At 36.9% G+C, this 43,771-nt stretch carries 35 protein-coding genes; 12 read left to right on the forward strand and 23 right to left on the reverse strand.

Features of this window, described 5'->3' with window-relative positions; translation table 11 throughout:
* Nucleotides 1-162: 162 nt before the first annotated feature.
* Together pelA and NK356_RS17560 are read right to left on the reverse strand one after the other, a co-directional pair.
* Entirely contained in the window at nt 163-1,182 is a 1,020-nt protein-coding gene (gene pelA, locus NK356_RS17555) for a pectate lyase (RefSeq protein WP_253317589.1), read from the reverse strand.
* 86 nt (nt 1,183-1,268) lie between these two features.
* Complete coding sequence (locus NK356_RS17560) at nt 1,269-2,456, reverse strand: DUF4861 domain-containing protein (protein ID WP_253317590.1); 1,188 nt, start codon at nt 2,454-2,456, stop codon at nt 1,269-1,271.
* A gap of 327 nt (nt 2,457-2,783) precedes the next feature.
* Between NK356_RS17560 and NK356_RS17565 the strand changes: the two genes are divergently transcribed.
* The 5 genes from NK356_RS17565 (at nt 2,784) to NK356_RS17585 (ending at nt 8,952) form a co-directional block, all read left to right on the forward strand.
* The gene (locus NK356_RS17565) at nt 2,784-3,026 is read left to right on the forward strand and encodes a hypothetical protein (RefSeq protein ID WP_185103709.1); all 243 of its coding nucleotides are present in this window, start codon (nt 2,784-2,786) and stop codon (nt 3,024-3,026) included.
* A 188-nt stretch (nt 3,027-3,214) separates the two neighbouring features.
* The gene (locus NK356_RS17570) at nt 3,215-5,467 is read left to right on the forward strand and encodes a TonB-dependent siderophore receptor (protein WP_253317591.1); all 2,253 of its coding nucleotides are present in this window, start codon (nt 3,215-3,217) and stop codon (nt 5,465-5,467) included.
* Nucleotides 5,468-5,470: 3 nt separating this feature from the next.
* Nucleotides 5,471-6,916 (forward strand): DUF3526 domain-containing protein, encoded by a 1,446-nt coding sequence (locus NK356_RS17575; RefSeq protein WP_253317592.1) that lies wholly within the window; start codon nt 5,471-5,473, stop codon nt 6,914-6,916.
* Nucleotides 6,917-8,263, forward strand: a complete 1,347-nt coding sequence (locus tag NK356_RS17580) for a DUF3526 domain-containing protein (protein WP_253317593.1) — start codon at nt 6,917-6,919, stop codon at nt 8,261-8,263.
* A complete protein-coding gene (locus NK356_RS17585) occupies nt 8,257-8,952 on the forward strand; it encodes an ABC transporter ATP-binding protein (RefSeq protein WP_253317594.1) in 696 nt (231 codons plus the stop codon). Before NK356_RS17580 ends, NK356_RS17585 begins: the two co-directional genes overlap by 7 nt.
* A gap of 98 nt (nt 8,953-9,050) precedes the next feature.
* Here NK356_RS17585 and NK356_RS17590 read toward each other — a convergent pair whose 3' ends face one another.
* From NK356_RS17590 to NK356_RS17600, 3 genes are all read right to left on the reverse strand, one after another.
* Nucleotides 9,051-10,346 (reverse strand): deoxyribodipyrimidine photo-lyase, encoded by a 1,296-nt coding sequence (locus NK356_RS17590; protein ID WP_034696661.1) that lies wholly within the window; start codon nt 10,344-10,346, stop codon nt 9,051-9,053.
* Between the two features lie 120 nt (nt 10,347-10,466).
* Entirely contained in the window at nt 10,467-11,174 is a 708-nt protein-coding gene (locus NK356_RS17595) for a hypothetical protein (RefSeq protein WP_253317595.1), read from the reverse strand.
* Between the two features lie 52 nt (nt 11,175-11,226).
* Nucleotides 11,227-11,592, reverse strand: coding sequence for a hypothetical protein (locus NK356_RS17600; RefSeq protein ID WP_034696665.1), 366 nt, complete (start codon nt 11,590-11,592; stop codon nt 11,227-11,229).
* A 163-nt stretch (nt 11,593-11,755) separates the two neighbouring features.
* Here NK356_RS17600 and NK356_RS17605 point away from each other — a divergent pair, with 163 nt between their 5' ends.
* A complete protein-coding gene (locus tag NK356_RS17605; protein ID WP_047431165.1) occupies nt 11,756-11,998 on the forward strand; it encodes a hypothetical protein in 243 nt (80 codons plus the stop codon).
* Nucleotides 11,999-12,166: 168 nt separating this feature from the next.
* On the opposite strand, the gene NK356_RS17610 is transcribed toward NK356_RS17605, so the two are convergent.
* From NK356_RS17610 to NK356_RS17620, 3 genes are all read right to left on the reverse strand, one after another.
* The gene (locus NK356_RS17610) at nt 12,167-12,931 is read right to left on the reverse strand and encodes a hypothetical protein (protein ID WP_253317596.1); all 765 of its coding nucleotides are present in this window, start codon (nt 12,929-12,931) and stop codon (nt 12,167-12,169) included.
* Nucleotides 12,928-13,422 carry a MarR family winged helix-turn-helix transcriptional regulator gene (locus NK356_RS17615; protein WP_253317597.1) on the reverse strand — a complete coding sequence of 165 codons (495 nt, stop codon included), beginning with the start codon at nt 13,420-13,422 and terminating at the stop codon, nt 12,928-12,930. Before NK356_RS17615 ends, NK356_RS17610 begins: the two co-directional genes overlap by 4 nt.
* Nucleotides 13,423-13,533: 111 nt before the next feature.
* Nucleotides 13,534-14,379 (reverse strand): AraC family transcriptional regulator, encoded by an 846-nt coding sequence (locus tag NK356_RS17620; protein ID WP_253317598.1) that lies wholly within the window; start codon nt 14,377-14,379, stop codon nt 13,534-13,536.
* 71 nt (nt 14,380-14,450) lie between these two features.
* Here NK356_RS17620 and NK356_RS17625 point away from each other — a divergent pair, with 71 nt between their 5' ends.
* On the forward strand, nt 14,451-15,827 hold the full coding sequence (locus NK356_RS17625; protein WP_253317599.1) for an MFS transporter: 1,377 nt from the start codon (nt 14,451-14,453) through the stop codon (nt 15,825-15,827).
* A 37-nt stretch (nt 15,828-15,864) separates the two neighbouring features.
* Nucleotides 15,865-16,254, forward strand: a complete 390-nt coding sequence (locus NK356_RS17630) for a hypothetical protein (RefSeq protein WP_253317600.1) — start codon at nt 15,865-15,867, stop codon at nt 16,252-16,254.
* 64 nt (nt 16,255-16,318) lie between these two features.
* Here the strand turns inward: NK356_RS17630 and NK356_RS17635 are convergent, their stop codons facing one another.
* From NK356_RS17635 to NK356_RS17645, 3 genes are all read right to left on the reverse strand, one after another.
* Nucleotides 16,319-16,969 carry an HD domain-containing protein gene (locus NK356_RS17635; RefSeq protein WP_253317601.1) on the reverse strand — a complete coding sequence of 217 codons (651 nt, stop codon included), beginning with the start codon at nt 16,967-16,969 and terminating at the stop codon, nt 16,319-16,321.
* 91 nt (nt 16,970-17,060) lie between these two features.
* Nucleotides 17,061-17,918 (reverse strand): helix-turn-helix transcriptional regulator, encoded by an 858-nt coding sequence (locus NK356_RS17640; RefSeq protein ID WP_034696680.1) that lies wholly within the window; start codon nt 17,916-17,918, stop codon nt 17,061-17,063.
* Between the two features lie 100 nt (nt 17,919-18,018).
* The gene (locus NK356_RS17645; RefSeq protein ID WP_051934379.1) at nt 18,019-19,176 is read right to left on the reverse strand and encodes an MFS transporter; all 1,158 of its coding nucleotides are present in this window, start codon (nt 19,174-19,176) and stop codon (nt 18,019-18,021) included.
* Between the two features lie 192 nt (nt 19,177-19,368).
* Between NK356_RS17645 and NK356_RS17650 the strand changes: the two genes are divergently transcribed.
* Nucleotides 19,369-19,980, forward strand: coding sequence for a GNAT family N-acetyltransferase (locus NK356_RS17650; RefSeq protein WP_253317602.1), 612 nt, complete (start codon nt 19,369-19,371; stop codon nt 19,978-19,980).
* Nucleotides 19,981-20,032: 52 nt separating this feature from the next.
* On the opposite strand, the gene NK356_RS17655 is transcribed toward NK356_RS17650, so the two are convergent.
* The gene (locus NK356_RS17655; protein WP_253317603.1) at nt 20,033-20,947 is read right to left on the reverse strand and encodes an AraC family transcriptional regulator; all 915 of its coding nucleotides are present in this window, start codon (nt 20,945-20,947) and stop codon (nt 20,033-20,035) included.
* A gap of 79 nt (nt 20,948-21,026) precedes the next feature.
* The gene (locus tag NK356_RS17660) at nt 21,027-21,824 is read right to left on the reverse strand and encodes an SDR family oxidoreductase (RefSeq protein WP_034696685.1); all 798 of its coding nucleotides are present in this window, start codon (nt 21,822-21,824) and stop codon (nt 21,027-21,029) included.
* Nucleotides 21,825-21,958: 134 nt separating this feature from the next.
* Between NK356_RS17660 and NK356_RS17665 the strand changes: the two genes are divergently transcribed.
* A complete protein-coding gene (locus tag NK356_RS17665; protein WP_253317604.1) occupies nt 21,959-25,303 on the forward strand; it encodes a DEAD/DEAH box helicase in 3,345 nt (1,114 codons plus the stop codon).
* Between the two features lie 32 nt (nt 25,304-25,335).
* Here the strand turns inward: NK356_RS17665 and NK356_RS17670 are convergent, their stop codons facing one another.
* The 9 genes from NK356_RS17670 to NK356_RS17710 all read right to left on the reverse strand — a co-directional run bounded on the left by NK356_RS17670 (nt 25,336) and on the right by NK356_RS17710 (nt 37,473).
* Nucleotides 25,336-25,983, reverse strand: coding sequence for a M48 family metallopeptidase (locus NK356_RS17670; protein WP_253317605.1), 648 nt, complete (start codon nt 25,981-25,983; stop codon nt 25,336-25,338).
* A 37-nt stretch (nt 25,984-26,020) separates the two neighbouring features.
* A complete protein-coding gene (locus NK356_RS17675; RefSeq protein WP_253317606.1) occupies nt 26,021-29,197 on the reverse strand; it encodes a type I restriction endonuclease subunit R in 3,177 nt (1,058 codons plus the stop codon).
* A gap of 55 nt (nt 29,198-29,252) precedes the next feature.
* Entirely contained in the window at nt 29,253-30,554 is a 1,302-nt protein-coding gene (locus NK356_RS17680) for a restriction endonuclease subunit S (RefSeq protein ID WP_253317607.1), read from the reverse strand.
* Nucleotides 30,551-32,113 (reverse strand): class I SAM-dependent DNA methyltransferase, encoded by a 1,563-nt coding sequence (locus NK356_RS17685; RefSeq protein WP_253317608.1) that lies wholly within the window; start codon nt 32,111-32,113, stop codon nt 30,551-30,553. Before NK356_RS17685 ends, NK356_RS17680 begins: the two co-directional genes overlap by 4 nt.
* A 446-nt stretch (nt 32,114-32,559) precedes the next feature.
* Entirely contained in the window at nt 32,560-33,870 is a 1,311-nt protein-coding gene (locus tag NK356_RS17690; protein WP_253317609.1) for a T9SS type A sorting domain-containing protein, read from the reverse strand.
* Between the two features lie 240 nt (nt 33,871-34,110).
* Nucleotides 34,111-35,286 (reverse strand): acetyl-CoA C-acyltransferase, encoded by a 1,176-nt coding sequence (locus NK356_RS17695; protein ID WP_253317610.1) that lies wholly within the window; start codon nt 35,284-35,286, stop codon nt 34,111-34,113.
* A 156-nt stretch (nt 35,287-35,442) separates the two neighbouring features.
* On the reverse strand, nt 35,443-35,943 hold the full coding sequence (locus NK356_RS17700) for an endonuclease V (RefSeq protein WP_253317611.1): 501 nt from the start codon (nt 35,941-35,943) through the stop codon (nt 35,443-35,445).
* Between the two features lie 9 nt (nt 35,944-35,952).
* Entirely contained in the window at nt 35,953-36,315 is a 363-nt protein-coding gene (locus NK356_RS17705) for a glyoxalase (protein WP_253317612.1), read from the reverse strand.
* A 117-nt stretch (nt 36,316-36,432) separates the two neighbouring features.
* Entirely contained in the window at nt 36,433-37,473 is a 1,041-nt protein-coding gene (locus NK356_RS17710) for a M28 family metallopeptidase (protein WP_253317613.1), read from the reverse strand.
* A 160-nt stretch (nt 37,474-37,633) separates the two neighbouring features.
* Here NK356_RS17710 and NK356_RS17715 point away from each other — a divergent pair, with 160 nt between their 5' ends.
* Nucleotides 37,634-38,773: an aminotransferase class I/II-fold pyridoxal phosphate-dependent enzyme gene (locus NK356_RS17715; RefSeq protein WP_253317614.1), complete on the forward strand. Its 1,140-nt coding sequence runs from the start codon at nt 37,634-37,636 to the stop codon at nt 38,771-38,773.
* A 145-nt stretch (nt 38,774-38,918) separates the two neighbouring features.
* On the opposite strand, the gene NK356_RS17720 is transcribed toward NK356_RS17715, so the two are convergent.
* Nucleotides 38,919-41,651 (reverse strand): sodium-translocating pyrophosphatase, encoded by a 2,733-nt coding sequence (locus NK356_RS17720; protein WP_034696697.1) that lies wholly within the window; start codon nt 41,649-41,651, stop codon nt 38,919-38,921.
* Nucleotides 41,652-41,786: 135 nt separating this feature from the next.
* Between NK356_RS17720 and NK356_RS17725 the strand changes: the two genes are divergently transcribed.
* On the forward strand, nt 41,787-43,508 hold the full coding sequence (locus tag NK356_RS17725) for an amidohydrolase (protein WP_253317615.1): 1,722 nt from the start codon (nt 41,787-41,789) through the stop codon (nt 43,506-43,508).
* Nucleotides 43,509-43,771 lie beyond the last annotated feature (263 nt).

The raw sequence follows: 43,771 nt of genomic DNA on the forward strand, positions 1-43,771 counted from the left end.
AAAGTGTCAGATCTAAGGTTCATTCAAGACATTTATATGACCCTCAAAATCTCCTAAATTCTATTTCTTTATAACAACAAGAGGCTGCCAAAACTTTTTGGACAGTCCTCTTTTTTATTTTACAAAAAAAGCGGGCCGAAACCCGCTCCTGTTGAATACCAATTATTCATTTAATTTATTTTTCTCCAGCCATTTCGGGTATTCCTTGGCTAAAAGCTTTTCTGCAAAATCACCAAACCAGCTGTATCCGTTTCGTCTTTCTTCTGAGACTTCATTATAATTGTATTTTACACTTCCGTCGCGGTCTCCAAACAAAGGTCTATTGGTATGGATATCATAAAACCTTGCCCAGATCACGGAATTTTTATCTTCAGCCAATACTCTTACCGCTTTTCCGTTCTGCTTGGTAACATTGTAGCTATACCCTTCTATTTTATTTTGCCTGAACCATTGTATAGCAGCTTTGATTGATTTTTCAATCTCAGAAGTTACAGGTTGCATCATTAAAAACCTTATAATTCCTACGGATTCTCCGGTGGCTAATGAAATGGGTTCGAAAGCCCTTGCCTTATCCGGCTGCAGTGTAATCTCATGATACTGATCTGCCCAAATGGAAGGAACTCCTTTCTGAAGAACCTGAGTTTTTAAAATACACCCAATTCCTTTTTGTACGGCAATTTTTGATTTTTCTTTTAATGATGAGGAAACCACATCAAAATTATTCTTTCCTTCCGCAGTATTGTAAAGAACTGTCAAAGCGTTGACCATCGCATTATCATTATAGGTCACCTGCTTTCTGTAGAGCCCTGAATTAGGGTAATACTGAGGAAAACCCCCATTATCATACTGCATCAGAATGAGGTAACTGATTCCTTTTTCCGCTGCTTTTAAATAATCCGGATTTTCGGTTATTGAATACGCTTTAATCAACGCATTGATCTCTCTTGAAGTAGCATTGTTATCAATTGTTGCGTGATCATCTCCTGTTGATTTTATCTTTTTTAAAAGAGTTTTATCAATGGTGAGATTATAATTAACCACCGATTTATCCTGAAGCTGTTTTCCCCAACCTCCATTGGGAAGCTGATACATCAGCATTTTCTCCGCTAATGTATCTTTCACTTGGGCAGAACAGTTAACCGCCAATATCCCTAATGCAAATGTGTATATTTTTAGATTCATTTTTTATTATTTAAAATTAAGCTGAGCATTTCACTCTAAAACACTTCCACCCTACAACTCTCAAACCCTCAAACCCTCAAACTCTCTCACCTAATAACTTTCACCACCAATGGTTTCGCAATAATTTCCGACTGTTTCTGAAGCAAATTCTCCCAATCTTTCCGTGTCTGAACCTGTCCGCTTTTCTGCCACGCAAATCCGGCATAATAGGTTAAGACTTTTGAAGGCTTCGTCACAACATACAGATTACTTTCATCAGGAACATCAGAGGTGAAGGCAAGTGATTTTTCAACAATTCTGGGATCTATTACAATTCCTTCTCCTACAAATGCATCATCTATTTTTTCCCAGTGAAGATAATAGCCTTGTTTATTATTCAGCTGAGTTGTTCCTTCATTTTTATGCAAAGTAATTCCTACAGTAAAATTCGGAACAGGTTTTCCTGTTTCAAAAGTGGATTCAAATTTTGAAAAGTTAGAACCCAGATCTAAAGAAATTCTTTTGGTTTCTTTCACTCCGTATTCACTCCATGGCTGGTAGGTAAGTTCAAAAACAGTTCTTAAAGGACCTTCGGCAATGGTTCTGGATGTTATAAAATTCTGGGAGGTCTGGAGCTTTTCATTTTCCCATATTCCGATTCCGCCCGTTCCACGGCTGTTTCCTACATGATAGGGATCGTAGCCCTCACCTCTTGTATCTTTATGGTAATACATCGGATCTGTAAGATAACCTTTGTACCATTTGTTGATAACAGGCAGATCCGTTCTTTTCAGCCAGATGTCTACACCGCTTGAAAGAGTGCTGCTTTTTATTCCCTGTAAAGCTTCCTGCTGACCTTTCGGACCGTATACCCTGAAAGCAACCTTATCATTTTCCCAGGCATAATCATCTACTCTTTCAGGAACCAGCCTCGAATAAGTAGAAACCCTGCTTTCCGGAATCTGTCTCTTTCCGTCTGCTACAATAGTATAAGTATCTGTTTTTCCTGCACCAATATTCGCCTGAAAAAGTAATTCTTCCCCCTTTCCATCACCATCATAATCAATCCATTGAATGGGAATCCAGTTTCCTTTTGCATCTTTTATTCGAAGGTCTTTTTCAGTATGCTTACTTAAAAATGATTTCAATAAAGTATTGGGAACGGTTACCACTTCATTTCTGGCAAAACCCGAAGGATTTGTAACCTGAACAGTACTTTGAGCAGATAAAAATCCGAAAGCAATGCAACCGATTGCACAATTTAAGCCCCGAAAGGCAGCTTTTGATATCAACATAAATTTAATCAATTAGTTAATTGACCAAAAATATAAATAATTTGCTAATATTTCACTGAAGTTCGCTTAAATTTTAAAGATTAAATCCATAAGAATCCCTCTACTTCACAAAGTATTTTCAAATCTGCTGATTTCAAGTAAAACTTAAAAATATCCGCTACTTTTTATTCATCATTCAATTTTTATCAAATTAAATTGTACATTTGTTTTTCTATTATGCAAAAATTTCTCAGAGTCTTTTTTGTTTTTTCCTTACTTCTGATATTTGTTTCAAATGTCAGCGGGGTAACTACATGTCTTGATCATGCCAGGCACGCCAAAAGTAAAGTGATTTATAAAAAAGGTTCAAAAGAAGAGAAAATTCCTACCTTTTCCCAGGATGACGAATGTCAGTGTGCTCTTCATATGCATATGACTAATATTCTTCTCCCTGAACCTTTAAATCTGGATTTTGCTATCGACACTACTAATGATAACGAGATGCCACAGCCGAAAGCCATTTCATATCGTTGTCTCCTCGATTTTTTCAGCTCCAGAGCTCCCCCATCCACATTTTCTGCGGTAGCTTAATCTATGCTGCCCTGATATTTCGTTTACAGATTTTTTAGTCTGTATTGTAATTCCGTGGATACCTGTGTCTTCACACCAGTAAGGATATCCTTTTATTAATGGGCATTTTCGATGTCCGTACATCCCTATTCATGACTACCAGTAATTTTAATTATTCGGGAATAATTCATTGTATTTCCCCAAATTCTGTGAAACTTTTCAGTCTGAGTTTCATCACCGCATCGTCATTTCTGTATGCTCAGTCCCGTTCTGAAGATTCTTTATCTACAGTGGTTCAAACCGTTGAGGTTATCGGAAGAAAGTCTAAAGATTATACGTCCGACTACTCTTTTGCAGCCACCAAGATAGCTATGAAAAATAAAGATCTGCCTTTAACGCTTAATACCATTACCAAAGAGCTCATCACCGATCGTCAGGCTTTCCAGCTCGGAGATGTGATGAAAAATGTGAATGGTGTATCTCCTTCCAGCTCTTATAACCAATACAATATCCGTGGGATCAGCCAGAATGAAGAAGGACAGATTATCAACGGAATGCGCACCAGGCAATATTATTTTTTACAACCTATGACTTCCAATATAGAACGTGTAGAAGTTTTCAAAGGTCCGGCAAGCATTACCATGTCCAGCGTAGATCCTGGAGGAACGATCAATATGGTTACTAAAAAACCATTGTCAAATCCCCGTCACGAAATCAGTTTGTCAGGTGGAAGCTTTGAAACTTACCGTGTCACCACAGATCTTACAGGCCCTTTAAATAAGAGCAAAACTTTATTATACCGTTTTAACGGAGCGTATCAGAATGCTCATTCATTCAGGGATCATGTTAAAAACAGTGGTATTCTGATTTCACCTTCTATCACTTTTGTTCCGAATGAAAAAACATCCGTGAATGTGGAAATGATTTTCAATGATCTTTATGGAAACCTGGACAGAGGACAGCCAATTTTCGGAGCAGTGGCAGGAAAAACAGATTTGTACAGCACTCCAAGAAGTCTGAATTTAGGAGCTCCGGATGATTTTTTTAAAACCAGAGAACTCATAATAATGGGAACAGTTGCCCATCATTTTAACCAATCCATCAGTTTTAATGCTTCCTATATGAAGCAATATTGGAGAGAAAACCTGCAGGAGCACAGAACAACCAATTCTTTTGTCCCTGATATGGATAACAAACCGGTTTCCAGCCTTGCCATGATGCAGTTTGTACAGAGAAAACAAAACTGGGCTACAGATAACATTAATGCATATTTTAATTTTAAATTCAAAACAGGATCTGTACAACATCAGGCTTTGATAGGCTATGACAGTCAGATCTGGGAAAAACGCAAAGGCGGACAACAGAATGCGGCAAGAGGTTTTCTTTTGAAGAACGGTTCTGTAGCTTCTTCTTACAATCCAGCAAAAGCTTCGGAGTACCAGACCATTAATTATAATGGAACAATCATTCCAACACCTAATGTCACACCATTTGATCTGAATCCGGGAGCTGTAAATTATCAGGGTACTGATTTTAATACCCTTAATGTGATTACCCCTTTACCTTCTGCTCTTACTACGACTCATGCAGCTTATATCCAGCATCTTTTTACCTGGAAAAAGTTTAAAATATTATCAGGAATCCGTCAGGAATGGTTTCAGGATATTACCCACTTCAAAGAAACCAATGAGACCTCTTTTAACAATAATAAACTGTTGTACAGATTCGGTATTACTTATAGTGTAACGGATCATATTAATATATATGGAACGTATCTTACAGGCTATCAGCCTCAATCCAATACCGTAACACTGATGCCTAATACTTCCAGTCTTACAGGATCTGCAGCAAGATTCAAACCTTTGACTTCTGATCTCAAAGAATTGGGACTCAAAGCACAGTTTTTTGGAAGAATTTCACTGAATCTTGCGGTCTATGAAATCAACCAGAGAAATATTTTAATCAATGCTAATAATCCTTCAGAACCTGATGAACTTGTACAGCGTGGTGCTGACAGAAGCCGTGGATTTGAAGCTGAGTTTTCTGGACATATTCTTCCTCAGTGGCATATTTACGGAGGCTACAGCTATATTGATGCTAAAATACTGGATGACACCAACCGTGATCTTGTGGGGAAAAGAAAGGAAAATACTGCTAAGAATTCGGTGAATATCTGGACACGCTACAATTTTTCAACTATTGAATTCCTAAAAGACTTTGGAATTGGGGCCGGAATGCTTTATCAGAGTTCTAAAGTTCCGTGGTTCACAAGGAGCTTCGAGCTTCCCGCCTATACGACAATAGATGCTGCTTTATATTATACTCCGGCAAAAACTGTTCAGCTCTCTTTTAATCTGAATAACATTACCAACAAAGTGTACTGGATCGGGGCTCAGAACTACTTAAGGCTGTTTCCGGGAACTCCAAGAAATTATTTACTAACTGCTACTTATAAATTTTAAACTATGGCTATTTCAAACTTACAACTGATGGTGAGAAAAACCTGGCAGGATTTGTTTAAAGGAAAACAAAATCTGCTCACCACGATTGCCGTACTCCTTTTTTGTATGCTGAGTATTGGCATAGGATATACAAAATACACGGATTCTTTTTCGAAAATAAAAGAATACCGGAAAGAAGTCCGTGAAAGCTGGGAACATCGACCTGATAAGCATCCGCACCGTATGGCTCATTATGGCTATCTGGTTTTCAGAATCGGGCATCCTTTGAATATTTTTGACAACGGACTGGATGATTATTTAGGAAATGTCATATTTCTGGAAGCCCATAAACAGAATACCGCCAATCTTTCGGAAGCAGGAAGTTCCGGAACTTTAGTCCGATTTGGGGCATTTAGCAGTGCTTTTATTTTGCAGAGTATTGTTCCATTGATTATTCTTTTTCTGGGATTTGGATTAATTGTTCAGGAACGGGAAAATGCCACTTTGAAGATCATCAGTGTGCAGGGAACTTCCGGAAGGGATATTATCTGGGGTAAAATCCTGGGACTCTGGCTGTTTTCTTTATGTTTCCTCATTCCGGTCATTCCTATTGTTTTCATGGCAGCATTCATGTCAGAGACTACTAATACAGCGGATATTGTATTACGCTTATCATTTCTGTTACCTGCTTATATGATCTATTACTTTTTTATCTGCACGTTGACCGTAGTGGTTTCTGCGAATAGTAAAAGTACCTCATCTGCGTTGATCAGCCTTATTGGTTTCTGGCTTCTTTTCATCATTGTTTTGCCTAAAGGAATTCAGTTTGCAGCACAGAATTTATATCCTGCACCTTCCAGAATTGCTTTTGAAACCACTCTGGAAAAAGATATTTTAAAATCGGGGGACAGCCATAATCCGGATGATCCGCATTTCAAAAAAATTAAAGATTCTTTACTGGCAAAATATAAAGTAAAAACCACCAATGAGCTTCCTTTTAACTACGGCGGATTCGTCATGAAGGAAGGAGAAAAAATAAGTTCACAGATTTACATCAGACATCAAAAGGAACTACAGACCATTTACAACAAGCAGCAAAGTCTGACGGATTTTTCAGGACTGATTAATCCTGCCATTGCAATCAAAAATTTTTCCATGATTGCAACAGGTACGGATTTCTTCTCTTATAACCAGTTTCAAAAACAGGCAGAAGAATATCGTTATCAGATGGCTCAGCATCTAAATGATTTGCAGATTGAGAAGATCAGCAATATTAAACCTGAAAACGGCGGGCCGCCTGCTGTTATCGACAAACACAACTGGGAAAAGTTTCCGGATTTTCAATACCGGTATACTCCTGTTCTGGAAAGTCTGAAGAAACAACCCATACCTGCAGCTGCATTAGTTCTATGGATGGCTATCTGCGTTATTGCGATCGAAATAAGTGGAAGAAAATTAAAATTAATCTAAATGAATCGTTATTTATATACCCAATTTTACCGTAACAAAGCCTATATCATTGCACTGCTGTTTTTATTGATAGCCGGACTGATGGCTATTTATACAGGGAAAAAATTTTTAGACAGGAATGAAGATATTATCTCCAAAAGTGGAGCTTTCCAAAAAGAAAGTATAGAAAGGAATACAAAATTTCACAAAGATGATCTGGGACTGGTTCTTTATTATATTAAATTCAATCTGGTGAATGAAACACCCAAACTGGCTGCTTTAAATATCGGAATGCGTGATTTAAATCCTTCTATTCAGGGAGTAACCATCCGAAATCTGGAGGAACAGCGATATAATGCTGATTTTTATAATCCCGCTAATGCAGCAGTTGGAAATTTTGACTTTAGTTTTGTTATTGTTTTCCTTTTTCCACTGGTGATTGTAGCCTTCTGTTATAATCTGGTTTCTGAAGAAGAAGAAAGAGGAACATGGAAACTGCTTTCGGTGCAGAGCGGTAATTTACAAAAGCTTCTGGATCATAAAATGCTCATACGCCTTTTGGCTGTGACGGCTGTTTATCTTGCTCTCATCATTACTGCTTCGGTCTGGATAAAAATACCTTTAGACTCTTCCTATATTGCTTTTATGATCAGCGGTTGGTTGTATATTCTGTTCTGGTTTGCCCTGTGCAGATGGATTATTTCTTTCCGTAAATCATCTGCTCAGAACGCATTAATCCTTTTGATTGTATGGGTGGGAATCAATTTTATTATCCCGATGAGCAGCAATATTCTGATACAGAAACTCTATCCGGTTCATGAATCCCTTAAAGCAGTCATGGAACAGAGAGAAGGTTATCACAACAAATGGGATGAGGCCAAACGTCCCACTATGGAAAAGTTTTACAAAGCCTACCCACAATACAGCAATTTCACTGTAGAAGAAAATGATGCATTCACATGGATCTGGTATTATGCCATGCAGCATATGGGAGATCTTGAATCGGCAAAATCTTCAGAACAGTATACGGAAAAAATGAAGAAACGCAATGAAGCAGCAACCTATTTAGGCTATTTCCTTCCCAATTTACATACTCAGCTTGTAGAAAGTCATCTGGCAAAATCTGATCTGCAGAATCATTTGCTGTATGCTTCATCACTCAAGAAATTCCATGAGAAAAAACGATTGTTCTTCTACCCTCTTATTTTCTCGGGGAAAAATGCTGAATCTATCAACTGGGCACAACAAACCATACAGATATTCACATTCTCTTCACCAGTTAAATGGATACAGATACTTCTTCCCTACCTCATCTTCATTGCTTTATTCATCATCCTTTCACAATACAAATACAGAAAACTATGTTAAAAACGATCAACTTACATAAAAAATACAACGATTTCACGGCCCTTCATTCTCTGAATCTGGAAGTAAAGAAAGGAGAAATTTTTGCGCTACTCGGGCAAAACGGAGCAGGAAAAAGTACAACCATCAATATTCTTCTGGGGCTTATTAAAGCGACTTCCGGAGATGCTTTCATTAATGATATTTCGGTAAAAGAAGAACCACAAAAGATTAAGAAACACCTTGCCTACATTCCTGAAACAGTGCTTTTATATCCTAACCTTACCGGAATAGAGAATCTTGATTTTTTCTCTAAGATTGCAGGTTTTGATTATCAGAAGGATGAACTGGCTGCCTTACTCAAACACACAGGATTGCAGGAAATTGCACATCATAAAGCATTGGGAGGATATTCTAAAGGAATGCGACAAAAAGTAGGCATTGCCATAGCTCTTGCCAAAGATGCAAAAGTGCTTCTTCTGGATGAGCCTACCAGCGGACTGGATCCAATAGCTACAGCAGAATTTACAGAAATTGTACGTCAGCTGGGTAAAGAAGGAAGAACTGTTTTAATGGCAACACATGACATCTTCAATGCAGTAAGTGTTGCCACAAACATTGGCATTATGAAACAGGGAGAGTTGGTACAGAATTTACCTTCCAAAGCATTTACAGCACAGGAATTACAGGAGCTGTATCTGCAAACAATCTGATGATTCCGTTACTTCAGTAAGTAACTTTTCATATTAAATATCAATTGGTTGATGCCCGGTGACGTTTTCGTTGCCGGGCATTTTTCATATCACATTATTTATGTTAATGCTTTCTTGTATTCTGATAAAGCTCTTTCGCGGGCAAAGGTATGCTCTACGATGGGAGAAGGATATGCTGGCGTATTCCATTCCGGAAGCCATTTTTTGATGTACAGTAAATCTTTATCAAATTTTTCTGTCTGAGCCGTTGGATTAAAAACTCTGAAATAAGGAGCCGCATCACAGCCGCTTCCTGCCGCCCACTGCCAGTTTCCATTGTTTGCGGAAAGATCGTAATCGTTGAGTTTTAAAGCAAAGTAAGCTTCTCCCCAACGCCAGTCGATCAGTAAGTGTTTACATAAGAAACTTGCAACAATCATTCTTACGCGATTATGCATAAAACCCGTCTGATTCAATTCTCTCATTCCGGCATCTACGATCGGATACCCTGTAGTTCCTTCGCACCAGTGTTTAAACTCATCTTCGTTATTCCGCCAATGGATATTGTCATACTGTTTTTTGAATGACTGATGAACCACCTGAGGGAAATGATATAAAATCTGCATAAAAAACTCACGCCAGATCAGCTCCGAAAGCCACACCGCATTATGTTTCAGCGCAAAATCAACACACTTCCGGATGCTGATGGTTCCGAAACGTAAAGCAATGCCGAGTTGTGTAGTATGCTGTAATGCCGGATAATCACGAAACTGATCATAATTATCAATAATAGAAGCCTCCAAAGCAGGTTTTTTAAAATCAAAATCCGTTTTTTTGAAACCGATTTCCTTTAAAGTCAGAATCTCAGAATATTGCTGTGGAAAAAGGTTTTTAAAATTTAATTTAACAGATTGATAATGTTCAGGTGTTAACGCTTCCCGCCATTTCTTGGCAAAAGGGGTGTAAACGGTATAAGGAGACCCGTCTTTTTTAATTATCTGGTCTTTATCAAAAATCACCTGATCTTTATAGGCTTTAAAAGGAATATTCTTTTCCTTAAAAAAATAATAGACTTCCTTGTCCCTCTCAATCGCCTGAGGTTCATAATCCCGGTTACAGAAAACCCCTTCAATAGTATATTCTTCAGATAGTTTTTGGAAAATTTCTATAGGTTTCCCATAATAGGTATTGACTTTTGAGTGGTATTTCTTTAATGAAATATTGATATCCGTCAAGGCCTGATGAATATAATCTACTCTGCGGTCCTCTTTATCTTCAAGCCTTTCCAGAATATCGGTATCAAATATAAAAATGGGTAGTACCGGAGCATCAGACTGGAGTGCATGATGAAGCCCGATATTATCCTCCAACCTCAAATCACGTCTGAACCAGAAAAGGGTGATTGTATTTTTCATATTCAAAGATAATTTGTTTATCTTATTGTACGCAAAAATAACTGCATTATCACAATCAGTTTCAAAGACATTGTAAAGTCATATGAAGTAATAAAATAATTTAAATGGCTAATCTATACCTCAGTCAATTTCAAGAGCTATTCTTATGACAAGTTCTTCATTTTCAAACCCAATTCCTTCGTACTCAAAATCAAATTTCATGGATACCTCAACCATCAACATTCCATCTTCAGCGTTTAGAAAACTCAATCTGGTGAGATCTACAGGATTATGACTACTTCTTACATAGACAGAACCATCTGCATACCCTTCTTCCGGATTTACAGGAAACACAACAGATTTTCCGATATAGGCCGATAGTGGTTCCGGCAGTGGAACAAAGTCAAGTTCTATAGCGGTATCCACAATGCTGTTATCAAGAACAAATTTCGAGACAGGAATGGAAATTTTATACAAAGATTCTTCCTGAAGGCGGAATGTTCCGGTTTGGAATTCAAGTTTTTGCACAGAAAACCCATCGGTTAAATCCTTATAATCCTCTATATTACCTACATCATTTCTTTCTTTTGAATAAAATTGCTCTACTTCAATATAGCTTTCCCCTTTTTCAAACTTATTAATAATTTCCTCTGCCCAGGGCGTGGTAGGTTGACCACCATATTTCCATAATATATACATCATTCTATAGTCATCCGCATAAGAACTCCATTCCATAGCAGACTTATCCTGTTCTAAAAGAGTGTTAGGATCAAAGCCCTGTTGTAAAACAATTTCTGCTTCTTCATAATTCTGAAATAAGAGTAAGCGTGAAAATTCTTCTGTATTCATGATTGCAGCTGATTATTTTTTGATTTTCATTCTAGGGAATGATTTAAAACGTTTACTCACTGATGTTAAATGGTATCCATTTTTCGTTTATTTGCTTTCTTTCTGCTCCGGCATTCAATGGCATTTCATACAAATCATTAATGGTAGCATCCAATGTAACCGCCTGTAGTAAGGAAATAACTTTGATATCATCTTCGGTATGATGATCTTCACCACATAGAAACTGCCAATATCCGTCAGAATCATGGGTTACATATAAGATAGGTTTGGATTTATCAAAAACGTGATTACAAACAAAACATGCTGTATTTTTAGTGTCTTTGAATTTAAATTCGACTTCTTTAGAACTGTTTTTATTTTGTCCCGATAGACTGGCTATGCCTAAGGGAAGTAGAATTGTGGTTAATAGTTTTTTCATTGTTTTTAATTGAAACCACAAGTATAAGTAAATATAGTAATTTAACTATGGGGGAAAAGCACATATTTGATCTTAATCTATTTCTACAAATAAGTTAATTCTTCAAATATTTCTAATAATTTCCCGACATTTGCACCAATTTTTAAATGAATAGAACTCAGCAATGGAAGAATTTGAAGTACCGGTAACGTATAAGGGTAAAGAACTGCTTTTCAACGGAAAGCTGGCCACATTCTCTTATGGATATAAACTGTATGTAGACGTAGATGGAACAGAAGTTGTTATTGAACGTGATGATCACGGTGATTTACGGGCTCTCCTTCCGGATGCTGCTTCGGAAAAAAATATAGACAAAGGACTTATTGAAGCCATTATAGAAGTATTTAAAGAACTTCAGGTTTTATAATTGGCTCTGAATAAAAAGTCGTCTCAAAAGTTAAACAATTTGGTTTCTGTCATTCTGACGAAGGAAGAATCTCATTAATAACCAAGCACATGAGATTTTTCATTACATTTTTGAACTACGTTCGCAGATTTTCAGTCTGTTCAGAATGACATCTTGAAGACAATCTCTTTATTCAAAAACTACATAATTTACCTTATCTACACCTGTATTTCCGGTTTTTTCATGATAAGCATACAGAACAAGTTCATAATTTCCCGGAGAATTGATTGTGTGATTTCCTTCAAACAGATTGGTTGAAACTAAAGACATATCAATATTCTTTACCCATTTTCCGTCTTTCTTCAGAATTCCTTTCACTTCTATTTCATCGGAATTCCATACGCCTCCTTTATCAATGACACATCCGCACATCATCACAATATTTGCCTGAAACAGGAAAGGTTTATCTTTAATACTTTTCAGGGCAATATACTGATGGGTTCTTGGCTTCAGAATATCAATAATATACCCAGGAATTTCAAGGATAATTCCTTCCCCCAGAATATGTTTTCCGGGAATCAGCCATAGCTCTGTACTTACCACCGCCTGCGCCTGCTTACTGTTCAAAGGAGAAACCACTTCTATATTCACAAATGTAGGTTCATCAATATCTATGGCAGCCATAAAACCTCCTGTCTGTTCGTCTGCAATGGAGTTTCCTCTGATTTTAGGCGTTTTCATAATCAGATCTGTATTTCCGGTGCTTCCGGTAGTATTTCCTTCTGCCAGAATCCTTTGATTAAGCTTGTTTCTGATGATAATATGAGCTCCACCCAATGAAGTTCCGATAAACTTCGCATCTCTTGCTTTGGCTCTGATCATGATTTTCGTTTCCGTTGCCGAAATCAGATTCGTGGAAAAAAGAAATGCTGTAATGAGAATTAATGTTTTCATGATTGAATTGATTTTAAATATTCCTGTTTAAACCTGTGGTGAAAAGATTCATTTTTTAATTCCTGATCAATATGATCCAGATGCGTGAAAATCGACAGATCTTCTGATAATACCTTCAGAATTGCTTTTTCACAACTGTCCCAGATCTGCTCCAGCTGAGGAAGCATTTCAATAGCTTTGGGAGATAATGAAATGATCTGTTTCCGTTTATCCACATTATCTTTTTTGATGATGAGATAACCGCTTTCGTTCATTTTTTTAACGATAACCACAACTGAAGGATGGGAATATCCCAAAGGCTCAGCAATATCAGTAATTGAAATTTCACCCTTTTTTTGCAGCAGCATAAAAACCAGATACCAATTGGGTTCCACATCAATTCCAAATTCTTTATAAAATTTCCGCACATCATGAGACATCCGGTCACTGATTCTCTTCAATCTGCTATCCAAAGCTTTATATCCTAGTTCTTTAATAAAGTCAAAATCCATCTGGAAATATATTTGCTGTAAATATATAAAAATATAAAGTCAACTATATAGTTAACTTTATATTTTTGAATTTTAATTTAAACCTTTAAAAAACTTTACTCCAAAATTTATTTATTTGAAACTTTTCCTGTATTCTCCGGGAGTTACTCCTCTGTATTTCTTGAACAGCTTGGAAAGATGGCTTTCATCACTGAACTGGAGCTCATAAGCAATCTCACTTAACCTGACACTGCTGTATTTTAGATAGGTTTCAACCAGTTTCAGCCTATAATCCAGCAAATAATCCTGATAAGAAATTCCTGTCTGCTGTTTAAAATATTCTCCGAAATAATTCCCGGAAATTCCAAAATGATCGGCAATAGTCTGAATTCCGGTCTTCTCACGGTCTTTTATATGTTGTTGAATATAAGCTATGATCTTCATAATGGAAAAAGCTTTCCGGTTTTCCTGCAGGTCTGAAGTTTCACTCTGAATGATATTCCGGGCAATCAGGTTCAGAAGGATCGACATGCAATTTCTGATAATTAGATAATCTTCCGCCTTATTTTTGAATTCATTAGCAATTTGCAGAATAAGGGTTTCTGCAAATTGTTCATCATTGTTATTTCTGAAAACGCACCCTGCTCTTGCATGATAATTATGACTGATATATTGTAACTTATACAAATTCTCACAACTTTCAATACGGTCTGCTTCCAGACGGATTTTATCAATAAATTCCACCGGACATTGAATATTGATAAGCTGAGCAGACTCACTTTCAAAGCGATAAACCTCATGTTGTGGAATAATGAAAAGCTTACCTTGAGAAAAATTAATGTTTCGCCCATCATAAGTAAGCGTTCCTTTTCCTTTGACAATATAAATGAATGAGAGAAAAGTGTTTGTTTTAAATACAATCTCTTCTTTCAGTTCTAATTCTCTTACATCAATCTCTTCAAGAGGCAATCCTTTCATGATACACTGTATTTTCCTCCAAAAGTACAATTTTAACAGAACACAAAGCGGGTAATTTTGCATAAAAAAATATGAACGTACATCCGAAACGGTGGCAGGCACTTAATTTTTTGATTGCAGGTGCTTTTCTTTCACCACTGGATTATTTTATTGTCAATATGGCTCTGCCTTCCATCAAAAAAGCATTCAACACCAGTGATCATCAGCTTCAGATGGTTATAGCCATTTATGGACTCACTTATGCAGCACTTGTTGTTTGTGGCGGACGTCTGGGTGATATTTACGGTCGCAAAAAGATATTTATAGCAGGATTATATACTTTTCTGTTTTCATCTCTTGCCTGTGCATTTTCTCCGGATGTTACATGGTTAATTATTTTCAGACTTTTTCAGGGTATTGGTGCGTCATTGCTTGCTCCACAGGTATTGGCTTCCATAAAAGATCTTTTCAACAGTCAGGAACAACCTAAAGCGGTCAGTCTTTTCAGTTCGGTATTTGGTCTTGCTTCGGTGATCGGACAATTGTTTGGCGGAATTCTCTTAAGCATGCATTGGGGAAATTTTTCCTGGGAAATGGTATTTCTTGTGAATGTACCGATTACGGTGATCTGCATTCTCGGGATTCATTTTACGATGGATAACGGTAATAAGAAAGAGCAAACAGAGATAGATTTTGTGGGAGCTTTGTTATTAATCCTGTCATTACTCATGCTCATCTGCCCTCTTATTTTTGGTCAGAAATTCAGATGGGCATGGTGGATTTTCGGAATTCTTATTGCCGGAATTGTATTATTAATTTCATTTTTAAAATATGAAACTGTACAGCTTCAGAATAATCGCCCGATTCTTATAGATCCGGCTTTGTTGCAGCAGAAACCTTTTGCATTAAGTCTGCTGATTATTTTCTTTTATAATTTCACAGCAGGTTTGTTTATTTGCTATCCTTATTACCTTCAGGAGTTTCTTCATCAAAATTCAATGCAGACAGGATTTGCCATCATTCCTTATGGTCTTGCTTTTTTTCTGGCACCCTTAATTACTTCCAGAATACAACTGACAGCATCCAAAATGATATACTCAGGATTAGGCTTATTAATGACAGGTTTTCTGATGAGTGCGGTTACTTTTTATTTTCAGCAGAAACCCTCATTTGTCACTCATATTCCCCTATTTATTGCCGGATTTGGACATGGTACCATTATGCCTGTCATGATGCGGACAGCTATTTCTTTGGTTTCTAAGGATAAAGCTGGACAGGCTTCAGGATTGGTAAGTATTGGTATTCAGATTGGGAGTGTAACGGGAGGAGCTATTATTGGTACATTATTTTTTAATCTGATACCCGTTTTAGGATTCACGGAAGCATTTGCAACCGCTGTAGGAATGATAGGTATTTTTCAGGTGGCTGGGCTTTGGGCAGGAAACAGATTAAGGAAAATTATTAATTAAAGATCAGTTTAAATCAAAAAATATAATACATTTAACAATGAACAATACAGAAAAGATCATCTGGGAAATAGAAGAATTTCACCGGAATATCGAAAAATGGTTTCAGGGGAAAACCGAAAATCAGGAAAGTCTTTATCAAGAGTTATCAGCCGGATTTTCACAAGATTTTAAAATGATTAATGGAAACGGAGATACTGTTACCCTATCGATGCTTGGAGAATGGCTTCCCACCGTATTTGGGAAATTTCCGGAGCGAAGCATTCAGGTGGAAAATATTGAAATTAATCATTCTGGCAATCATGGACTTGCGACCTATATTGAAACACAAGTCACTGGAGAAATCATAACTAAAAGAAAATCATCAGCGGTCTTTCTGCTCGATAAGGAAAAAGCGCTATGGCTTCATCTTATAGAAAACTGGATATAAACAATAACAGCCCTGATCATCTAATAATGTTCAGGGCTGTCAATTTTTTGAGAAAGCTATTTTCCTATTCAGACCACGGGGAATGTAAAATACAGTCGCAGAAGTTTTTTCTTTCAAAATTCGGGATCATGAAGGCGCAGACATCTGCTTTTATATTTCCAAAAGTAGTTTCTGTTTTATGCTCAAAACCACCGAAAAATGTAGGAATAATCTTCTTCTTGAAATCATTTCTCGGAAAAGCTCTGATAATTTCTTCCCGATGTTCTGCACTCAGGTTTTCATATCCTTCTCCCATCACATCCAATCCCACTCCTGAATACATTAAAGCAACTTCATTTTCTTTATGCTCTGCAATTCCAATGGTGGTGTGAAGCGCAATGGTATCCCAAACGAGCTGAAGTTTATCCTGAGCTATCCCATGGCCTTTCAAAAAGTCTCTTGCCGCATTGGCTCCGTCTACCTCAAATCTCAGATCAGGGCTGCTGTAATGAGAAACAAGTCCAAGATCATGAAATACGGATGCTACATACAATAGTTCCGAGTCATGAGCTTTGTTTTCGCGCTTTGCATTTAATGATGAAAAAAGAAAAACACGCAGAGAGTGATTGTAGATAAACTCTGTGCCGTGTTCCAGGAGAAGTTCTGTGGCTTCGGCTGCAATTTTACTGTCCGGGATCATGATTCCCGCAACTTCTTTCATACGATGTACTGACATATCTTTATATAATTTTATCCAAAGATATTCTGATTACAAAGGCTTGAGAATAGCAATAAATACCGATGAGATGTCAAAATTTCAGTCGAAACTATATTCCGATATGAATAAACTTACTGCGATAATTTGCCGGAGATATTTCTGTATTTTTTTTAAAGAAGTGACTGAACTGTTCCGATGTACCGAAATGAAGCTGATAAGCAATCTCTTTTACAGAATGGGAACTGAACTGAAGAAGTCTTTTGGCTTCCGCGATAATCTGCCCGTTGATGATTTCTTTGGCACTTTTATCAGAACACCGCTTACACAATTCACTCAACCTTCTTGGCGTAATATTCAACAACTCCGAATAATCATTCACAGCATGAAGGCTGTGATACTGACTACTCAATAATTCCATAAACTTGCGGTAAATGATATAATCCTGGCTGTCAAAAGTTTCTTCTTTTACCATTTTTACATTCGCCAGCTTGATCATTATAATTTTCAGGTAGGCGGCCAGAACATCCATCTGGTTGGTATAAGATTCCGTTTTATACTCCGTTAGCAAGCTTTTAAATAAGCTTAAAAATTCATCTGTTTCGGTTTGATCCGGGATCAGTTTTTGATTGGCAGCAGCATTATTAAACAGAACAGCCTTGCAATTGCTGGCACTGGAAGGGACTCTTTCCCAGAAACAGTCTCCGAAGGAAATATGATAACCACAGACTTCAGAATCATTTTCAAATCTGCAGATCTGACCTTTTGAGAGTAAAAAAATTTCATGATCTGCAATATCAAAAGAATGCTCATCAATCGTCAGTACTCCTTTACCCTTTTCAATGATTACAATGTGATGATAATTAAGTCTCACAAAATCCACTAAATATGGCAGATCATATTCCAATCGTTTTACGGAAAAAGAATGGTCAATAACAGATTCTGGTACAATTCCTGAGACCGGTTTCATAAAAGGAAATTTTTAATAAAGATAAAAAGTATTTTGCAATGCAAGATTAGACAACGATCTTGTGTCATAACATGTCAAAAATCCCTTAAAAAGAAATTGATTATGATTTCCTGAAGACTTTCATCTGACCCGCCATAATCGCCAGTAAAATCCCAAAACAGGCAAAAAGACCATATGAATACCTGAGATCAAAACTTTCCGCAATATATCCGATAAGAGGCGGCCCCATCAGAAATCCTAAAAACGATATGCTGGAAACAAATGATAAAGCAATACTCGGAGCCACTGTACTCACCTTTCCTACTGTACTGTAAACGGAAGGCACACTCAGGGAACTTCCAAGGCCAATGATCATAAAAGCAATGATGCAGATCCACAGTTCCGGAAAGAAAACACTTAGGAAAAGACCACCGCTCATCAATAGGCCGCAACATTGCAGAACGATCTTTTTTCCATATTTTTCAATGATTTTATTCCCGACAAAACGACCTAAAGTCATCATTAAGATAAAACTTGTATATCCCAATATAACAAGGCTTTCAGGTGCTTTAACTATAGTTTGAAAATAAACCCCGCTCCAGTCGAACATCGCTCCTTCAATCGCCATACTCAGAAATCCTATAATTCCCAAACCAATCAATGTAGGATTCACTGCTTTAAAAATTGAACGGGTCTGCGGTTCTGCTTTATGAATAATATTGGTCAGATTTTTTGTACTGTAGAACCAAAGTATACCGACCAGAATGAAAATAATAACAAAATGATAAAAAGTTCCCACATGGAGATTAATCATTAACAAACCTATGACAGCTCCTGTAAGACCGGCAAAACACCAGGCACCGTGATATGAAGAAAGAAGGGTTCTTTTCGTGATAGATTCTATTTCAATCGCCTGTGTATTGATGGCAATATTGCACATGTTTCCGGAAACTCCAAAAAAGAAAAGTACCGCACCTAATGTCCAATAAGAAGGAGATAAACCAATCAATAAGAGAAAAAAGGGATACAGCATAAAGCATCTTTTAATAATTCCGCTGCTTCCGTAGATACTGATCAGTTTTCCAGCCAGAACCATCGTTGAAAGCTGTCCTATCGGCATCAGAAGCAAAAGTGTTCCCAATTGGGCTTCATTAATGGAAAGGGCCGTTTTTATAATAGGAATCCGGCTCGCCCAGGAAGAAAAAACAAGCCCATGGGCAAAGAAAAGTAAAAAACAGGCTGTTGGCATTTTGGCATTAAAAGATTCTCTCTCGTTCATTATAACAGGGTGATAAAAATTCCTTTTGCAAATTTAGACACGCAACTCCATTAAAATCTAGTTCATTTTTGTCATTTTTATGTTCCATTTTAACCAATAATAGAAATTCAGACCTTATCATGGTAAAAAATCACTTTATTTTTTGAACACAGATATTCATTTTTTTTTAATTTCGATGTATAAAAATGAACCATGAAAGAAAAATGGATTGCCTATCCGACTATTTTGGAAGGAGAAACCGTTGAATTAATTCCTCTTGAAAAACAGCATTTTGAAGAATTATATGCTGCGGCTGCAGATAAAGAACTCTGGAAACTGGTTCCTACAGACTGTTCAGACAAAACCTTGTTTGATAAAAACTATGAATGTGCATTATCTGAAAGAGAAACCGGAAATCAATATCCTTTTGTAATCCGTCACAAAGAAACCCGAAAGCTGATTGGATCCACACGCTTTTTTGAAATATATCCTGCAGACCGGAAACTGGAAATCGGATGGACCTGGATCATCAAAGAATTCTGGGGAACAGCCATCAACCTTGAATGCAAACTCCTTCTCCTAACCTTCTGTTTTGATATTCTGAAAACCAACAGGGTACAATTGAAAACAAAAGATGATAACTTCAGATCAAGAAAAGCCATCGAAAAAATCGGTGGTGTATTTGAAGGTATTTTACGTAAAGACAAAGTTCTCAGCGATGGCAGTACAAGAAATGCAGCTTATTACAGTATTTTGGATGATGAATGGGCCACTGCAAAATGTAAAATTGAAACTTTGATCAAAGAAAAGCAAAGTGTTGGCTAAAAAGCATACAATAAAAAACACCTGATATTTGAACCAGGTGTTTTTTATTTATTTAGTTGAAAGACTGTCTGTAACTCAACGGTGTTTTATCAGTTTTCTTTTTAAACAGCTTATTGAAGGACTGCGGATGTTCAAATCCAAGAGCATACGCTACTTCAGATACAGAAAAACCTGTGGTAGTAAGATATTCTTTCGCTTTCTCAATCAGTTTTTCATGAATATGCTGCTGGGCATTCAATCCCGTGAGATTCCGAAGCATGTCACTCAGATAATGAGGCGACAGATGGAGTGTAGAGGCCAGAAATTCTACTGTAGGAAGTCCTTTATTTAATGTTTCCTGCTGATTGAAATAGTTTTCCAGTACATCATCCATCTTGGTCAGCAAATCATTATTAACCGCCTTTCTGGTGATAAACTGTCTTTTATAAAAACGGTTGCTGTAATTGAGAAGAACATCAAGGTAAGACACAATAACGTCCTGGCTTACTTCATCAATAGCGGTATTCAGTTCATTTCCAATATTGTCAAGTAACCCTGTAATGGTTGTCTTTTCCTGATCAGACAAGTGCAGCGCTTCATTCGTATCATAAGAAAAGAAACCAAAGTTTCTGATATTCTTTGCCAAAGGATAACTTCTGATAAAATCAGGATGTACCAGCAAGGTGTATCCGCAATATTCAGCATTCTCATCAGTAGAAAGAACCTGTCCGGGTGCAGTGAACATCATTCCTCCCTCATTAAAATCATAATATCCCTGTCCATAGCCCATTTTTCCGTTGGTAGAAAATTTATAAGAGATTTTATAAAAATTCAGGATAAAACTTCGCTTCAGCATATCCTTTTTGATACTCATTTTCGTGTTATCCACAAGGCTTACCAAAGGATGAAGCGGTTTAGGGAGCTGCAGCATGCTGTGCAGTTCTGATATGGATGAAATTTTCAAAGGAGCATTATCTTTCTTTTCCATGATATAAAATTATAAATTATTTGGTGGAAAAGGCAGCATAAAGAAGATTTACTTTATACTACCTTTAAAAAAATCCGGATTAAAGGAACTGTTTTCCTAACTGGTCTCTGAATACTTCATCACCCAATTCTAGACGCTGAGCATACAAAGCTTTGGCATCTTCTCCGGCTACATATCTCAGATTTCTTTTGCCATCAGTAGCTGCTTCATATACTACTTCTGCAATTTGTTCAGGAGTAGAAGCCACTTCCATCATTCCTCCCATTTTGGAAAATAATGATCCTATCATTTCTTCGTAGGCAGGACTTGATGCAGAATCTAAAGAACGGCTTACAAAATCAGTCTTAATTCCTCCGGGAGAAACGGTTTTAATATCAATTCCAAACTGATTCAGCTCAAAAGCCATACTTTCGCTCCAGCCTTCCAACGCCCATTTTGTAGCATGGTAAATAGAATTTAATGGGAAAGCAATCAAACCACCAATGGAAGTAGTAGAAATAAACATTCCATTGTTTTTTTCTCTGAAATATGGGATGAAAGCCTGCGTTACACGGATAACTCCTAATAAATTGGTGTTTAGCTGTCTTGCAATCTGATCATCTTTTAACGCTTCCAATGGTCCCATAAGACCATACCCTGCATTATTAAAAACCACATCTACATCAGTGAGTTCCAGGGTTTGTTTTACGGTAGACTGTATTTGGTCAAAATTGGTTACATCAAGAGGAAGTACCGTTACGTTTTCCAAAGCGGCAAGATCAGCCGCTGCTTCAGGATTTCTCATCGTTGCGATTACTTTCCATCCTTTGTTTTGAAATAATTGGGCAGTTGCTTTTCCTAATCCTGTAGAAGCACCTGTTATAAAAATTGTTTTCATTTTTCTTGGTTTAAAATTACAGGACAAAGTTCAGCATTAGAAGAAACGCAGGAGTTGCCAAAATGGGGTAAGCTGTAGCCAAAACGGATTCTTCAATACATTTGTTTTTTGTAAGTTTGTCCCCATCTATTTTTATGGCAGAATATATTCTTGACAACATCAATATCAGTACACTTTCCGTATATGACCTGCTGAAACATACCTCAGACAGTGCATTTATCGGGATCAGGGATTTTCGTGAAATCTATCCCGTGGCTATTGAAAACAATACAGGAATATTTACAAAACAGTCTTCTTCATTCCAGGATTTTCCAGTGATTACCATCAGTAAAATAGGCAGCTCCTTGCTTTGTTCCTGTACCTGTGACCAAGAGAAAAACCAGCTTTGTGCTCATCAGGCAGAGATTATTCACTGCATTATTGAAGATAAAAATTATCGATTGTTTTTTGATGAAACGCTACGCAAAAAAATATTTCTCCCTAAAGCCAGAGGATATGGTCTGGAAAACGAGCCGGATCTGGATCAGTATTTTGAGCTTGAATACAAAGATGGCCAAATTGAAATATTGCCCAAAATCAAGGAAATGCTTCCTGTAGATGATGTAATGCTGACAAGAGATCTACTTCCTCAGCATCTTTCTAAACTGGATGAACTGGCAATACTGGAAACCGGGAAAAAGCAAATATTGGTTATCGGGAAACACCGTTATTACAATCATATGACCTTCTCTCTGATGGAGGCAGAAATAACGCAGACAGGAAAAATCAAAAATCCTGTCACTCCCATAGATTCCATGCAGCTGATATGGAAAGCAGAGAAACCGGCAGATATAAAATTTTATACTGCTATCACTTCTTTTCAGAATAATTATAATGAAGATTACAATCCGTCAGAACTGGAAGCTTTAAAGCTCATTGTACAGAATCCTCTGGAGCTTGAAGTCTATTATCATGACCGGGAAATCGCAGAAACCGTTTCCTCAAAGTCACTTTCTCTTATTGAATTAAATACTTTAGATGCGGAGATTCAATTATCTGTATTTAAGAAAGATCCATTTTTTGAAATAACCGGAGAATTGCTATTTAATGATATTGCTCTCCCATTTAAAAATGTTGTTCTCAGAAATGAATATTTCGTCTGTAACCGTAACGTTTTCAGCTTTGTATACGATCCGGACATGCTTAAAATCATCAGGTTCTTTAAGGCTAATAATGAAATTTTACTGGTTCATTCTTCGAAATATGAAGCTTTTATGCAGAATATCCTCTCCTCTATAGAAGAACGTATTCATATTAATTACAGCTACATACAGCCTGCAACAGAAGTACAACTTGAAGATAAAAATTATCAGACTGAAAAAGTCATTTATCTCCGTCAGCAGGAAAATTATATAGGAATTACTCCCGTTATGAAATACGGTGATGTAGAAGTTCCGGTCTATTCCAGAAAGCAGATTTTTGATACGGATCAGAATGGAAATCCGTTTAAAATAGAAAGAAATGAATCAGCTGAAGCCCGCTTTACTTCATTGGTGATGCAACAGCATCCTGATTTTGAAGAACAGATGGATGGCTATCAGTACTTTTATCTTCACAGAGATAAGTTCCTGGATAACAACTGGTTTCTTGAAGCATTTGAGACCTGGAGAAATGAAGGAATCATCATACTTGGCTTTAACGAATTAAAAAACAACAAATTAAACCCTCATCGCGCTAAAATCAATATTCAGATCACCAGCGGACTGGATTGGTTTAATGCTCAATTAAAAGTAGGATTCGGACCTAAAGAAGCTTCTTTAAAGCAACTTCACCGTGCCATTCGGAACAAGAGTAAATTCGTTCAGCTGGATGATGGCAGCATGGGAATTCTCCCTGAAGAATGGATGGAAAAAATATCCGCTTATTTTCGGGCAGGAGAAATTGATGAAGAACTTTTAAAAATTCCAAAAATTAATTTCACGGAGGTTACCTCACTGTTTGAAAAAGAAGTCCTGAGCCAGGAGATCCAGGAAGAACTTACCTCTTATACTACGAAGTTTTCAAAAGTAAAAGACATTCCGGTAACGGCTGTTCCTGCTGAACTGAATGCTGAACTGAGAGATTACCAGCATGACGGACTGAACTGGCTTAATTTCCTTGACAGCTTCAACTTCGGGGGATGTCTTGCAGATGATATGGGACTTGGGAAAACCATTCAGATCATTGCTTTTATCCTTTCACAGAGGGAAAAACGAGGCCACACCACCCATCTGATTGTGGTTCCTACTTCCCTGCTTTTCAACTGGCAGGAAGAGATAAGCAGATTTGCGCCTTCCATAAAAGTTCTGCTTCATTACGGTGCAGACCGACCGAAAACAACGGCTCATATGGCTGATTATGAAGTAGTCCTTACCACGTATGGGATGCTTCTTTCAGACATTAAATTTTTGAAAAATTTCAATTTCAATTATGCATTTCTGGATGAGTCACAGGTGATTAAAAATCCCAATTCTGAAAGATATAAAGCCGCAAGACTTCTTCAATCAAGAAACAGGATTGTACTGACCGGAACTCCTGTTGAAAACAGTACTTTTGATCTTTACAGCCAGCTTTCTTTTGCCTGCCCAGGATTGTTGGGAAGCAAACAGTATTTTAAAGATATTTATGCTATTCCTATTGATAAATTTGAGTACAGCAAGCGTGCCATAGAGCTTCAGCAAAAGATAAAGCCATTTATCCTCAGAAGAACAAAGAAACAGGTTGCCAAGGAACTTCCGGAGAAAACAGAAACAGTGATCTACTGTGAAATGAATACGGAACAGCGCAAGATCTACGATGCTTATGAAAAAGAACTTCGTGAGTTTATTGCCGCTAATGATGACGATGATCTGAATAAAAACAGCATGCACGTTCTTACAGGCCTTACAAGGCTCAGACAGATCTGCAATTCCCCTGTTCTGATGAAAGAGGGATATTCCGGTGAAAATGCCGTTAAAATCGAAATTCTGATGGAACAGATCCTTGGGAAGTCAAAAGATCATAAAATCCTTGTTTTCTCGCAATTTGTAGGAATGCTTGATTTGATAAAGGCAGAGCTGGAACGCCACAACATTCAGTTTGAGTATTTAACGGGTCAAACGAAAAACAGAGGGGAAAAAGTAGCTCATTTTCAGAACAATGAAGATATCCGTGTGTTTCTGATCAGCTTAAAGGCCGGAGGTGTAGGTCTCAATCTTACCCAGGCAGATTATATTTATCTTGTAGATCCATGGTGGAATCCCGCCGCTGAAAACCAGGCTATTGACCGCAGCTACCGTATAGGACAGACCAAAAATGTAATTGCTGTACGGATGATCTGCTCCAATACTGTGGAAGAAAAAATTCTTACGCTTCAGAAAAAGAAAAAACAGCTGGCCCAGAATCTGTTGACCACCGATGGAAAAAAGCTTCAGGGACTTTCTAAGCAGGATCTGATGGATTTGCTGGGAGCCGGATCGTAAAAGATATTGTTCCTATTTCCGAACATTATATTCTACAACTTCATCTCATACATTTTAGCATCCAGCTCTTTCCAATTGAAAATATGTTTAGATAATTCTGCCCAAAATTCTTTTGAATGGCTTTTTACTTTGGTATGAACAAGCTCATGAACTACCAAATATTCTATTAATGAAAATGGAAGTTTAACTGCATGAAAATTTATTATTATGGTATTCGACGGTGTACAGCTTCCCCATCGTTTTTCAAGCTTCATAAACTTGACATTTTTGTATTGTAACCCTATCGTTCTGGATTTCTTTCTTAAAATAGGTTCTATTTTTTCCTGTGCTTTTAATCTGTAGTAGTTTTCAACTGCCTGGCGTAAATTTTCTTGAGTATTCAAGTGATCCGGCAATGTAATCTTGAATTTAGATTCTGTAAAATCAATTCTAATCTGATGACTTTCATTTTCAATAATGATCTCAACATAATACTTTCTTCCCAGATATTGAATTCTGGAACCAGTAACAATTTCACCTTCATTAATGGAGCTTACCAAATCTAATTTATCTAAAATCCATTTGGCTTTTCTTAGTATTAATTTATCAGCTTGCTCAATTGAAATGGCTTTACCTTTGAGCGTAACACCAACGTCTTTTTCTACGCTAATATAATGCGATTGAAGACCATCTTTTTCCATGATTGAATACTCAATGGTTTTATTTCCATATTGTACACTATACATCTTTATTCTTCTTTAAAACATCAACCATTTCTTTTGCTTTAGCCTTAGCTTCTGACCGCTCCAACTTAGTACTCAAAAATCGTATTATCTTATTTTCAATATCTTTTTGAACCTGACCTTTACTCTCCCATGATACAATACTCAGCTCGCCGCTGATAAGATCAAACAATGTTTTGGTTGCATCGTCTGCAGTACCATCAAAAAGCGTTTTCATCGAGTTATAAACAGCCCGTTCCCGTTCTGTCACAAAACCTTTTTGCTCACCTTCTTTTTGCTCGTTGATAATTTCATCTTGAATTGTGGTGTAAGCCAGAAGTAATTGAGCTTCATCAATTCGCTGGGCTTCTTTTTGCTTCAACAGTTCATCTAGCCTTTGAGCCAATGGCTTGTAAAAATCAGGATTCTTATCTAATCCAACTTTAATAACGTGTTTCAAGTTATTTCGCATCTTTAATTCCTTGGTTGCCGGTGATGCGTTCATGATTTCCTCCTTAAATTTATTTTTGTCTATGATCGAAATTGGTTCAGATAATAAACTATGAACTCCGTTTGATTTTAGATGTTCGTCAATCATCATTTGGAGCATTTTACTTTCGTCCTTACTGATTTTCAATTCATCATCATCAGGAAACGTATTTTTAGCTCTTATTTTAATTTCATTAAATAACTTAAAGTCACTTTGATACTTCAAAGCTTTGGTATTTGGCAAGACAATATTGATTGATTTGTTAAAGTCTTTCAATAAAGATTTGAAATCGTCCCGTATATTGATGGGCTCAATATAACGTACTGCTAAATCAATATAGTCTTCTCTTTCGTATTTTCTATCAATTTTCAATGGTTTAAAGAAATCAACTAATTTGGTATGATTCATTTCTAACTTTGGAAATTCTTCATTGATATTCTTCAAAATATCATCAGGTCTTATGTCACCAGAAAAGATTTCTAACGCTTGAATTAAATATGCCGTGATTCCGTTATAATCTACAATAAAACCTGCATTTTTCCCCTTTCTGGAACGGTTTACTCTGGCAATGGCTTGAAGAAGGTTGTGTTCCTTCAAAGGTTTATCCAAATACAAACAGGATGCAATAGGAGCATCCCAACCTGTCAGCAACATATCTGAAACGATCATAATCGCTGTATTATCAAATTTTTTATTGCCAGATTTTTCGGTTTCTTCTTCGTTTCCAAAAGGGAGTTTAAAATCCTCCGTAGCATTTTTGATGTTTTCGGGCGGTACAACGTATATTGGTTTTTTATGAGCAGGATTATTCCTGTTCCATTCTAAGGTTTCATAGTAATCTTTAGCAATGGCATCCGTTTTTGGTGAACTCATACTGACTACTACTTTGGACTCAAAACTATGATAGCCTTCTTCTTTGAGTCTGTGTAAGGTTTGCTGGTATTTAATGGCTGATTCTCTTCCGCTACATACTAACATGGCTTTATGACCGTCTGGAAAAATTTTATCCCTGAAATGGTCAATTAAATGTCTGGAAATATCATCAATCCGTTCTGCTGATAATTGGTATTTTTTAAGAGCTTCTCGTTTTAGTTTATCCTTTTTTTCTTCAGATGCATCAGCAAATTTTGCCTCAAATTCTTCATCAATAGCTTCTTTTTTAACATCCAACTTGCAGATTCCTTCATCATACAATAACTCAACAGTAGCTCCATCAGCAACAGATTCTGTAATGGTATAAACATCAATATATTCTCCTCCATAGAATTCTCCTAAAGTCGATTTGTCTTCTTTAGAGATTGGAGTTCCTGTAAAGGCTATAAACTTAGCGTTGGGCAATACCGTTCTCATGAAGGAAGCTAAAAAACCATAGTGACTACGGTGGGCTTCATCTACTAAAATATAAAGATTTTCTTTTCTGGAAAGCTCTTCTAATTCTATTTCAACACGGTCAATTTCTATCCATTTCCCCTTTTGCAGCTCTTTGGTGATCTTGACAAGCGTTTTGTCTTTTATATGTTTTTCAATGATCAAATTACCCCGCTCTTCTAGCTCGGTTTGGTCGGTAGAGTCTGTTGCTTCTTTATCCGTTTCCTGAAATTTTTGTATTGTGGTTGTAATTATTCCTCCGTAATCATTACGCAGTAACTTATCTAAATGCACTACCGAGGAAGCTTGATTTACATTCTTGAATCCTACGTTTTGCAATGTCTTAGTGATTTGTAGATCCAAATCCTTTCTATCAGTCATTATCATCACCGTTGGATTATCAAAGCCATATTCCGGGGCCTGTAATTTTCGGGCAACATAAGCCATCGTTAAAGATTTACCAGAACCTTGCGTGTGCCAAACGACACCACCTTCTCCAGCTTGCAGGCGTTCTATTGTTTTATTAGTGGCTCTTATTTGTTGGTATCGTGGTAGTTTTTTTATGGTAATCCCATTCTCCAATTCAAATAAAACAAAATGACGGATAATCTCCAACACGCGTTCTTTCTTGAAAAGGGCGATGAGCAGTTTATCTTGTTCTGTTTTGGCAAGAGCCAAAATATCAGCATCCTCTTTATTGGTCTTAAAAACAGAATAAAACTGTTGCGGCGAATTGATCGCTCCATATCTCCCTCCAACTTTCCAAATCCCTGCACATATCTGGTTGAAATGAAACAGCTTCTCTGAGTTTTCCTGGTAATATTTTAAATCTCCGTAAGCAGAGTCCCAAGCAGTTGAAGATCTTGGAGATTTACATTCTATGATCCCAATAGGCAAACCATTGATGTAAATAACCAAATCCGGAATAGAGTGCCGAAACCTTCCGTGGTATTTCATTTGACTCACCACCAAAAAGTCATTGTTCTCTATATTTTCATAATCGATGAAATGTACTGCATGAAATCCTTCTACGCCATCAATAATTTGTTTGACGGTATAAGTTCCGCCTCTAATCAGTTCCCAGACCTTCTGGTTAATCTCCATTAATGAAGTTCCCGTAACCGTTGTAATGAGCGTATAGGCTTTATTAAGATTATTATCATTTATCCAGGGATTGATGCGTTTAATAGCGTCTAATAATCTTTTTTTTAGAATTACCTCGGTGATATCATTGCGTTCCTGATGCTGTTCTCCATCAAAATAATGGTAGCCCATTTCTTGCAACAATGCTATGGCTGGCAACTCGCTGTAAATATACTCCGGTCTGTTAATCATAAATCTTTTATTATTTACATTCTACAATTTTCCTGAAACTAAAAAAGGTCTAATGCTAAACTTTTACTCTAATTTTACCTGTTAACAACTGTTGCATCAAGCCTTGTTTGAGTTCTTGGTAGTGGGTTTTCTTTTCGGATAATATTTCTAGTTTATCATCTACAGAACCTAATATTCTTGAAATTTTAATTTGTTCGCTTATGCTACTTGGAAAAGGTATTCTAAACTTTCTAAGACTTCCTACTAATACATTTGGTTGACTTGTTGTTGCATTAAATCTTTTAATTTCATTTTTGCACATCGGGCTAATTAAATATTGCATCAAAAAATAAGAGTCTAAATTATCATTGGGAGTTATCTTAGCAATGTTCTGGTTAATGTGATATTTATCATTTTCTTCAATGACAATTGCATTTCCAATTGTTCCAACGCAAGGAAAAACCACATTGCCTTTGAATAATCTCGACCTAATAAGCTTTTGAGATAATTCTTCAGAAATCTTAATCACATTGTGAAGTAGTAGCTTGTTTTTTCCAATATTATAACCTCTCAAAGCAGTTATTTCACCATCAATCGATTCTTCCCAATACTCAGAATATTCATACCCTGCTAATCTTGTGGTTGAACTAATTTCATCAAGTTCGACCACCTCCCAACTCTCAGGAATCATCCCTAAAGTAGAATCCTTAAACTCAGTGTGCCCAATGCCTTTGGTTAACAAACGTTGCATTAAGCCTTTTTTGAGTTCTTGGGTTTGGATAATTTGTTGGTCTATGACCTCAATTTTTTCATCTACGGTGCTTAATATTTCGGCTATTTTTTGTTGTTCTTGGACGGAATTTGGTACATATAAACAGATTTGTTTTAATTCATTTAAACCAATTCTTGCTCTAGTTGTACCTGTGCTTTTGGACTCAGCTTCGTCTCTGAAATATTTTGAATTTAAGGATTGAAAAACAAACTCATTGTCAAATTTATGAGTATCGACTGAAAGACGAATTCCATCAGAACACATCAAATATCTTTCATCTGTCGAAGGAACTTTACAGCACCTTGCAACTGGTGCCATTTTAGCAAGAATTATTTCGCCCGGATATATATTACATGAAATAAGCTCGTCTGCTTTTTGTTCTGACGTATAAACTATACCCTTATCAATGAATTTTCCTTCTCCAATATTTTGAAGTTGTAAAATTTTAATACCAGATTCTGTGTAATGTTCTGATTTTAAATCAGACCCAAATGGACCTCCAGTAAATCCATATCGATCCTTTTTATTTCTTAATTCATATAAAGGAATCCTACTCCAAGTATCTGGAATATCCTTTTGAAATGAAATTTTATTAAATTTAATCATACTCCCAACTCTTTTAAAAATCCAGCCAATCTTTTATCAATTTCCTTTTCACGTTGTTCCAATTCATCCAGCTTGATATGTACCGCTTTAATATCCACTTCAATTTCTGCTTCTGAGGTGTCAATAAAGCGAGAAATGTTCAGATTATAATCATTTTCAGCTAATTCTGAAATAGTTATAATACGCATGTATTTTTCTACATCAGTTGCGCCATCGTATGCATTTACTATTTTAGTAATATGTTCTGGTAATAATTCGTTTTGGTTTTTACCTTCTTTATAATCACTGCTGGCATCAATAATGGTTATTTTTCCTTTTTGCGCTTCGGTTTTATTTTTATTAATAATCCAGATAGAAGCTGGTATTCCTGTGTTGTAGAACAATGCGCTTGGTAACCCTACAATTCCTTCTACCAAATCGGCTTCAAGTAATGCTTTACGAATAGTTCCTTCGGTTCCGCTTCTAAACAAAGTACCGTGTGGTAAAACAACACCCGCTTTTCCGTCTTGTTTTAAAACCGCTATCATGTGTTGTAAAAAAGCTAAATCAGCATAACCTCTTGGTGGTATTCCAAATTGGAAACGTCCGTATGGGTCTGTTACTACTTTGGCATAATTTGGGGTTACTTTTTTCTCTTTACCATTCTTATCCAATTTTACCTCAATCGAGTTTTCAGCCGGAGTCCACCACCCATCCATCGAGAACGGAGGATTCGCAATCACGCGGTCAAATAAATCCAACTCATTATTTTCATTCTTGTGCTGCGGGGTGATTAAGGTATCTCCTTTTCGAATATCAGTATCCATAAAATTATGAAGCAGCATATTCAATTTACCAATAGCCCATGTACCCAAATTTTTCTCTTGCCCATACAAAGATACGTTGATATTGTTCAATATTTTTCCATTGGGTTGTTCGGCAATATAACGGGCTGATTCAATCAACATACCCCCTGAGCCACAAGTAGGGTCGTAAATTTTTTGTTTGGGTTCCGGTTTTATAAGTTGTACAATCAATTGCACCACACCACGGGGTGTATAGAATTCCCCTCCCTTTTTACCTGCATCATCAGCAAACATTTTAATCAAATACTCATAAGCATCGCCTAATAAATCATTTGATTCCAGGTTAGAATTTCTAAGCGAATACTGATTAAAGTGCCTTAAAAGACGTTGTAATAATTCGTCAGATAACTTTTCTTTATCACCAAATTTGGTGGCAGTCATTACACCTTCCAGAGAAGTATTTTCACGCTCAATCCCTGCAAAAGCTTTATCTAAAGCAATACCAATATTCTCTGTTTCTTTTTTGATGGTTTCCCAACGAGATTCGATTGGTATTTGGAAATACGTTCCATCTTCTGCGTCCTCACGAGAAGCACCGTCACGAGTCATAATGTTTTCAACCTCTTCTTCAAATACATCATTGGAACGTTTTAAGAATAATAACCCAAAAATGTAATTTTTAAAATCTGAAGAGTCAATGCTTCCTCTCAATATATTTGCGGAATCCCAAAGCCAGCTTTCTAAAGTGCTTAAAGATAATTTATTATCAGTCATTACGGTATTTATCCTTTTATTTGAAGTGTAAATATAGCACAAAACAGAGGATCTTGGAAGGTTTTTATAAATTCTAAAGCAAAAATAAATCCATTATAAAAAAGTCATTTTAAAGAACTAAAGCCTTGAAAATTGACATCATAAACCAAAAACAGCATTAACCATATGACTTTAACAATATAATTTAAAACTATTTAGCGTTTCCACATTAATTTCAATCATAAACAACTTGTGATAACCATAGTTACCGCTTCCTTTTTTATGGAAAAAGTACTCAGCCTGGCATCTTGCGAAAACTGAATATTATTGCCGATCAGAGAGTCTGCAATAAAAAACTCTCTTACATACAGATATTCTAAAGTTCTTTAAAATAAAAAACCGACAGGTAAAGGACCTGTCGATAAAAAAACAAAAATTGATATGGATATGATTTAGATATGATGTGTCTATTTTTTAATGATCTTTTCTGTGACTGTTTTCTGATTTTTGGTCTGAATTTTAATCAAATAAGTTCCTGGAACAAAACTGTCCATAGAAACCGTCATAGAATTCCCTTCCAGCATCTTTTGTCCGGATATGTTATAAATTTCATATTTCTCCAATCCTTCTTTCATCTTGATTGTCACTGAACCTGATGTAGGATTCGGATATATTTTCACCTGGGCTGATGCCTCTTTGGAAACTTCAATGGTTGAAAGACTCTCAGGCTGAATATTTAAAGTATAATCCTCTGCCTGGCCGATAAACCAACCTGCAGGACAGGGAAGATTCTTCAAAGATCCCATCCATGAACTGGATTCATATGCTTTTACCAGTCTGAAACGGGTTTCTCCCAGCTGCGCTCCTGCCGGAATAGTAATATTGCCCGCTGTAACCCCAGATTCATGACCGGAAACCGGATTGGAATTATCCAGATAGCCCAGATTAAATTGCTCATCAGCATCAAACTGATTATTATGGTTAAAATCAATATAAGCATAGGCAGATACGGTAGTCTGTCCGTGTGTACCTCCTGTAACACTTATAGGATAGCTATTTCCACGGTTTACATTGAAAACGGTTGCTGTAAAGTTTTCAAGAACATCAGAATTCCCGTCAAGTGCACTGTTTCTAACAACTCCGGCAAATTCTACGGTACTGATCTCACTCACGGTCAAGCTTGTAATATTTTCAGTGCCACAGTAAGGAGCCGGGAAACTCGCTGTATTTCCTATGATATTAACCGTATAATCTTCCGTCTGCCCTGCTCTTAAACCGCTGTCACAAGCTGAACTGATAGAATTAGCAGCTGCAGGATTTGAATAGGCCTGAACATTGGTATTTTTAAGAACTCTCATTCTTGTACTTCCACTGGCTGCATTGGCAGGAATCATGATGGTATTGCTGATGGTAAAAGCATTGGCTGGATTAGCCGCTTCAAGCCTTCCGATATAAAAACTTTCTCCGGCATCATCAAAATTACCATTCTGATTAAAGTCTATAAAAACAACTACATCGCTTGGAAATGTACTGGACGGACCTTTCACGGATATCGGGTAAGAGCTTCCTGACTGCAAATCTGTGGAGATTGCCGTAAAGTTCTCATAAATTTGTGCATTTGAGGACTGAACGGGTGATGAATTATTAATCGTTCCGAAAGTCACATTGCTGATCATATTGCTGTCAGCTCCATACTGAAAGGTTGGCATACAATATTGCAGCTGCGCATTCATCAGCGAGGCAAGTACAATACCAGAAAGAGTAGTTATTTTTTTCATTTTCTTTGTTAAATTTCTTGGGACAAATTTATATTTATTTAGAATGAATAAAAATAACAACACAATGATATTTGTCAGTTTAATAAAAATAAAGCATTTATCTTTCGTCTGTATTCATTGAATATTCTGTATGATCAATGGATAATCAATCTGTTACCAACGGAAAAGATCCTTCTCAAATTTAACTTTAAGAAAGATCTTTTTATTAGAATAATTGAAATCTAAGGTAATTTATCCCTTTTAGCCTATATTTTCGATAAGAACTGCGGAAGCACCTCCTCCTCCATTACAGATAGCAGCAATTCCATACTTGCCTTTTTCCTGGCGTAAAACATTCACCAAAGTAGTCATAATTCGTGCTCCTGAAGCTCCGATCGGATGCCCCAATGCCACTGCTCCTCCATAAACATTTACTTTATTCACATCGTACCCAAGGATTTTCTGATTGGATAAAATAACAGAAGAGTACGCTTCATTAATCTCGAAAAAGTCGATATCAGACAGACTAAGACCGGTTTGTTTCAACAGTTTTTGAATAGCAATGGAAGGTGAAGTGGTAAACCATTCCGGTGCCTGAGCGGCATCTGCATAGGCTATTATTCTTGCCAGTGGTTTTAAATTATGCAGCTCTATAGCTTCAGAGGATGCTAATAATAAGGCTGCAGCCCCATCATTCAGATTGCTGGAATTGGCTGCTGTAAGTGTTCCGTCTGCTTCAAATGCTGGTTTCAACAGGGAAATTTTCTCTGGGATCAGTTTATCAATATCTTCGTCTTTATCAACAATTGTAGTTCCTTTTTTGCTTTCAATCGATATTGGGATCAATTCATTTGCGAACTTGCCATTTTTAGCCGCTTCCTGAGCTCTATGATAGGAAAACAACGCATACTCATCAAGCTCCTGTCTGGTGAGTTCATATTTTTTAACGCCCAGTTCGGCTGCACTTCCCATGTGAAAATCATTGTAAACATCCCATAATCCATCTTTGATCAATCCATCAGTAAGAATGGTATCTCCCAGCTTTGTTCCTTGTCGGATTTTGACATAATGCGGAACATTGCTCATGCTTTCCATTCCTCCTGTCATAACAATATGATCTAATCCAAGCTGAATCTGCTGAGCCCCAATCATTGCCGCTTTCATTCCGGATGCACAGACTTTATTGATGGTGGTGGCATCTTTATCAACAGGAATTTTAGCAAAAACAGAGGCCTGTCTTGCGGGTGACTGTCCCAGTCCGGCACTCAGTACGTTTCCCATATATACACTGTCTATGTATTCAGGAGCTAATCCAATGCCCTGATAAGCATTCTCAATGGCAAGAGCTCCCAATTGAGGCGCTGTAAATCCGGACAGACTTCCCATAAAACCTCCTACCGGAGTTCGTTTTGCTGCTACTATAAATACTTCTTTCATAGATTTTATTTTTTACAATATACCGATCAGTATATTTTTAATTAAAAAAAATCCTTTTTATGTTGACAAAGGAATCTCACAAAGATAATCAAAATATACCAATCGGTATATTAATAAGATAAAAAAAATCTTACTGCTCTGGTAAGATTCTATTGTTTATGCTCTGCTTAGCTGATCAAGTTTTTTTAGCAGTGTGGGCATTCTGTAATCGCCATGCATCTGTTCTACTTTTAATTGAACTTCATCTACATCTATTCCTTTCGCTGTTACAAAAAGTGGCGTTTTACTTTCTCCACGGAAAACACTTCTTCGCTGGGAATCCGGTGTTGTAAATTCATTTTTTGCAATCCCAACAATAGGATATTTTTCTTCCAATTCATCGTAAAGGTGTCCACCAAGACCAATTTTCCCGTGATTATCCAAAGTGACATATCCATCGACAATGATAATATCTTCCGGTTTTAATGTTATTTTCTTCAGAAGACTTACAATGCAGGGCAATTCTCTTTTGTAAAAGGCTCCGCTTTCATATTCTGAACTCACAGGAATCTGTTCTATAAAGACTTCCACTTCTTTTTCCGAAGTCCAGTCTTCAAATGCAATACACACGGTATTGGCATAATCCTCATAATAGTAGGTATCGAATGCGTAAATCATATTTCTCTCTTAAAAAAACTCACCGAAATGCCACAATATCCCAGACGGATCGTGTACAAAACACTCCTTTCCCCAGTCCATGACTCTTACCGGAGTCAATTTTACATGTTGATATTTGTCTGTAAGGCCTAAAGACAGCAGTTCGTTCCAGAATTCATTGGTATTGGCAACTTCCATAAAAATCATGGTATTGTCTACCCAATCTTTTGCGTAATAATCCTGAAGATAAAAGCCAATTTCTTCACGTATAAAAAGTGATAATTTGGGCTCCAGAACAACTTCTTCAAAACCCAGATCTTTATAAAAATTTCTGCTGATTTCAAAGTTTTGTGCTCCGATAAAAGGTCTGATGGATTTCAGTTTTGGGGTCATAGTTTTTCTATTTTTCAAGGGGTTTCCGGTTTTTTCAAGCGGGATGGTAATTATTTACCCTTGTCAAGGTTTTAAACCTTGACAAGGGTAAGAACCAATCCGAATTAAAACTGGTGTTTATTTTTTGTCAACCACAATTCTTTCTTCCCTGTTGGCGATATCCCAGGCCGTTGTAAAAATAAGCTGGGTTCTTTTCTCCAACAACGGATAATCAATCTTTTCCGGATCATCCCCTGGTTTGTGATAATCTTCATGAATACCATCAAAGAAGAATGCTACAGGAATATTATGCTTGGCAAAATTATAGTGGTCTGAACGGTAATACAATTGTTCAGGATCATTCAAATCATCGTATTTGTAATTCAATTCCAGATTGTTGGTTCTTTTGTTTGCCGCTTCGTTGATTACTTTGAGCTGAGAACTCAACATTTCAGAACCAATCACATAGACATATTGTTTTCCTCTGTTGGCAGGATCATCACGTCCGATCATATCAATATTAAGGTCAACAACTGTATTGGCTAATGGGAAAACAGGGTTTTCGGAATAATATTCTGAACCAAACAGCCCATGTTCCTCTCCTGTAACATGCAGAAACAGAATGGATCTTTTAGGACCCTTTCCTGCTTTTTTAGCCTGCTGGAATGCTTTGGCAATTTCCATTACAGCTACAGTTCCACTTCCGTCATCGTCTGCTCCGTTGTACACTACTCCATTTTTTGTTCCTACATGATCATAATGTGCAGAAACCACCACAATCTCTTCCGGTTTTTCGCTTCCTTCAATGAAAGCCAGAATATTTTCAGAATCCGGAAGGTTGCCGCCTCCTCTTTTCTTCATGAATTCGGAAGGTACTTTCTGATAGTATGAATTTAATGTTTTAGGCCCTGAAATACCCAGATTTTTATAATAATTAACAATATACTCACCCGCTTTTTTCTGTCCTTTGCTTCCGGTGTCACGCCCTTCCATATCGTCTGCAGCAATGACGTACAGGTTTTTCTTTAAATCCTCTGCATTAATCTCTTTATAGGCATTGTTAAATGCTTTGTTATGTTTTGTTGAAACAGGATGTGAAGCATTCCCGTCAGATATTTTTGCCGTTCCACAACTGGTTACTAGAGCCATTGCCAATAACGGAATAAGTATTTTTCTCATAGAAGATAAATTTCTTAAAAATAACAATTTTTATTGAATCCCGGCATGCAGAGTGAATATGACAAAATAATATGCAATCCATTACAAATTGAACGGCACGTTATTTTTAAATATAATCCGGTATTAAAATTTTATTATATTTGATAAAAATACAAAATAAGTGAAAGAAATTTACGGATTTACTCATTATTCCTTTTTTACGGAAATGTCCGAGCTGGCAACCAGGCACGGAAGCTTTGATCTTTCTTTGGGACTTCCCGATTTTGATATTGATGAACGCCTGAAAGTATTTTTAAAAGAAGCTGCAGAAAAGAACACTCATCATTACGAACCTCTTGCAGGGAACCCTCTTCTGATAGAAAGCATTATTCGTTTCAATGCAAAAAGAACCCATACAATCTCTCTTACAGGCAAAGAAATCACCATTATCCCATGTGCAACCTTTGGTTTATATACTTCGCTTAAATCAATTCTGAATCAAGGTGATGAAGTCATCATTATTCAACCTTCATACTACACTTATGGACCAGCTGTAGTCATGAATGGAGGAATTCCTGTTTATTATGATCTTGATGGTGATTTTACCATCGATTGGAATCTGTTTAAAGACTGTATTACTGAAAAGACAAGAGCAGTCATTGTCAACTCTCCCCAGAATCCCACCGGAAAAGTATGGAAAAAAGAAGACTGGAATCAGCTCTATGAACTGATTAAAGACCGTGATATTTATTTGATTTCAGAAGAAATATATGATACTTATTGTTATGATAAAACTGAACATTACAGTTCTTTCATCCATCCTGGACTAAAAGAAAAAACTTTCTGCATTTTTTCTTTTGGTAAAATGTTTCATACTTCGGGATGGAAAGTGAGTTATATGCTTGCTTCAGAAGCTTTAACAGCAAGATTCCAGTGTCATCAGCAATATATTTCTTACAGTGCAAATGCTCCTGCACAATATGCTATTGCAAAATACCTCGATGTATTTGATCCGGATATCAGCAAAAAAATCATGCAGGCGAAAAGAGATATTTTTAATGAAATGATTAAAGAAACACCACTTCAGATTGAAAAACAAGCGGAAGGAAGTGTTTTTCAGGTGGTTAATTTCAGGACTATTTCTAAAAGCATGACAGATGTGGAATTTTCCAAGTGGCTAACGATTGAGAAGAAGGTTTCCTGTCTTCCACTTTCTGCGTTCTATAATTCAAGACAAAATTCTGATTATATCAGGTTTAGTTTTGCCAAAAAAGATGAATTGATTATTCAGGCGTTGGAGCATTTGAAAAGGAATCTTTGATGTTTCTGCAGTTGTTTTTCCCACAGATCGTACAGGTTTTCACAGATGATTCTGAATATTTTATTTGTGCAAGTTTTGTTTTTAAGGGTAATCAATAAAAAAAGCACCGCCATAGCGATGCTTTTCTTCTATTTTTTCAGTGAATTTAAAGAGCCAGTACTCTTACATCAATTCTTCTGTTTTTTGCTTTGCATTCATCAGTATCATTAGCTTCGCATACCGGATGTTGAGATCCATAGCCTTCTGCTTCTATTCTGTCTGCAGAAATACCTAGCTCAAGCAGTTTAAGTTTGGCAGTCTGTGCTCTCAGATTGGATAACTTAAGGTTACTATCTTCATTACCGCTGTTATCTGTATATCCACCTAGTTTTATTTTTAAATTCGGATAAGCATTTAAGATTTCTGACAAAGTATTCAATTGAAGTACTGATTCTGCTTTCAGATCACTTGAACCTGTTTCAAAATAAAGGTTTTCAATAGTATACCACTTATTTGGATCTAATGCAGATTTATCTTTTTGTTTCACCACATTATAAAGTTGGTAAAGCTGGCTTCCGTCACCAATGGCAATTGTTTTTCCTCCGTCCAGTTTTATTTTCTGAATATTTCCTGTTTCATATACAAAATCTCCATTTTCATTAAGGTGCCCTTTGATTTCTCCCGGAATAACCGTAATTATTTTAGAATCTCCATTTACAGTGGGTGCACTACTTGAAATTCCTGTAAGACTTTCAATTTTTGCTTTTCTGTTGGCTTCAATTTTATCTTTATGTAAAACAGCTAAAGTAGGCGCAATCACTAAAGAAACGATTGACATTAATTTGATCAGGATATTCATCGAAGGTCCTGATGTATCTTTAAACGGATCTCCCACTGTATCACCTGTTACAGATGCTTTGTGCGGTTCTGAACCTTTATAATAGGTCTGTCCATTGATATCAACTCCTTTTTCAAATGATTTTTTTGCATTGTCCCATGCTCCTCCAGCATTGTTCTGAAACATTCCCATTAAAACACCACATACTGTAGCTCCAGCTAAAAATCCTCCTAATACTTCAGGTCCGAAAATAAATCCGATTAATAAAGGAGAGACGATGGCAATCGCACCAGGCAGCATCATTTTTCTGATAGATGCATCTGTAGAAATGGCAACACATTTTTCATATTCCGGCTGTGCTTTTCCTTCCAGGATTCCAGGAATTTCACGGAACTGTCTTCTTACTTCTTCTACCATTGCCATGGCAGCCTGTCCTACTGCGGTAATCGCCAATGAGGAGAAGATAAACGGAATCATTCCTCCTACAAAAAGTCCGGCAAGAACATCTGCTCTGTAAATATCAATACCGTCAATACCTGCAATACCTACAAAAGCAGCAAATAAAGCCAATGCTGTCAAAGCAGCCGAAGCAATGGCAAATCCTTTCCCTGTAGCAGCGGTTGTATTTCCTACGGCATCCAGAATATCTGTTTTCTCTCTTACTTCCTTAGGCAGTTCACTCATCTCAGCGATACCTCCTGCATTATCAGCGATAGGTCCGAAAGCATCAATAGCAAGCTGCATGGCTGTAGTAGCCATCATTCCAGCTGCGGCAATAGCCACTCCATAAAGCCCGGCACACAGATAAGAACCATAGATTCCTCCTGCCAATACAATAATAGGAAGTAAAGTAGATTCCATTCCCACAGAAAGCCCACCGATAATATTGGTTGCGTGTCCTGTAGAAGACTGTCTCACAATACTGGAAACAGGTCTTTTCCCCATGGCAGTGTAATATTCTGTAATAATACTCATTAAAGTTCCTACTACCAGACCTACCATAATAGCTCCGAATACGCCCATCTTAGTAAACTCATGGCCTCTGAGAACCATTTTTTCAGGAAGAATATAGGTTACAAGGAAATAAGAAGCAATAGCGGTAATTACAATACTTCCCCAGTTTCCAAGGTTTAATGCGTTCTGTACACTGGAAGTAGACGAACCTTCATTATCATTAATTTTCACAAATAAAGTTCCGATCATTGAAAATATAATTCCTGTTCCTGCAATCAGCATCGGCAAAAGAATCGGGGCAAAACCTCCGAAAGCATCATCAGAAACAGTTTCTCTACCTAATACCATCGTGGCAAGAACTGTCGCCACATACGATCCGAAAAGGTCAGCTCCCATTCCGGCAACATCTCCTACGTTATCTCCTACATTATCTGCAATTGTTGCTGGATTTCGGGGATCATCTTCAGGAATTCCGGCTTCTACTTTTCCTACAAGGTCAGCACCTACGTCTGCCGCTTTTGTATAAATACCACCTCCTACTCTTGCAAAAAGCGCAATGGATTCAGCCCCCAGAGAAAATCCGGTAAGAATTTCGATGGTCTTTTCCATTTCATGAGAGTCTACTGTAGCTTCAGGGGCAAAAATCTGTTTAATAATAAGAAATAAAGCTCCTAAACCTAAGACCGCAAGCCCGGCAACTCCCATTCCCATCACAGAACCTCCTGTAAAAGATACTTTAAGGGCTTTTGACAGTGAAGTTCTTGCAGCTTCTGCCGTTCTCACATTCGCTTTGGTAGCGATTTTCATTCCGATAAACCCTGCTGATGCAGAGAATATAGCTCCAACAGCAAAAGCAAGTCCGATACTCCAGTGTGAGTTGGCATTACTTGAGCCCATTACTGCCAATAGAATGGCTACAACAACAACAAAGTACGTTAAGATTTTGTATTCAGCCTTTAGAAAAGCCATTGCACCGTCTGCAATATGGCCGCTGATTGTTTTCATTTTTTCATTTCCTGCATTCTGTTTGTTTACCCAGTTGCTCTGAAGAAATGTATAAAGCAAAGCTATGACACCAAAAATTGGCACTAACACAAATAGATCCATAGTTTATTATTTTATATTAAAAAATTGAGATTAGTCTTATAAATATAATGAAATTATAAACACGCAATAAAATTCACTAATAATTATCTATTATTTCGTAAATTTGTTTATCACCATGATTTGAATTAATTATTTATGAAAAGGATATTGTACACTATTTTTTTATCTGCAAGCATAAGCAGCTGTCAAAATAAGATTCCACAAGAAAAAGCTGAAATACTTTATTTCGGAGGTTCTATTATAACAATGGAAGATTCTTCTCCACAAATTGAAGCTGTAGCAGTAAAAGACGGGAAAATACTTTTTGCCGGAACAAAATCAGATGCAGAACGTTTCTCTGAACCTTCTACTAAAATGATTAACCTTAATGGAAAAGCTCTACTTCCTGGCTTTATAGATGTTCATGGACATCTTACTTCAAGAGCCGGGATGATGGATGTTGTAGATTTATCTCCTGAACCTTATGGTACAGTAAATTCAATTAAAGATTTACAGACTAGAATTAAAAACTATATTAAAGACAAAAAAATCACAGATAATATACCCGTTATCGGAAATGGTTATGATGATGCGATCATTACGGAGCACCGTCATCCTACAAAAACAGAACTGGACGCCATCAGCAAGACTAATCCTATCATTGTTATTCATGCTTCAGGCCATGCCAGCGTAGCTAACAGTGCCATGCTAAAGCTTCTGGGAATAACGGAATCATCAAAAGATCCTGAAGGAGGTCACCTTGGCAGGGACAAAAAAACAGGAAAACTGAACGGAAAATTAGAAGAAAATGCAAGTTTCAATGCGTTATTGGCCATCACAGAAAAAATGGGTAAAGGCAAAAACACCCAAGCTCATGCAATGGAAAATCTGATGAAAGCCCAGGATGAATGGCTCAGCTATGGACAGACTACTATTTGTGACGGGAGAACCATGGGAGAAAGTGTTGCTCTGTTAGAAAAAGCAGCATCTCAGCATCTTCTTAAAGCTGATGTTGTTTACTTTCCTGATTATGAATATTTCAAAAAAGATTTCAACAACTTCAAACCAAAGTATATGAAGTATGAAAATCATCTGAAATTAGCTGGATTCAAATTTTCTGATGATGGTTCCCCACAAGGTAAAACAGCCTGGCTTACCCAGCCTTATTTAGTTCCACCTGAAGGTCAGTCTAAAGACTATAAAGGGTTCCCTATTTTTACGGATGAAACCTTATATAACGACCTGAAGGTCCTTTTTCAAAATAATATCACTGCCCAGCTTCATGTAAATGGAGATGCAGCAATTGATCAAGCTATCCGTGTTATTCAAAGGTTAAAAGATGAAAACATTTACAAGCCGGAATTGCGGGCAACATTAATTCACGTACAGAACAGCAGACCTGATCATATTCAAAAAATAAAAGAATTAGGAGTAATCCCTTCTTATTTTTCTACTCATGCTTATTTATGGGGAGATTGGCATTATTCGAGTGTTTTCGGTCCTGAAAGAGCTTCTTTTATCAGTCCGGCAAATTCAGCATTAAAGGCAGGAATTACTTTTACTATTCATCATGATGCTCCGGTTACACCACCCGATCTGATTACGGCAGTGTACGCAGCAGTGAATAGAAAGACCCGATCTGGAATGATTTTAGGTCCTAATGAAAGAATCTCCACCCTTGAAGCTTTAAAAGCAATTACCATTAACGGAGCTTATCAATTACAGGAAGAAAACAGAAAAGGGTCTATTAAAGCTGGTAAAATAGCTGATTTTGTTATTCTTGACCAGAATCCTTTAACAGTAGCTCCTGAAAACCTCAGAAACATTAAGGTTCTGGAAACGATAAAAGAAGGAAATTCTGTCTACAAAAGAAAGTAGATCTTTGTACAATGATTTAATGAAAAGAGCAGATACTAAAGAGACTGTCCAAAAAGTTTGGGCAGTCTCCTGTTATTATAAAGAAATAGAATTTAGAAGATTTTGAGGGTCATGTAAATGTCTTGAATGAACCTTAGATCCGACACTTTATATAAAAAACCATTCTTGTTCGATAAAATTTAAATAGAATTAACAGGTCGCTCCTCCGGAGCTCTAATTTTAAAACAAATACGTTCTATTAACAGTCAGCTCCCATTGGAGCT

Source organism: Chryseobacterium sp. S0630 (genome assembly GCF_024158915.1).
Taxonomy (GTDB): Bacteria; Bacteroidota; Bacteroidia; order Flavobacteriales; family Weeksellaceae; genus Chryseobacterium.

What these genes read in the sequence shown, in the direction of transcription:
- NK356_RS17620 (WP_253317598.1), bottom strand. Translation starts at nt 14,379, where the DNA reads ATGAAAGGATTGCCTCTTGAAGAGATTGATGTAAGAGAATTAGAACTG.
- NK356_RS17590 (WP_034696661.1), bottom strand. Translation starts at nt 10,346, where the DNA reads ATGAAAAATACAATCACCCTTTTCTGGTTCAGACGTGATTTGAGGTTG.
- NK356_RS17585 (WP_253317594.1), top strand. Translation starts at nt 8,257, where the DNA reads ATGTTAAAAACGATCAACTTACATAAAAAATACAACGATTTCACGGCC.
- NK356_RS17700 (WP_253317611.1), bottom strand. Translation starts at nt 35,943, where the DNA reads ATGATTTACGCATTCGATACCTACTATTATGAGGATTATGCCAATACC.
- NK356_RS17625 (WP_253317599.1), top strand. Translation starts at nt 14,451, where the DNA reads ATGAACGTACATCCGAAACGGTGGCAGGCACTTAATTTTTTGATTGCA.
- NK356_RS17725 (WP_253317615.1), top strand. Translation starts at nt 41,787, where the DNA reads ATGAAAAGGATATTGTACACTATTTTTTTATCTGCAAGCATAAGCAGC.
- NK356_RS17575 (WP_253317592.1), top strand. Translation starts at nt 5,471, where the DNA reads ATGGCTATTTCAAACTTACAACTGATGGTGAGAAAAACCTGGCAGGAT.
- NK356_RS17580 (WP_253317593.1), top strand. Translation starts at nt 6,917, where the DNA reads ATGAATCGTTATTTATATACCCAATTTTACCGTAACAAAGCCTATATC.
- NK356_RS17655 (WP_253317603.1), bottom strand. Translation starts at nt 20,947, where the DNA reads ATGGAAAAGAAAGATAATGCTCCTTTGAAAATTTCATCCATATCAGAA.
- NK356_RS17610 (WP_253317596.1), bottom strand. Translation starts at nt 12,931, where the DNA reads ATGAAAACATTAATTCTCATTACAGCATTTCTTTTTTCCACGAATCTG.
- NK356_RS17720 (WP_034696697.1), bottom strand. Translation starts at nt 41,651, where the DNA reads ATGGATCTATTTGTGTTAGTGCCAATTTTTGGTGTCATAGCTTTGCTT.
- NK356_RS17650 (WP_253317602.1), top strand. Translation starts at nt 19,369, where the DNA reads ATGAAAGAAAAATGGATTGCCTATCCGACTATTTTGGAAGGAGAAACC.
- NK356_RS17665 (WP_253317604.1), top strand. Translation starts at nt 21,959, where the DNA reads ATGGCAGAATATATTCTTGACAACATCAATATCAGTACACTTTCCGTA.
- NK356_RS17595 (WP_253317595.1), bottom strand. Translation starts at nt 11,174, where the DNA reads ATGAATACAGAAGAATTTTCACGCTTACTCTTATTTCAGAATTATGAA.
- NK356_RS17675 (WP_253317606.1), bottom strand. Translation starts at nt 29,197, where the DNA reads ATGATTAACAGACCGGAGTATATTTACAGCGAGTTGCCAGCCATAGCA.
- NK356_RS17680 (WP_253317607.1), bottom strand. Translation starts at nt 30,554, where the DNA reads ATGATTAAATTTAATAAAATTTCATTTCAAAAGGATATTCCAGATACT.
- pelA (WP_253317589.1), bottom strand. Translation starts at nt 1,182, where the DNA reads ATGAATCTAAAAATATACACATTTGCATTAGGGATATTGGCGGTTAAC.
- NK356_RS17560 (WP_253317590.1), bottom strand. Translation starts at nt 2,456, where the DNA reads ATGTTGATATCAAAAGCTGCCTTTCGGGGCTTAAATTGTGCAATCGGT.
- NK356_RS17630 (WP_253317600.1), top strand. Translation starts at nt 15,865, where the DNA reads ATGAACAATACAGAAAAGATCATCTGGGAAATAGAAGAATTTCACCGG.
- NK356_RS17660 (WP_034696685.1), bottom strand. Translation starts at nt 21,824, where the DNA reads ATGAAAACAATTTTTATAACAGGTGCTTCTACAGGATTAGGAAAAGCA.
- NK356_RS17695 (WP_253317610.1), bottom strand. Translation starts at nt 35,286, where the DNA reads ATGAAAGAAGTATTTATAGTAGCAGCAAAACGAACTCCGGTAGGAGGT.
- NK356_RS17705 (WP_253317612.1), bottom strand. Translation starts at nt 36,315, where the DNA reads ATGACCCCAAAACTGAAATCCATCAGACCTTTTATCGGAGCACAAAAC.
- NK356_RS17605 (WP_047431165.1), top strand. Translation starts at nt 11,756, where the DNA reads ATGGAAGAATTTGAAGTACCGGTAACGTATAAGGGTAAAGAACTGCTT.
- NK356_RS17645 (WP_051934379.1), bottom strand. Translation starts at nt 19,176, where the DNA reads ATGAACGAGAGAGAATCTTTTAATGCCAAAATGCCAACAGCCTGTTTT.
- NK356_RS17615 (WP_253317597.1), bottom strand. Translation starts at nt 13,422, where the DNA reads ATGGATTTTGACTTTATTAAAGAACTAGGATATAAAGCTTTGGATAGC.
- NK356_RS17635 (WP_253317601.1), bottom strand. Translation starts at nt 16,969, where the DNA reads ATGTCAGTACATCGTATGAAAGAAGTTGCGGGAATCATGATCCCGGAC.
- NK356_RS17685 (WP_253317608.1), bottom strand. Translation starts at nt 32,113, where the DNA reads ATGACTGATAATAAATTATCTTTAAGCACTTTAGAAAGCTGGCTTTGG.
- NK356_RS17670 (WP_253317605.1), bottom strand. Translation starts at nt 25,983, where the DNA reads ATGGAAAAAGATGGTCTTCAATCGCATTATATTAGCGTAGAAAAAGAC.
- NK356_RS17710 (WP_253317613.1), bottom strand. Translation starts at nt 37,473, where the DNA reads ATGAGAAAAATACTTATTCCGTTATTGGCAATGGCTCTAGTAACCAGT.
- NK356_RS17640 (WP_034696680.1), bottom strand. Translation starts at nt 17,918, where the DNA reads ATGAAACCGGTCTCAGGAATTGTACCAGAATCTGTTATTGACCATTCT.
- NK356_RS17600 (WP_034696665.1), bottom strand. Translation starts at nt 11,592, where the DNA reads ATGAAAAAACTATTAACCACAATTCTACTTCCCTTAGGCATAGCCAGT.
- NK356_RS17690 (WP_253317609.1), bottom strand. Translation starts at nt 33,870, where the DNA reads ATGAAAAAAATAACTACTCTTTCTGGTATTGTACTTGCCTCGCTGATG.